Here is a 55,825-nt window from a genome sequence, read left to right on the forward strand (position 1 = left end):
AAAATAAAATGAATATGTAACTTTTATTTATATAAAATAAAATTCACACATTGTAAAAGGTTCAAACATAAGTGTAAACCCTTTACAATATGTGAACGCTTTAAATAAGAATCTTTTGTTTAAGCTAATACTATCACAGACGACAGAGGAAAGCAATCGCTCAATACACGAAAGGACGGCCCAAATAGGAAATTCTGAGCCGTCCATTACAGACATGGAACAAAAGTTACTTAGGAAAAGAACTTCACTCTCTCATCCAACGGCTGGAATTGTTTTTCGCCTGGTTGAGCGGTTGGTTTGCCAAAAGGCATTTGTGCTCTCAGCTTCCATTCGTTAGGGATCTTCCACGTTTGTTGGACTGCTTCATCGATGAGTGGATTGTAATGCTGCAAGGAAGCACCGAAGCCCTCGGTTTCCAACGCAGTCCACACAACATACTGAAGCATTCCGGAAGATTGCTCGGACCAAATCGGGAAATTATCTTTGTACGCTTCGAATTGCTGCATGAGGTTTTGGACGACGCTTTGGTCTTCAAAGAAAAGAACAGTGCCGTAGCCGCTACCGAAGGAGTTCATTTTTTCTTCCGTGGCTCCAAAATTTTCAGCGGGAACGATTTTACGCAGCGTTTCCTTGGTAATGTTCCACAGCTTATCGTGCTCCGCACCCAAGAGGACAACAACGCGAGCGCTTTGGGAGTTGAATGCCGATGGGGTGTACTTTACTGCTTCCTGCACGATTTCTTTAATACGTTCATCAGATACAACGTTTTCCTTGCTGATCCCATAGTACGTTCTTCTGTCTTTTACGGCTGCAATAAAATCCTTACCCACTTTGCATTCCTCCTGCAACTTGTTTTTACACTAACATGATGCATTGAAAGGGAGAAGCTTATTCAATGCTTTGTTTCTTACATTTCGTAATTAAATATAAAATTGCGTGCAACTGTTGTCAACATTTGGGTTTGTTGATAGCGATAAGTAAACTTTTTTTCGGTTAAAATGGGATGATAAATGCTTGAATTAGTAAGGAGGATATTATGATTACAAAAATGGCAACGGTAGCTGTTTACGTAGAAGATCAGCAACGTGCTAAAGTTTTCTGGACAGAGAAGGTTGGATTTGAGGTCAAGCAAGAGCACCCGATGGGACCAAACAGCAGTTGGCTGGAGGTAGGACCAGCAGGTGCCCAGACTGCTTTGGTGCTCTATCCGAAAAGTATGATGAGCAACTGGCAGGAACAAAAAGCCTCGATCGTTTTTGAATGTACAGAAGTTGAAAAGACGTACGAAACGATGCGGGCGAACGGCGTTGTTTTTCAAGGAGAACTGAACAAGATGCAATGGGGGACCTATGCGACTTTTCAGGATGAAGACGGCAACAGCTTTTTGCTAAAAGGATAAGGGTAGTGACGACCTCTGGCCAAATACGGCTGGAGGTTTTTTAATAAGACGAATTAAACAATCGCCCGAACAAGGTAATACATATGCGTAGTGGGCAGACCATCAGAAGTCGCATAATGGTCAAAAATCGGCAGAACACTGTCCATGTGTTGCTCGATGGCGGACGTGAGAATAGTGGGACTTTGCCCGAAGCAACGCATACGAATGACATCAAGTGGGGTCTGAAAATACTCGGTGGCAATCACCGTCTGAATATCCACTCGCTGGAAAGTAGCTTGTCTGAGTCTCTCCTGCAGATTTTGCAGGATCGGAGTGTCTGCTGGACGTGAACCAAATAAATGAGGAAACCATTCGAATAATTCGGCGGACAACTGATCGCCCGGATGTAATCCGATGAACGAGCCTCCTCTTTTGACGACACGTGCTATATCTGGATAGGCGGAGGTAGGTCCCTTGCGATTGTAGGCGCAATCGAACGTATTGTCATGGAAGGGGAGGGTATATTTTGTATTGGTAACAACGAAGGAGACGTTTTCGGGTGTTTGCATACGGGCGTTTTGCACAAAGTTTTCTGTCACATCCAAGCCGACGATTTCTTTGGCAGAACGGCTCCAGTGCAGTGTGAATGCACCGTGCCCGCAGCCGATGTCGAGAACGGATTGATTTGGAACCAGTCTACTAATTTCTTCCATAAAAAGTGACTCGCCATTCGGTTCCGTAATGGTAGAGCGCCATGGGTATACGTATTCACCAGTCATTTTGCTCAACTGCGTGTACCAGGCCAAAGAGTGGGGGGAGAGCCAGTCAGGATGGGTGTTCGGATTCGGTGGATAAAGCATGATCGGTCACCTCTCATCTAGCGAAAATGCACAACAGGATTCATTGTAAGTATTTTCCTGTCTTTTGACAAACTCTTTAAACGGCTTTACACGAACGAAAAGTAGCGATAACGTGGAAGGTGGAAAGCGATTGAAGGGAGACAGGGCAAATGATTTTGTCACAACAATATAGAAGCATTCTGGTCGTGACCTCCGTTGACGCAGAACGGGATGCAGTGATGCGCGGTATTCAAGGAGATGAGCGATTCACTGTCATCGCTGGGGGAGTAGGGCCCGCAGCAGCCGCAGCGAGTACAGCCAGAGAGCTTGCTTGCGCGGATTACGATCTGGTCATTTGTGCAGGAATATGCGGTGGATTCGTAGGGCAAGCAGAGATTGGGTCACTGGTTGTCGCGACAGAGATTATTTGTGCAGATTTAGGGGCAGAAACCCCTGAGGGCTTTTGCAGTGTGGACGAGCTGGGATTTGGATCAGCGAAAGTAAGTGTTGACCAGGAGTTGGTGGAACAGCTGACCAATTCGATGAAAGCGGCAGGCTTGGTTGCCAAAAAAGGCATCGTCCTTACACTATCCACCGTGACGGGAACAGCGGAAACAGCGGCGGCTTTGGCGCAGCGGATGCCCGACGCGCTAGCTGAAGCGATGGAGGGGTATGGCGTTGCGACTGCTGCCCAGGCTGCCCGACGACCTGTTCTGGAAATTCGCACGGTATCGAATGCAATTGGACCGCGGGATAAATCTGCTTGGCGGATAAAAGATGCGTTGGAATCTCTGGAAAAGGGAAGCTCTGTACTACGGGAGGTACTATCATGAAAATTGCATTTTCACCATGTCCGAATGACACTTTTGTTTTTCATGCCTGGGCACATGATTTGATTCCGGGAGCGCCAAAGCTCGATATTATGTACGCAGATATCGATATTACGAATACACTTGCTGCACAGGGAGAAGGCCCTGAAGTAATGAAAATCTCCTATGCGGCATTGCCATGGGTGATGGACAATTACTCACTGCTCCCTTGCGGCGGTGCACTGGGCAGAGGATGCGGGCCACTCGTTTTGACCCAAGGAAATTCTGGCGAGAGTGCGAACGATCCAGGTCGCCTGTCCAACAAACGTGTAGCGGTTCCAAGTGAGCGCTCCACAGCTTATTTACTGTTCAGGCTCTGGGCTGCACAAAATGTCCCAGGTGGTGTAGGGGAGATCGTCGTCATGCCTTTTCATGAGATTATGCCTGCTGTACGTGACGGCAAGATCGATGCAGGACTCGTGATCCACGAGGCGCGTTTTACGTATCAAAACTACGGGCTGTCGCTTATGACTGACTTGGGCAACTGGTGGGAATCTGATACCAGCTTACCAATTCCGCTGGGTGCCATCATCGCGAAAAAATCAATGGACATCGAGGCTCTGACGAATTGGACGCGCTCCTCTGTGGAATATGCATGGGCGAATCCGACCGCATCACAAGAATATGTCATGTCCCATGCCCAAGAGCTATCGCTGGAGGTAGCGCAAGCGCATATTAACTTGTATGTGAATGAGTTTACGAGAAATTTGGGGAATGATGGTTATGCAGCTGTAGAGGCGTTGCTCGGTCGTGCAGCCGAGGAAGGGCTTGTCCCAGCGTTTGATTTGTCGACATTACGGCGATAGCTAATTCAATAATGCGAGGGGGCAGCTTTCAGAGTTGCCCCCTTTTTCTGTTCGAGTGAAGCCTATCCAGCGTAGATCAATCCACATGCCAGGCGTTTTCCGCTATTTCCTGCCGGCTGTGAATGGAAATCATCCGGACTTTGATGGATGATCACGCTTCTACCGACCACATCGGCTGCACTGATTTTGTTTGTGAAAAAAGTCATTCGTGCATAGCCGTCATTGGAAAACAGCACGGGGAAGTCGCCGACATGGTTGCCATGCGGTTGTTGTGTAGGGTTCCAATGACTGCCTGCTGCCGTAAAGGGCTCTTTCGGATTTCCTACCGTGCAGATGCCATGCTCATGCAAATGAAAACCAAATGGCCCGATTTGCGGCTGATTGCCAGTGGCCGGCTGGAAAGCGGGGAGACCACTGACTTCCACGAACACGTCAGTGCCGTAGGGGACATCGGTAAACACAATGTAGCCGTGCAGATCCGGTGCCAGTGGACCACCCTGAATTTCGGCAAAGGATTGTCCTGTTCTCCGTCCATGTTGTGAGGACACGGCTTGCAAGTCATATTCATAGGGGCATTCATAAGGCTGATATCCGTGCATGCTATACACCACCTTACTTCATGAACCAGTTTGACATATTCTATGTAAGTGGTGGGCGGATGGTTACTGGGCTGGGTAGGAAAACCAAGCGATTTCATAACGATGCGAGAGATGCAGGCCAGCCTTTTCAGCCGTTTTTTGCGAAGCGATATTCGAATCCATACAGTCCCACCACACAGTGGCTGCTTCCTGATGAAGCCGATTTTTCAATTGATAAGCCAGCGTACTAGACAAGCCTTTTTGACGATAAGGCTCTAGTGTTTCAACGCCGATGGCATGAGTCGACTGTCGGGATGATCTACCCAAAGCAACCCGGGATGATTGCCTGCGACCACACCTGCAAACATCACATCGCTTTTATCATGGAGAAGCTGCCCTGCCAACTGTTGGTTTCCTTTCACGAGGTACACGTGAATCCACTTCCTTTTAAAAAGTTCTACATGAGCATAAGTAAGTATTTACCAAACGAAGAGGAAGTTCCTTTTCCCGCGTGAACATTGACGCTGATAATTATTTTCATCTACAATCAGGTGGAATTCCCCAGAATGGGAAAAAGGGTGGGCAAAACGTGAAAAGAGTGTTGCTGATAGAAGATGAGATCAATATGGCCCGATTTATTGAACTGGAGCTTAGCTACGAATCGTTTGCGATTACAGTCGCGCATGATGGACATAAAGGACTCAAGCTCGCTTTACAGGAAGAATGGGATGTCATATTATTGGACGTCATGCTTCCGGGGCTTGATGGTATTGCGGTTTGTCAAAAAATACGCAGCGTGAAAAAAACGCCGATTATTATGCTGACAGCCAGAGACAGTATTACGGACCGCGTCTTTGGCTTGGACAGTGGGGCCGATGATTATATTCCGAAGCCCTTCGCGATCGAGGAGCTGTTGGCACGCATTCGCGTTGTGTTTCGCCGTCAGGAAGAACAGGAGAATGTCCCCCGAACCATGCTCGCGCACAGAGGGCTGGTGGTCCAAATAGAGGGACGTATCGTAACCAAAAATAATCAACCTGTTGAGTTGACCAAAAGAGAGTATGATTTGCTCGTGACGTTCATGAAAAACATCAATCGAGTCCTGCCTCGTGACGTGCTGCTCGATACCGTGTGGGGATTCGAGGCGGCTGTCGAGACCAATGTTGTCGATGTGTACGTTCGATATTTGCGCAATAAAATCGATTTCCCCAATGAGGACAGCTATATCTCGACTGTACGCGGGATTGGCTATGTGATGCGAAAATGAAAGGACCATCGAGATTTTTACAGCTCCCGATCAAATGGAAGCTGACACTCTGGTCGTCGCTTCTGCTTTTTGTTGTATTCATTGGCTATAATAGCTTTCAATATTTTTTTGTAGAGAAGTGGATGTTTAATCAGGAACAGCAGGTTGTGCAACAGACAATGCGAGAATTCCTCAACTACGCGCTGGAAAAAGAGCAATCTTTTGAGGGCGAGGACCTCACAGAGCTGCGCAGCTTCTTGGAGAAAATTAATCAACGAAACCAGATGATTCGCATTTTGGACGAAGAGGGTAACCCGATTGTTGTCGTATCGGAAAATTTCCAAGATATCATACTGCCACCGCTTCCACCTGTTCAGTCGATTCGCACCCAGACCCAAGAAGTGCGTGATGACCTGTTGATCATGAGCAGTCCGCTTACGATCTTTCAATTTAACGGGACAGTGATGATTCTGAAGAATATGAAAGAGTTTGAGCAGTTGAGTGGTGCGCTCTTTCAGGTCATGGCAATCGGGTGCTTGACCGCTGTGATCATAAGCGGTCTGGGTGGAAGATTGCTCGCGAGGCAGTTACTTAGGCCCCTGCAATCGATGAATGAAACGATGAGCAACGTCCGGCAAAAAGGATTCCATGAACGTGTGCAGTTTCACGATAATCAGGATGAGATTGCGACCCTGATGAAAATGTTCAATAAAATGATGGATCAGGTGGAGCGTTCCTTTTTGCAGCAGAGACAATTCGTCGAAGATGCCTCACATGAGCTGCGGACGCCGATCGCGATTATCGAAGGGCATCTGGGAATGCTCCGGCGCTGGGGCAAAAATGATCCGGCTGTTTTGGAGGAATCCTTGCAAACATCTGTTCAAGAGCTCGCCAGACTAAAAGGACTGGTGCAGGAGCTGCTCGCCTTGACGAGAGCGGAGCATGTGGAGGTAGAAGAGGATGTTGCGCTCCATGATCCGGATCGAGCCGTCTGTCACATGGTCAAGAAATTTGCCATGATTCAGCCGACATTTACAATTGAGCAAGAGCTTGGTCCTTTGGGCGGAGAAACCTTAGCCATATCGGAAGAACACCTGGAGCAAGTGCTACTGATCCTATTGGATAATGCGGTCAAGTATTCCGGGGAGAGCAGGAGAATCTGCGTGAGGGCCAAGGTGCAAGAAAAGGTTGCCTGTATGGAAATCATTGATGAAGGAATCGGCATACCCGAGCGGGACTTGCCGTATGTCTTGGACCGATTGTATCGGGTAGACAAAGCAAGAAATAGCGGGGAGAGCGGGTATGGACTCGGGCTTGCCATCGCCAAACGATTGCTGGCACGTTACAACGGAAGTATAACGATTCAGAGTGTGGAGCAGAAAGGCACGACTGTGACTGTTTTTGTGCCGCTTCGTCAGTGAATTTCAACCGATCCACATCTCGCTAAAAATAATTGGGGATGTTTTTTTATTTTCACAGCATTTTCTCATTTTTGTTCGTTACAATAAGCCTTGTCAATTGGCAATGATATTCATTATCAATAATCAGTGCGATAGAGAGGGAGAATCAAAATGAGAAAAAAATCGATGCTGGCTGTCATGCTGAGTACGATGCTGACGCTGCCAATACTTGCTGCATGCGGAAACGGTGCGAATACTGCCCAGCCGCAAACAGAAGCGCCAAAGGCACAGGAGCCGGCTGCTACAGAGCAAGTCGTCAACGTATTTACTGCGCGCCATTACGATATTGATAGCAAACTGTTCGCTGAATTTACCAAGCAAACAGGCATTAAGGTAAACGAAGTGAAGGGTACAGCAGAAGAGCTGGTTGAGCGCTTGAAGCGTGAAGGAGAGAGCTCCGAGGCGGATTTGTTCATCACGGTTGACGGTGGTGTTCTGAACTACGCGAAGCAAAATGGCGTTCTGCAACCGATTCAATCTGCTGAAGTAGAGAAAAACGTACCGAAAGAGCTGCGCGATCCTGACAATCAATGGATCGGTATGGCTACCCGTGCGCGTGTAATCGTCTATGCAAAGGATCGCGTGAAGCCAGAGCAGCTGTCTACGTATGAAGATTTGGCTACAGATAAATGGAAAGGCAAAGTATTGGTACGTTCTTCTTCCAATCTGTACAACCAGTCACTCGTTGCTTCTTTTATAGAGCTGAATGGCGAGCAGGCTGCTTTGGATTGGGCAAAGGGTCTGGTAAACAACTTCGCGCGCAAGCCTGAAGGTGGAGACCGTGATCAGGCAAAAGCTGTCGTTGCCAAAGTCGGTGACGTTGCGATCATGAACACCTATTATGTTGGACAAATGCTGAATTCTAAAGATACAGAGGAAGTAAAAGTCGCGCAAAACATCGGCGTTTTCTTCCCGAACCAAGAAACGACAGGCACACACTTGAACATCAGTGGTATTGGTTTGACCAAGCACGCGAAAAACAAGGACAATGCCGTGAAATTGATTGAGTTCGTCACAGGGAAAGAGGCTCAAACGATGCTGACAAACGGAAGCTACGAGTTCCCTGTCAATGCAGAGGCTGACAAGCCTGCTCTTTTGAAAGAGTGGGGAGAATTCAAAACGCAAAAGCTCGACTTTGCTAAGCTCGGCGAGTATAACAAAAAAGCGGTAGAACTGCTAAATCAAGCAGGTTGGAAATAAGCATGACGGGAGCACTTTTGCGTAGAAGCCTGAGACGAAAACTGAACGGGTGGGTAACGCTGAGCGTGATAGGGGCCTTTTTGGCCCTTCTCCCGTCTCTTTATATTTTTTTCGGACTCTTTCAAAAACAGAATGAAAACTGGCAGCATATTCAAGAGTACATGCTGCTGGACTACGCGCTGCAATCGTTATGGCTCGTGCTCGGTACCGGAGCCTGTACGATCATCGTAGGTGTGACCCTGGCCTGGCTGGTCGCTGCTTACGATTTTCCATTGCGTCGCTTTTTTTCATTTGCGTTTGTACTACCGCTGGCGATTCCTCCGTATATCGCAGCATACACGTACGGCTCCATGCTCAGCTACACGGGGAGCATTCAGACGACTTTGCGTGAAACATTCGGGTTGACGCTCGATCAACGCTACTTTGACATCATGTCGATGAAGGGCGCTATTTTTATATTTACGCTGTTTTTGTTCCCGTACGTCTATTTGATTACGAAAACCTTTCTTGAAAAACAGAGTGCGGTGTTCATTGAAAATGCCAGATTGCTCGGAAAAAACCAAGCGCATATCTTTTTTCGCATCGTCCTGCCTATGTCACAGGCAGCTATTGTGGGTGGCGCGAGTCTGGTGGCATTTGAAGTGCTCAATGATTTTGGAGTGACGAAGCATTTTGGGATTCAGTCTTTTACAGCGGCGATTTTCAAGACGTGGTTTGGCATGTATGACGTAGAATCGGCCATCCGTTTGTCCGCCTGGCTCATGACCTTGATTATCGGGATCTTTATCGTCGAACGACTCGTGCGTAAGCGGAAAAAATACAGCTCGCCTACGAACAGGAGCACGCCGCTCACACGCAGAAAATTGCGCGGAATCCCGATGTTCGCTGCTGTAATCTTCGGATTGGTTATTGTTACATTTTCATTTGTGATCCCTGTTGGGCAGTTGATTGTCTGGGCAACGTGGACGTATGGGGAAGTGTTGAATGAGACCTTCTGGAAGCTCTTGAGCAATACACTGTTCATCTCCTGTATCTCAATCACCATCTTGATGCTGCTCGCCGTAACTGTAGCGAATGTCATCCGATTCTCCCGAGGCTCGATATTCGCTGTGGCACTGACGCGCTTGATTTCCATGGGCTATTCCATTCCAGGCGCAGTCTTGTCCATCGGGGTGATGGCGGTGGTGATGTCCGTAGATAAAGAACTGGGTTCCTTCTATAGCTGGCTGGGCTTAGGCGCCAACAAGCTGGTACTCAGCATGTCCTTGTTCATGCTGACGTTTGCCTACATCATCCGCTTCCTTGCTGTCGGATTTAATGCAGTCGAAGCGGGGTTTGAGAAGACGGGAAACCGTTATTCAGAAGCGGCACGTATGCTCGGGATGAGCATGACACGAACCTTTTTCAAGGTGGATTTGCCATTAATCAAAGGGGCTGTGTTCACTGGTTTTATCTTGGTGTTCATGGAAATCGTGAAGGAATTGCCGCTTACCTTGCTCCTTCGTCCCTATAACTTCGAGACGCTGGCGACCAAAGCTTATCAATATGCGAGCGATGAACAAATTCATCAGGCCGCGATTCCTTCGCTCTGTATCATTGCAGTGGGGATCGTCTCCGTTATTTTCTATCACTGGTTAGGAGAGAGACAGGCAAAATGACTTTTTTTGAAGTGAAAAACCTGACGTTTGGCTATGCAAGCGGGAACGGCAGCGTTATCCGGGATTTTTCCTTGCAGATGGAGCAGGGGGAAGTAGTCGGGCTGCTCGGGAATAGTGGTTGCGGAAAAAGTACATTGCTTCGCTTAATAGCCGGACTGGAGTCCCCGAAGAGCGGACGCATCCAGATCGATGGAAAGGTGTTGGTCGATCAGGGGCAGTTTGTGGAGCCAGAGCAACGCGAGATCGGCATGATTTTTCAGGATTATGCACTGTTTCCGCATTTGACTGTTGAGCAAAACATCTTGTTCGGTCTGCATCGATTGTCCAAAGCAGAGCGTATAGTTCGATTGAAAGAGATGCTGGCACTTGTGCAGCTCGAAGGCTATGGCAAGCGTTATCCACATGAGCTGAGCGGGGGACAGCAGCAGCGTGTCGCATTTGCGCGTGCGCTGGCACCTAGACCGGCTATCTTACTGATGGATGAGCCGTTCAGTAATCTGGATGCCGAGCTGAAAACGAAAATACGCGATGACTTGAAGCAAATGCTGCGAGCTGCCAAGATGACTTCGATCCTTGTCACGCATGACAAAGCAGATGCGGAAACGATTTGTGATCGCATCATTCGCATGACTCGCTAAGGGAAATGTGCAGCTTTCAACCTCCAAAGTGCATAGTCGTACCCAACGTTGTTGTATAATGTGCATACGACGAATTTTGCAGTGTGCGGTCTGCTGTCTTTTGGTCAACACCGTTCATATAGAGGAGGATGGAACATGAAAATTGAAATTTGGTCTGATTTTGCCTGCCCGTTTTGCTATATCGGAAAGCGCCGTCTGGAAGGAGCGCTGTCTCAATTTCCGCATAAGGATCAAGTAGAGGTCGTATATCGCAGCTTCCAGCTCGACCCGCAGATGGAACGCGATACCGATATGGACATGCATGAAGTACTGGCAGCCAAGTATAGCATTCCGCTCGAACAGGCGAAGGGGATGAATGATCAAGTTACCCAAATGGCAAAAGGTGTTGGTCTCGACTATCATTTTGACACGATGATTCCGACCAATACATTCGATGCGCACCGCTTGACGCACTTTGCCCATGCTCATGGAAAAATGAAGGAAATGAAGGAGCGAATGCTGAAGGCGTACTTTACCGAGTCGCTCCACCTCGGAGACCACGAGGTGCTGGCACAGCTTGCTTCTGAGGTAGGCTTGGACAAGGAAGCGACGCTCGCCATGCTGGCAGGAGACGAATACAGAGAGCAAGTACAAGAAGACAAACAAAGAGGCAACGATTTGGGTGTCACGGGTGTACCGTTCTTTGTCATTAATAACAAATATGCAGTCTCTGGCGCGCAGCCAGGTGAAGTCTTTTTGGGCGCATTGAACCAGGTGTGGGAAGAAGAAAGCGCAACTCCTGCTCTGAAATTCGTACAGAACGACGAGAAAAAAGACGAGCAATCCGGCGACAATTGCGCAGATGGCTCCTGCAAAATATAAGGTTTAACCAGACTGCAACCGATTCCAAATAAGGAGTCGGTTTTTTTATGGGAAAAATTTCATTTATCCTGAAACAAAAATCGACCTCATTCGAATAATGGTCAGAGAGTAAACATCGGAGATACCAGCTACCTAAAAATAGAAGCGAGTGAGGGATAAAACATGAATAAATGGACGAAAAGCGTATTTGCAATCATGACAGCGAGTCTGGCTGTAACCGCACCGATCAGTTCTATGGCGGCAAAAGAATCGAACGTAACGGTTTTGGGGGAGAGCAAAGGTGATGGCGCAATCGATGAGAAGCTGATCAGGAAAATCGAAAAGTCTGTTGAGAGACTCGTTCAAATTGTGCCTTATCTAAAGAACTATCCAATCACCGAATTGGAGATGAACGCAGAGACATCCCGGATTGAAGTGAAAAAGTATCAAACGAAGGAAAAGAAAGCTCCCTTTGTGAGCATGCATGTCGATCAAAATTCAGGTGAAGTTAAATTTTTTAGTCACATCACGGGCAAAGGAGGTTTTTCTTCTACTTACCCTCTAGAAGATGCGAAGAAAAGGGCAACGGAGTTCATGAAGCAATGGTATGGCGAGGGTATGGCGGACTATCAGTTGGACGAGGAAGCCTTCAATCGGAATTCTTCCATTTTGTTTCGCAAGAGGGTAAATGGGATTCCGTTCCGCAATGACACACTGAATTTCGCCATCAATAGCGAAGGACAAATTCAGCATCTGGCAAGAGGCGACGGGTATGCAGAGCCAGTGGAAATGGAACAGGACATCAGCAAAATTCAATTCGCTGATCCCAATAAGGTTCATCCAAAAGAAAAGGTTGAAGCGATGTTTGCATCTGCTATGAAGCCTTACTACGGACAAAGTGCAGATGGGCAAAGCTACAGGTTCTTGTACGCTCCTTCTCACGAGGGAATCAATGCGAGCCGCGGAGCTGAGCTGTCCGCCAAACAAAACGAAAGAATCATCCAGTTCCAACCAAAAGCGAAGCAAACGATCATCAAGTCAAAAGAGGAGGCAGCAGCTTTCTTGGCAGCTCAGACAGGATACAATCCCACAAAAGGGCGTGCAACTTTTCAGGAAGAAAGCAATCCGAAAACTGGAATCACCAACTATTTGTGGATGACGGAGGATGAGGTCATCGCCAATATCTTCTTCGAAACCAAGACAGGAAGGGTAACGAATTATCAAGTATTGGATACAAAGCGGAAAAGTGCGGCAGACAAAAAGCTGAACGAAGAGCAGGCGCTAAAAGCAGCCGTGGAAGCCATGTCTGAGTTCCTTCCTCTCACCGATAAAGAAATGGTCATCACTGCTAATCGATATGAGCCCGATCAAAATTTGTTCAAATTTGATTTCACCATGCTTCATCAGGGGTATCCGGTAGATGGTATGCTTCGACAGGCGCACGTAGATGCAGCCACCGGAAAAGCGACACTACTAGATTGGAGAGTCTCTCAAACGATCAAGCTGCCAGATATCAATAACGCCATGACAAAAGAAGAAGCAGCTAAGAAGTTTCTTAAAAAATATCCAATGAAGCTGTATTACTCCTTGGATGAGGAAAATAAAAACACCGCCGAGCTCGTTTATATTTCTCCACTCGTTTCTAACGAAGAAATTGATGCGCTAACCGGGGAGTTCTACACCTATGGAGAAGAGGGAGAATCCGAGTAAGAAAGGGGGAAGCCTGTTGTCTGGGGAGTTAACGGAACGAATCGGGGTTATTTACGAGACTCACTATGATGACATCTACTACTTCTTGCTCTACTTTACTGGCAGACAAGAAGATGCAGAAGACATGGTGCAGGAAGTATTTTCACGACTATTAAAAATACTGCCGAGGTATGATGGTCGAGTCGCAATGAAGACATGGCTTTTTTCGATCGCCAAGCATGTCGCGATTGATCATTACCGTAAGCAAAAGTGGCAGCGTTTGTTCTCAGACAACTGGTTGGCCCTCATGAAGTCTACGGAGGGTCTTCCAGAAGAGGAGCTTGCCACAAAAGAAGAGATGCATAGTATTCAACGGGCTTTGCAAAAGCTAAAGCCCGATCAGCGTATTATTGTGATTTTACGATACATAAAGGAGTACAGCGTCAAGGAAACAGCCGAGATTTTGGGGATTCCGGAGACAAAAGTGAGAGTGGACTGTCACAGGGGACTAAAGGCGTTGCAGAAAATACTTGGCGACGCTTGCGAGGAGAGGATTGCCAATGAGTTTGCCAGATGAAAACCACGTGATCGAATTACTGAAGCAAGTCAGGCAGGAGAGCATCCCACCTCGTCAAGTGTGGAAGCAGATGGGCAAGGAAAGGCTCATTCGTGAGGCGCATCGCAGGCAGCAGTCAGCGAAGATCAAGCGAGTTGTGGCTGGAGCAGGTTCTCTTGCAGCAGCCGTATTCATGGGTGTTTGGCTGAGCTATGATTCACCGCTGAAGTCATCTGTTGATAGGCAAACAACGATCTCACCTCCAGCCGCCATATCAGCTACGCCTTCTCTGCCAGTTGAAAGCAAGGCCAAGCCACAGCAGGAGCAGGAAGCTACCCCAAAGGTAGACAACAAAATCGTTCAGAACCAAACGGTTACACGTGATGCTCCACAGCCGCAGTCCGTAGCCAAGGAGTCTGCAGCGAACTCAACAGATAGGAGCCAACCCAGAACAACACGTGAGAAATCACCATTGGAACATCAGGCAGAGGCTTATTTGCAAAAGAAGCTGGGAGCACAGAGCAAACAGTTTGAAGTAGATTATATTCACTCGAATTTGGCAACAGGAGAAGTAGCTTTTCGCAAAATCATCAACGGCATTCCTCTTCAGGAGAATAGCGCGACGGTCCGTATCTCCCCAAAAACGGGGGAAATGACCTTGCTTCTTTACCCTGATCTCGAAGATAGTGGGGGAGCATCCCAGTCTGCCAATCGGGACGGGATGATCGACAAAAAGAAGGCCGCCCAACAGCTGGGGAGTACGCTTCGCCTCGTTTATGCAGGAAAGAAACAACCAGGGCTTCAATATGTAGTAGCATCAGATGTTTATGTGAACGCGAAAACAGGCACGCTGATCAGCCAAGCGAGAGCAGAGAAAAAGTCCGTTGCTGTTTCGGGACAAGGAAAACCACTCATACTGAAAACTTCTAATGAGGTGGCAGAGCTGCTTGAACGCAAGTTGGGCATAAAGGTGGAACAAAAAGCATTCATCGGTGTAAATCCGCGTGGTATTTCATACTCTTGGAACGATGGGCAGGGCAACGGCGTTTCCGTTGAGACGACAGATGACGGAGCATTCCTCGGGTTTTCACGGATGGCTGCAAATGAACGTAAGAACCAACGTGAAATGACCTACGAACAGGCAAAAACACTGGCGATAACCCACCTGGAGAAGTTCCTCCCCACCGATGTTCGTGAGCTGTCATTGGAAGCGTCGCAAGAGTCACCTAGCACCATTCAGTTTACCTTTGTTCCGAAGGTCAACGGGATTCCCGTCATGGAGCATCCTTATAAAGTGTCGGTCGAGCTGGCTAGCGGGCTTGTTACCGAGCTTACGGGCAACTTTTCGGATTTATCATGGATACAGATTGATCAGACAGCAAAAACGCTCTCCAAGGAAGAGGCACTTGATCAATTTGTGCAACATGCTCCACTGGAACTCGTGTACTTGCCAGCAGAAAAAGGGGCGGAGCCAGTGCTTGCTTACCAAATCCGCCGGGATTCAGAACAGCCATGGGCAATAGAAGCCACGACAGGTAAGGTCATCAACTAAAAATCCCGCAACGAACCTCCATGAAAAGATGCTTCATGGAGGTTTGTTCTTTACTGATGTACAAGCTGTTTCTGTAGTGCAAGCGCGAGCTCCAAAGACTCGACAGCATGATCAACATCGATGATCGATTGTGTATGGTCCGTAAAGCATTGAATGGCATGCCGCAAGCTCTCTTCATACGGATTGACGGGTTGGAGAACGAGCTCATTCTTGCCTGAGGATGTGTATTCCCATAAGAAAGATTCCGTTTGACCATGGCTGTCGGCTTCCTGAAAGACGAGCTTTGCCTTCTCGAAGTACGCCTCGTAACCAACAGTGAATGGGTACGAGGTCGGCATCTGCGAGGAGGCGACTATTTCAGCATACGCATCAGGGTAACAAAAACACGAGCGGACGATGGACTGTTTTTTATCCAATGATTCTGCCCCCCATGCGCTCATACTGGCATTGCGACCGAACAGCCATGTTACGAAGTCCAGCTCGTGGATCATCAGATTGGTCGTAATGGAGGACAAGCCCAGATCCCCCCATAAGGGAGCTGTTTCTCTTTTGAGCGAGAGGGAGAGGAGCTGTCCGTACTTGTTTTCTGTCTGAGCACTGCGAAGGTAGGCGTACGCCGGGTCAAATTTGATAAATTGATTCACCAACAGCTTTTTCCCCGATCGGTCCCTTGCGTGTTTCATGGCTTGTGCATCGTCTAGCGTATAACAAACCGGTGTTTCGCAGAATACATGCTTTCCGTTTTCGAGTGCTTCTACTGCGAATTGCCGATGCAGCTGCGAAGGTAAGCAAATGTCCACGACATCGATAGTAGGATCGCGCATGATCTCGTCAATATGGTCTGTAATTTCCACATGTAGCTCTTCCTGTAGCTTTTGCAGCTTCGATTCATTTCGACCGAAAACTACCACTCTATCCACACCATCCATTTTTTTTAGCAGATGTGCATGGTACGCACCAAAGCCAGTTCCTAATACTGCAATATTCATCCTGCATCCCTCCCATCATGATAGCTCTATGATATCTTTGTATTGTTGACAGCATCGTGTCATCAATTTGGCCGCGTTGAAAAATAGAGTGGTCGTTTTGTCGTGGAGGCTGGAGATGAGACTGCATCGATTGATTGCGATTTTGCTGCTGATTGAATCAAGGGGAAAAATGAAAGCAAAAGAACTCGCTATAGCGCTGGAGACGTCTGTTCGCTCGATTTATCGGGATATTGACGCACTGTCCCAAGCAGGGATTCCGATCGCGGCAACCTCGGGGCCTGGCGGTGGAATTTATTTGATGGAAGGATATACGGTCAATCTGAAACAGCTGTACGTCGATGATGTCGTGCACTTGTATTTGACCGGGATGGGGATTCATGTAGGGCAGGATACCGAGACTGGACACAAATTAACGTCTGCTTTGCTCAAATTGGAAAAGACGTTGCCGCAGATTTATCGGCCGGATATAGAAAAAGCGAAGAAGCGTTTCTATTTCGATGAGACGCCATGGTGGGAAGAGAGAGTAGTCATACCGAATCTGGAGGTTTTGCGGGCAGCGGTTTGGCGATCAAGTAAAGTCGTCATTGCCTATCGCAAAATGGATGGGAGCAGCTCGTCACGCACGGTATGTCCCTACGGTCTCGTCGTGAAAAAAACGGAGTGGTATCTCGTTGCTTACTGTGAAAACGCGCAGGAGGTTCGAACATTTAAGTGCGAGCGGATTCCTTCTGTTCATGTACGGGAGGAGGCATTCGAGATTCCAGAGAGCTTTTCGTTGGCAGGTTATTGGACGAATCAGGAGGCGGCGTTCAAGCAGGCTTGTCGTGAAGTCGAATATTTTCCTGTCGTGATCAGGTTGCATGCTGAAAAGCCGGCTGTGCGAGAGAGGCTGGAGGTGATTTCCGCTGTGCAGCAGGGAGAGTATAAGCAATTGACGGTTAATTTGTACAGCTATGAAAGAGCATGTCGCGATATTTTGGATATGATCGGACATATGGAGGTTATGGAGCCAGCGGAATTAAGAGCTTTTGCAAAAGAGAGACTGCGAGAATGGATAGCACTGTATACGTAGCGTACGCCAAAAGGCTTCGCACCAAGTCGATGCGAAGCCTTTAGCGGGAAAGAATGGGATAACTCGCGTGCACATGCTGTTTGAAGCTCTCATAGTCTGAGGCATGTATATGAGAGTCGTGGTCGCTTATGCACACATGCTTCATGCCAAGGCGTTGAGCGAACCGATTACCTGCTTCTGTGATAGTATCCATGATGATCGATTGAATGCGGTAGCCACTCTGTTCGACATGAGCCAGTACATCGAGATAATGATGCAGCATCATGGGCAAGGCAGGGCTTTTTCGATAAGCTTGATCGACAACGACACAGGACAAAAAATAATAGACTTGTTCGGGAGAAGTAGTTAAATCTTCGATATCCGCGGTCGTCATCAGGCTGTCGTTAAACGTCCCTTGCGCAATTTGCAGGTAAATATGCGGTTTGACGGGAAGCAGGTTCATAAAAGCGATGATGCGCCCATTCTCTTCGATCGCAACGACCGAATCGGGACGAAACAAATACCAATTGTAGCTCTCTTGGTACGGTGTAATAAATTCAGCATCATAGTATTGAAGCTCGAGTTGTTCCATTTGTCTAAAATGCTCAAGGTGCAAATGCTCCATGATCTTCATAAGCAAATCTCCTTCTTTACGCAAAGCGGCTTTGCGTTAGAGCTTCGGCTCGCAAATATAGCGAATAAATCTTTGGGTTTCCTTTGCCCGCTTAATTCTGTTCGAAAATAAAGATGGATCATTTGGTTGGTAGCGTATTCGCAACGATTCTTGCAGTAAGAGATGCCATTCGCTGGGAAGCTCTTGCAGAGCGAGCTCTACGGCTTTTCTCTTCGGAATAATGTCTTCATGGTTGAGCGCGTAATCGATTCGGCATAAGGTGAAAACGGCGAATTCCACCCACTCATCGAGCATGAATTTCATCATGCTTTTTCCTTTCGGTGACCAATAATCATGTTTGTTGTATTTCATCGTTTCCCCGACATCAAACCACTGGGTAGGGATGTGTAGTGCTTCAACACTTTTCCCCATAACCGTAATGCCCCGTTGCTTGAGGATCCACCACGTCACATGATTGATATCATAGTGGCCGGATGATTGAAATGTCCCACTGTCAACGTAAGGATACGGCTCCAAGGATGGATTGGTTTTTCCGATGTCATCCAGCTGGATATACATGCCGTCCATTCTTTTAGCGAATGGGTTGGTGTTATGAAGAGCCTTATGAATATTCTTGAGCTTTTCTATTTCTGCATTCGTTAACCCTCTATTCAAAAGTGTCACAAAATCAATATCACTGTTATCTTCCTCGAAGCCAGACAGAGCAATAGAACCATACAAATACACACCATAGATGACATTCGGCAGTTCTGTCATAAGCCGTTGCGTATAGTCGTGTAGTAAAGGTCTAACGCTTTCCGGGATTCTCGAGTCCATAAGCAAGCTCCTTTTTGGTAATCAAGATTCGCGTGATGTTCATCCTGCAACCATCACGTTTGCATGGTCGATCATGGCTTGAACACGTTGGGGTCTTCCATAATTTTCATACCCCGAGTAAATGAGATAAAGTTTACTTGATTTTTGATTTTCTCGCAAGTTAAATCCTGTACTTGATGGGAAAATGGTTTGATAGCTGATAAGGGACACGGTATGATTATTTGGATGGCAACAACTGTTAAAGGAGGCGTTTATTGTGATTGAGCAAATGCTGACAAAGGGCAAAATTTTGAGGGGGAACTCGCGTAAGTAGCCCGCAAACCCGTGATCTTCCCTGATTATGAAAGGGGTATAATGGTGAGTCAATTATCAACGGATATGATTATTCGGAATTTTCAAAAGGAAGACTTCCCGTTACTTGGCGAGCTATATCAAGCTGTTACTGCAAAAGAAAACGCGACGTTTTGGTGGGTCAGTGAAGAAGCAAATTGGTGTAATGTCTATTGTGCATTTGAAAATGGAAAAATGATTGCGAAGGGGCAAGTCAGTATCATAAATACGATCCCTCCCGGACGTTCAGAAGAAAACAAGCATTCGATCTTCGTGAATCTAAAAACACTCCCGGAGCGAGACAATGACGCCGATTTGCTAGAAAAGATGTATCAGCATCTTCTTCAAAGAGCTCTGCAATTAAAAGAAACGTTGCCAGGAACGTACCAAACAATGCTATGTGTCGGCAACGATTCTTCCGAAACCGCGAACAACCAATTTTTCACTCAAATGGGCTACAAGCATTTGAATAGCTTGTATCAGATGAAGCGAGATTTACTGGAGCCTATTCCCGTGTTAACGCTGGACGAAGACTTTGACTTTTCGTATTGGAAAATGGAGAGCCCAGAGGAAGAAAAAGATTACTTGAATGTGGAAGCCACGATTTGGCCGGATGCTCCATTAGGACTTGAACGATTGTCCGAATACAAGAGGAAAGCGCTCTGGACATCGATGGTGATTCGTCATAACGATACGATAGTTGCTGGCTCGATGGCATGGCGAGAAGAAGATGAGGGAGTAATCGAGGATGTTTTCGTACAAGAACCTTGGAGGAAGCGTGGGTTTGCGAAGTTTTTACTAGCAAAAGCATTGGAATATCTAAAATCGCATGAGCTGAAATCCGCGTATCTCATGGTTGAAACGACGAATCTATCAGCCTTGTCTCTATACAAATCGGTTGGATTCGAGGTAGAGAAAGAAGAAATCAGATATTATACAGAATTGAAATAAGAAAGACGAAAAGAGGGAGCGCTAGAGAGGCTTCCCTCTTTTTTATGCAAATTGATTCGGAATTCTCTTGCAAGAAATACATAGATAAGGTAAAACATGGATGTATCTCATGCCGATACAATAGAGAGGACCAAGCGTCTGAACGATAAGAAGGTGAGGAACAGCGATGAACTTTTTCAAAAAGCTATTCGGCGGTACGAACAACGGAGAAAAGTCAAAGGACGGCACTACCATTTACACATATGACCAGCAGGCAACGTATGAACCCCCAGCTCCAATGGAATATGTAGAAGAAATCGGAAACCACTTTCAAACAGTATTTGCGGGAAGAGAAAGCAGTGTTTTTCACGAAATTATTTCCGATACGATCCATATTGATGTGAATGTGATGAGCCCTACAGAAGAAGAGCCATTTTGGGTTCTGTATACGAATGGGATGAGTGATTTACCGATGACGATCCCGGATGAAATACAGGAGCAGATGGAAGAGAATATAGAGCGAGCAGAACTGATGATATTCTTGCCAGCTTCCTGGGAGCTGACACAAGAGTCACTACAGGATGAAAATAACTACTGGCCAATCAGACTGATGAAGATGCTGGCGCGGTTTCCCCATCACTACAATACATGGTTGGGATACGGACATACGATACCGAATTATCAGGAATATGAACCATATGCGGATGGCACGGGTTTAAATGGAGTCGTTCTGTTTCAGCTATCAGAAGAAATCAGTGTCATTCCTACCAAAGACGGAAACAAGATTCATGCCTATTTCTTACTTCCTTTGTATAAAGAAGAGATGGAATATAAATTGGAGCATGGCATGGATGCGCTATTGGATAAATTGTTTGAGCTGGAAGATGACGCGCTGATTTTGAATCCGAATAGAAGAAATACGTGCAAGTAAGCATATATGAATTCCCCACCCCTTTTAGCTAAAGGGGTTTTCTTGTTGGCGAGCGATGCATGAGGGGCTGAAAATGAGCTGTCGATCGACTAACAAAAGTACGATGGGGAAGGAAAACGGGTTCCATATACGTAATATAGAACCCGTTGCTACTCGGCTATGACCGAGCCAAGACAATGACGTTGTCTTTGCCTATTCGATTTCAATTCGATTAATATCACCAACATCCAAATTTCCAAGCTGTATGGAGAAACTTGGTTTCCCCGGACTTCTCAAAATATAACCGCCCCAGTCCCGGCCGCCGTAAGCCGTATACCCAGAGATATCTATGCCAAAAATGTCTTGAATAAGTGGCTTGGTTACGGGAATGACTTCATTTAGTGCTTTGATTTTATAGTTATCTGTTTCATAGCTCACTTTATACACTTGACCTGTATTTGCTCCGATCATTACATCGTATTTCTTTTGTTTATTAATGAGCAACCATTTCTCTTCCCTTTCGTCTGAACGTTTTTTGGCTTGGGTAAAGGAAAGATTCTTTTCATTGGATAAACGCATCAAGGCTGTTTGCGCGATGGAGATGATCTTTTGATCGACGTCTTCTAGGTTGTAATATAATGTGAAATCAGACACTTTATTTGTGGGGAGATCGACTATGACGTACTGTTTGTCTTCTGTCCAAAAGGAGAAATATGCCTGATTCTTGCTTTTGAAAAAACTGGTTTTTTGGAAGGTAACCTGCTGTTTCGTATCCTTAAATGCTTCTCGTGCAGTCTCTACATATGTATGATAGGGCTTCGGTAATTCGTTGATCGCAAATCTCGCAAAGACGGTAAGAACCTCTGTGGTACCAGGCTTAAAAGTTACGATGGCTTCTCTGGTTTCATGATCCTTTGCCTGTACACTATAGGAGTCTGCGTCTTTCTCAATCTCTCTAAATGGGAAGGTCTTCTGAATGCCACTCGCATCTTGTACGGCTTTTTGAGCAGCCGCAAAATACATTTGTTCTTCAGGAGTCAAGGCTGCCGCACTACTCGTCGATTCTGCTGGTGCAGAAAATGGTTTCATCCAGAAAAAGCCGAGCAACAGCCCGCAGGTAATTAGCCCTTTTGCCATCCATCCATAGTACATTCTTCGTTTGTTCACTTTTTGAAGTCTACCTCCTTCTTCTCGCACACCTTCTAATATTGCTTGGCTTCGTTCTCGGGAAAGGGTTTGCTCGGGGAATTGATTCAATTCTTCCAGAATGATCTGCTCATCACATGATGGCATCGTTCATCACCTCCGCAATCGAAACATGCCTTTTGTTTTGAATCGCTTTTATTGCTCTATGCAAAGTAAGATTGACCTTGGCTTCTGTCCATCCCAAAACCTCCGCAGTCTCCTTGCTCGATAATCCCTTGATCCCTCTGAGTATCAACACGTCCCGATAAGAAGACTTTAACTGATTGATCATTTCATAGAGCAGACGCTTGTTTTCGCTTAACATCAGGGACTCTTCCGGCGTTTTGTCCTGCGACACGAGATGCTGTAAGAAGATATCCGGCAACCAGCTGATTAGCTTTGCCTTGCGTCTTTCATCAATGGCTACGTTACGTGCTATGGCAAACAGCCACGTTTTGGGATTCTCAACCTCTGTTCCCTGCATAGCTTTGAGGGCACGAATAAAGGTCTCTTGAACCAGATCGTCGATATCTGTTCGTCCCGTGTAATAGACGAGAAACCGATATACATCCTGGCTGTATGTAAGAAACCATTGCTCAATTCGTGCACCAGAATGATCATCCACTGGTGTTCCACCTCCTTGTCACTGTATAGACGGAGTAGCTGCTGACAATCTTTCACTTTCATGAAAAAAAACGAGACACCCCGGAAGATCAGTCAGGTGTCTTTGTTCTATCGTAAAGGTTTAGTAGGTGGGCAAGACCAGTTTAGCTGTTGTCCCTTTATCCGGCTCCGATGCAAAGCGGAGCTCTGCTCCATGACTATCAGCAATTTGCTTGCAAAGCGTCAAGCCCAATCACGCACCGCCGCCGTTTCGAGTGCGGGAGGGATCTACCCGAAAAAACGCCTTACCTATACGTTGAAAAATTCTTTCGCAGTCTTAGTAGTCCCGCTGGCTACTTCCTCAGGGCTTAATCCCATACACCCCGCGACCGCGTGCAAAATATGTCTCAAATACATGGGCTCATTCCGACCATCCACAGGCTTTTCTTGCAAATCACGAGGAGTTAAAAATGGCGCGTCCGTTTCAATCATCAAACGATTCAACGGAATCTTTTTGACAAGCTCCCGAAGATGTTTCCCACGTCTTTCATCACAAATCCATCCCGTAATCCCGATATGGAAGTCCATTTCTAAATAGGCTTCCAATTCCTTGGAGGTTCCGGTAAAGCAGTGTACAACCGCACGATTGATAGTTTGACGATGCTCTTTGAGAATCGAGACAAAATCAATATGAGCATCGCGTTCATGCAAAAACAACGGCAGTTGAAGTTCTGTGGCCAGCGAGATTTGTTCGATGAACCACTTTCTTTGAACATCACGGGGGGAGAAGTCACGGTTATAATCCAGCCCGCACTCTCCAATCGCTACCACATGGGGAAGCGATGCGAGTTCTCTTAATTTCTTGATCGTCGATTCATCACAGCTTTTTGCATCGTGAGGATGAATACCTGCCGTAGTGTACAGCTTTCCTTTGGAGCGACTCGCATATCGGGAGGCATCCATACTGTTTCTCAAGCTTGTCCCTGTCAAAATTAATGGGGATATTCCTTGTTTCTCTGCTCTGGCAACGACTTCATCGCGGTCTTGTTGAAAGGAGCGGTGCATCAGGTTTACGCCTATATCGATGATCTGTGTATCCAAGAGAATCAATCCTTCCTAGTAACAGGTATGAGTGTGTGCTGATTTTTGCTAAAGTTCCCATTTTTGGTTGTTTTTCATTATAGCTGATGGAGTTGTTAAGTTCTATAGACGAAAAATCCTCCCTGCTGTGACAGAGAGGACTCGTTTCTTTCTAATCTCATGAAGGAATGGCATCCAATGCTCTCCTTACTTTTCTTGCGAAAGCCAGAGGTTTATCGACTGCTTCCATATTTACATAAATCAAGCGGGGACGATCGAATAACCATTCATTACGGATGGACGAGACTCTTATGCCTTGCTTCCGGATGGCTGAAATGAATGGATTGACTTCTTTCTGCAAGAACGCAGCTCTCCCTAAACAGAGTGCTTTGCCCGTTTTTTGATTCAAGGATTCGAACGAAAAAGAAGACGTCACACGAAATCTTTTCCCCAAAATGGTCGCTTTGATTTGATTACGATTGATGGTCGCGACGCATTTTCCGCCGGCAAAGCCGGATTGCCCCCTGATAATTCTGGAGAACTGCTTACAAAGCGAGGCTTTTTTGGGCATTCCTCGTTTCCTCCCTGTTTTTGTTTATCGTATGAAGACAGGTACAGGACGGAAACGGATGATGGCCTATTCTGCTGAGGTGGAAACGAATAAGGACAGAGCGTCAGAAGACAGCTCCGTCCTTTTGCAATCACCCAAAAATCTGCTTATAAATCAAATCAGCATTCTCTTTCTTTACAAACTTTCGAACCTTGCCTTCTTTATCGATAAATGCCCAACGATAGCCCCATTGTGCATCTTCCTCTGGCGTTGGTTTGTACGCAAACACTCCTTTGTTGGAGCCTTTCCAATCAGAGTCGGGTCCATATTGATTGTATTGCATCAATGCATGTTCTTTATAAACGTACTTTCTAAGAGTCTGTTCCTTATCCAAAAAGGCCCATCGGTAACCCCATTGCGCTTCTTCCTCTGGTGTTGGTGTGTAAGCAAATACTCCAGCTGGATAAAGATTTAAATGACTTGTAGATTCACTTATCTTTGCTTCTGCTGCTGTAGGTACTGTATAGCTTACGACTCCTGTTGCTACCATCGTAGCTAGGAACATAGCGCTCAGGGATTTTTTGTTAATCATAGGAATCCTCCTCTGTTAGTGAATGTAAAATATTAGTCATATATATAGTGTAATGGAAACCAAGGGGGATTTAAACAGATAAATCTATGTTTTCTAGTAAATCAGACATTTATTGAATCTACTGGAGCAAAGACAAGCAGTTGGCCGATAATTTTAGTTGACCCCTTTTAATGATTCAATCATATTGATGTTGGTTACTTTTCTTTGAAGTAGCAAGTTGGACAGAATCGTTAGCAAGTAGGCAAGAAAGACAGAAACCAACAGGATAGGAATCGTTAATTGATCCGGGATTTGTTGATGGGTACTAGATAGTGCTTTGACAATCACGGAATAAACGTAACTGCTTATCGGTAAAGCTACAAGGATCGCAAATGTAGTGAGTATCAGGTTTTCAAAAAAGATAAGTCGGTTTATTTTATATTTTTGATAGCCTAATACCTTAAGGGTTGCAAGCTCGCGATTCCTTTCATAAATGTTGATGGAAGAGATCGAGTATATCGCGCCAAAAGAGAGGATGACGGCGCAAACAATAAACATAATAAATACGAAATTGTTTTGTTTCAAAATATATTCCGCGGTTTTCTTTAGATCATCTCTATCTGCAAGGGTTTCTACATGAGGGTCTTGTTCAAAGAAGTTACGAACACTTATAAGATCTGCAGAGCTATTTGCTTCAACGAAAAGCGAGGTTGGGCTGTAGTCTATGCCAAAGCTCTTTAAATAGTCTGGTGTGATATAAAACGAAGGATTCGAATACTGCGTAGATATATGTAAAACCTTCATATCTACAGATTTGTTTTGAAGCTCTGGAGCTTTGAACGTGATAGGGATCGTATCTCCTGCTGAAATATGATATTTGTCGGCATAGGATTTCGGTACCAGCACCCCATTATTTTCTAGCGTGATCCGATTATTATTTTCGTCAAAGAAATGAATGAGAGTGTTTTCTTTTTCAGTAACAACGAGAGTGGCATTATCTTTTTCATCACCTTTTATAAATTCAACAGGAAAGGTGGATAAAGAATAACCATTTTTTATCCCGGAGGGGAGCTTTACCGTATCAATCGATGTTCCTAGCATATAATCTACTCGTAAATCATACGTATAAACCTCTTCCATTTGACTCGCTACTTTTTGCAGGGCAGATTGAGTACCAAAAGCAGTGATCAATAAGACGGTGCTTACAACAACACCAATGGAGCTCGCTATCGCTTTTTGTTTATTGAGGAAAATGTTTCGTAAGATGAGTTTGTAGCTATAGGAAATATGACTCCAAATACCTGGAATTCTTTCTATCAATAGCGTTTTCATCTTCTTTGGCGGTTTGGGACGCATAGCCTGAGCTGCACATTCTTTTAATATGCTTCTACCACTTAAGTAACACGCCAGGATTCCAAAAGCACTGGAGAAAATAATGGGAGGAATGAAAGTGTAAAAAGAAAGGGAGTATGTAATGCCAGGCAGAGAGTAGGCTCTTGCACTCGATGCCGTTACGAATGGAACAAATACGAGTGCGGCAATCGCACAACCAATGATTGAGCCGATGATGCTAGCCAGCACAGGGTATCCCATGTAATGAAGCAAGATGCTTCTGTTTTTGACACCTAAAGCCTTCATAATCCCTACTTGGTTTCTTTGAGAATCAATCATTCTCGACATGGTAAGAAACAGGATAATGGCGACAATCAAAAAGAGAACGAACGGGATAACCATACTCATCAATTTATTGTTATGGATCGTTTCATTCATTTTCGAATAGCTGAAAGTCCGTTCTTTCCTGACTTGATTTACATAAGGAAGGTGCTTGGATTGTGCTTTAATGGATTGACCTAATTTATCTATATCGTAACCTTCTGTAGCATCGATCATAATCTCATTATAAGAAAGGGCACCTAAGATTTCAGAGAGGGTCTCTTCGGCTATATAAGCGACTCCGTAGGTTTTATGGTCTTGTATTTCGTTCTTTTTGGCATGTTCGACATTCTCACCCAGACCGCTAATGGTAAATGTAAGATTTCTTTCATTCGCACGAATGCTGATTTCATCACCGACTTGAAAAAGATGTTCTTTTGCATAACGCGAATCTACTACTATCTCATTCTTTTTGGACGGGATTTTGCCCTCAATCAGAGTAATGGTGTTAATCTCGTTTTTGACAGGGATGGAATGAATCTTCAATGTAGCTTTTTCGCCTTTAAAGGCTTGCGTGGCATCAAAGGTATAACGTGCTTCTATTTTTTTAATGCCTTCTATTTCACTTAAAACAGCGACATCATTTTGAGAGATTTGATTGTAAAATACATACAGGTCGCTTATGTTATGTTCTTGAAAATAACCTTCTGTATAAGTACTAAGATTATTGCTATAAGTTACGAGCCCTCCATAGAAAAAGGCTCCTACTGCGATAACCAAAACAAAGGCGATAAATTGCCCGATCGATTGTTTGATATCCCTTCCTATTTTTAAAAATAATTTCATGCTCACCACTCAATCCCTTCCACACTTTGCTTTTCCTGATTAATGGTAAGGCTTTCAATCATCCCGCTTTTCACCTTAATAACCTTGTCAGCCATTGGAGCAATGGCGGAATTATGTGTGACCAATACGACGCATTTTTTCGTTTCTTTGTTCAAATCCTGGAGAAGCTTTAAGACGGACTTACCTGTTACATAATCCAATGCTCCGGTTGGTTCATCACAAAGTAAAAGCAAAGGATTTTTGGCAACAGCTCTCGCGATTGCAACTCTTTGTTGTTCGCCACCAGAGAGCTGAGAAGGGAAGTTCTTCATGCGATTTTGTAATCCAACTTTATGTAAAATCTCTTTCGCATCCAGATGGTTTTTGCATACCTCTGTGGCAAATTCAACATTTTCGAGAGCGTTTAAATTCGGAATTAAGTTATAAAATTGAAAGACAAAGCCAACTTTCTCACCGCGGAATTGCGTTAATTTTTTTTCGTTGAATGTGGTGATTTCTTGGTCGCCAACAAATACTTGACCTGAGGTAGCCGTATCCATTCCGCCTAGCAAATTCAAAATCGTACTTTTACCAGCGCCACTTGCACCCAAAATAACGACGAATTCTCCCTCCGCTATGGAAAAATCAACACCATTAAGCGCCTTGATTGGAACTTCTCCGATTTTGTATTCTTTCGTTACTTTTTTGAATTCGATTAACGTCTTCACGGATTACATCTCCTCGTATCTTAATTTCGAAGCTTACCTACCATAATATACCAAGGGGGAGTGGTTACATCCCGCAGTCGATGTATTTTGACCTCGGTCTCCAGAAGGAGTTTGTTCGCGCTGTTAACACCTCACATGTTTCCGTTTGAAGCCAAGCTGATCTTTACTTACTGCCTTTTGAATATGATCGTAAGCGTTTAGGAACTTGCTTTTTGCTTTGTCTTTTTGGACTTCTACTGGACCTACTTCCTTCGCGATTTCGACCGCCTTATCGTGGAGTGGCAAATAGGAGGTTCCCACGGTGTAAATAAATTGATTCATAGCGTATTTCGTGCGTTCGGGAGCATCGTGAATCGTTTTTTTCACAGTTTCAAGCATATTGGCAAGTTTGGTTACGGAAAATTCATGATCGGGGCGATTACCCAAAAGCCAGCAGTAACAGCTCCAGCCCGCAGACATTCTGAGCTCTTCGCCACTTGTGATCCATTGATCGGCAACTTCTTGGGCAATATCTGCTTCCGATAAGGTTACGGCAACCACATAATCGGACAGCATATAAAAATAAGCGGAATCCATCCACCGATCAAAATCCGCCTTGGTCATTGCTTTTGGGTCTGCGATCACACCAGCAAAGTACATGGCGTCGTAGTTCCCTGTAGCGTAGAGCTGCTCAGCCAAGGGTTGATTGATCTTGATTTTTCTCGCGATGGGCTTCATAGCGCCTGTAGCCACGCCAAAAAGTGGTTCGTGAGCGCCATTGGATAGATAAATTTTCTTGGTTCGTTCCTTGCCGAGAGCTTCAAGCTCTTGCATGACCATCCCTACATCCATCGTATAACCCTTCTTTCGTTGGTTTCTCTCAAAGTATCATGAAAATGATTGACGAGATTATTAGTGATTATTATAATAACTACCATAAAACGTAGAGGTTATTATCATAACCACGAAAGACTAAAGGTAAGCATGAAAGGTGGTGGCTTTCTTTGGATGAAATCTATAAAGAGCTTCAGAAATTGGGATTCTCACAATATGAGTGCAAAGCATATATCGGGCTTTTAAAGCAGTCTCCCATAACTGGATATGAAATTAGTAAAAGATCGGGTGTACCGCGTTCCATGATTTATGAGGTATTGGGGAAATTGTTAGATAAAGGAGCAGTTTATACGGTACCGTCTGAACCTCTTACCTACTCTCCTTTGCCAGCAAAAGAATTAATCACGCGATTACGTAATTCCTTCGAGCAATCATTTGATTATCTTGAAAAAAATCTATCTGCATTAGAAAGTGAACAGCAAGTAGACGTAGTTCGACGCATTAGTACCGATGAATTGGTTATCACAGAAATGGTCGATATGATAAACAAAGCCCGAGAAGAGCTATGGTTATCGATTTGGCAACCACAGATTTCTTTTATTAAACAGGACGTAGATAAGCGGGTAAAAGAAGGTGTTCCTGTATTTTCTATGTTGTTTGGAGCACCCGATACGGAGTTGGGGGCAACCACTCATCATGATTACATGTCTCCGAAAGTAGCAGAGGAACGTATGAGTGGTCGTTTAACTATTGTCTCCCGGGACAATGAAGAAGTATTAATAGCAAATTTTGCTCCAAATACCGCTGCGTGGGCTATAAAAACACAAGACCCAGCACTTGTATTAGTAGCAGTGGAGTACATCAGGCACGACATTATGTTTGCGCAATTAGTTAAGGAAGTTGGCCCCGAGAAAGCCGAAGCTGTCTGGATTAACCATCCTGACCTGTTCCACGTGGTTACCGGAAAACGGTTCAAGTAATTTGAACCGTATTTTCTTTCACTTTTTTCTAGTAGTTATCACAATAACGCCCTGAATGTAAATAAGACGAAGGAGGGATAAAATGGGACTGGCAAATGACCAAATCGAAACGGTGGCAGATTCAAGAGATAAGGATACTTTTCTCCAAGGTGTAAAGGATTGTGTCCCTACGTTACTCGGTTATTTAAGTATTGGATTTGCTGCTGGTGTTATCGAAAGGACAGCGGGTTTGAGTATAGCGGAAATAGCCCTGATGAGTTTAATTCTTTATGCTGGCTCCGCCCAATTTATCGCTGCCGGAATGATGGTAGCAAGCAGTTCGATTACTACCATTATTATTACCATTTTCTTTGTTAATCTTCGGCATCTTTTACTTAGTGCAGCCCTGGCACCATATTTTCGACATCTTTCTCCGCTTAGAAACATGCTGGTAGGGTCTCTACTTACCGATGAGTCGTTTGGTGTTGCGATCAACGAAGCTGCAAAAAAGAATTACATTAGTGAAAAATGGATGCACGGTCTAAATATAACGGCTTATCTAAACTGGTGCGCAGCCAATATAGCCGGAGCATTCTTGGGACAATGGATTTCAAATCCTGAAAGATTAGGTTTGGATTTTGCTTTGACAGCGATGTTTATTGGACTTCTGGTACTTTCGATGTTAAGTCGCAAAAAAATTGCACGTGATGTGGTTGTTGCGATAATCGCAGTTGTTATTGCTGTGGGAGCCAGTTCAGTGTTGTCTAGCAGTATGGGAGTTATTGTTGCTACAATTTTTGCTTCAACGATAGGGATGGTGATGGAAAAATGGAAGTAAGATGGGATGTTTTTTTGATCATTGTAGGAACAGCTATTGTTACTTTCATTCCTAGAGTCCTTCCTCTTATGGTACTGAGTCGTTTTCAATTGCCAGAGTGGGCAACAAAATGGTTAAGCTATGTCCCCATATCTGTTATGGCTGCTCTAGTAGCGCAAGAGATATTTAAAAATGGTGAAAATATTTCTTTTTCTACGAATCATGTTGAACTTTTAGCAGCCATACCCACCTTTTTCATTGCGATAAAAACACGTAGTTTATTGGTAACTGTTCTCGCAGGGATTATTGTCGTGATGGTATTACGTTTCTTGTTTCCGGCTTGATCGCTTCAAGATGTTTATGTGATTTCCGTTTTCTTTCCTGACCATAACTGTCAGTGAAGTTGTTTTACAATTCATTTGTACATGAAGTTACAAGGAGGGAATCACTTTGAAGGAAGTGTTGATTTTTATTACGGATGGTTTTGCTGATTGGGAGGCAAGTTACGTCAGTTCAGAGCTGAATAAGCCAGGAACAGGATATCGTGTAAAGACAATCGCCATTGATCAGGAACCTAAAGTTTCGATGGGTGGGTTAACGGTCCTTCCAGATTATAGCGTAAACGAATTCAATCCGAATGTGGATATCGCCATGTTAATTATCCCTGGAGGAACGGGATGGAGAGAAGAAAGGAATCAGCACGCAAAAGTAGTAGTTGATTATTGTGTGAGCAAGGATATTCCTGTCGCTGCCATCTGTGATGCTACGACTTTTTTGGGGAATCACGGATTTTTGGACAATCATAAACATACAGGCAATACGTTACCTTATTTGAAGGAAGGGGCTCCGAACTACAGAGGAGATCAACATTATGTAGAGGGTCAGTCAATCTGGGACGAGAATCTCATCACTGCGAATGGAAGCGGTGCATTGGAGTTTTCAAGACATATCTTGGAGAGGTTGGGCGTATTAGAAGGCGATGAATTGAATCAGTGGTACGAATTATTTAAAAAGGGCTACTTTCCCTCCTAACAGTTTGGTTTGATAGGAAAGCACGAGAGCATTCACGCTTGGGTGCTTTCCTTTTTTATTCAGATACTCATGGTCTTCGGTTCATAATGTACTAAGCCGTAATTCATAAAAATACTGCACAATTGGATGCTTTAACTTCATCTTCTCGGACATATTTAAAATCCTCTTTTTTCCAATCCTTCTGTCCACCAAGGCTAGAATATTCAATAAGATATCATTGCTCTCTATGCTTTCCTCTATCGAAGTAGATAAAAATTGATTAGCCACAACAATAAAATTTGATTTACTTAATGATGACTGTGCTGACAAAAGCTCCTTAGCATATTCAGATATTTTTCTATTTCTTGCAATTACTTTTAGACGATCCTCCGGAACGGTCCCCTTGGTATCTTTTCTGACTGCTTCCATTTCTTCATCGTTGATAGGAATTTGGATTTCTGAATCATTCTTAATTTCTTGCTCCGTCTGATACCATTTAATTGTGCTAGTTATATCTTTCATATTAAGTATGTTCTTTTTATCTACGGCAATATAACAGATTCCGGCTTTATCAGGTAAATAACGGTAAGCGGTTGCACTGTATTCGACCCTTCCATCTAACGCAGGACAGAGAAAGCTCTCCAGTTGTTTCTTCAATTTGCTCCAGGACATGTATCCTCCTATGTTCTCAAGGCCTTCTGCCAGTATTTACGGCAGTTACTCTTTTATTAACAATTATGCGTAACTTCTAGCTCATTATTGGCATAGATTGTTCCGTAAGTAGCACAAAGTAGCATACCACCACAAACCTCGCTGCTCACTTGAAAGTTTATGTTATCTTCGTATGTGTCTATGCTATCAGCTCTAATTGTATCGACAAGCTTTTTGAAATGAAGGACCGGTAAATACTTCGCTATCATATCATAACTTGATAAATTATCTTTATCACTCGTGCCGTAAAACCCCTTGCTTTAGCTATGGGGATATAAGGCACTTTGCTCTGCATCCCCTGTGGGGGGTGCTAAGAGCAAACAAAAATAGTTCTTTTTTGTTGATACTTGTTAGACATGTTTTCTCTATCTAATAGGGTAGTATAATTAACCATAAGTGATGGTTTTGACTAGATCAGTGGAAAGTAACCACAATGTTGTATTTGACTGTAAATATCACGTTGTTTTCTGTCCGAAGTATCGTAAAAAGGTTTTGAAAGAGCCAGTAGACATTCGATTAAAAGAGTTGTTTCTTGAAAAGGCAGTGGAACTACGTGCGGAAGTTGTTGAAATGGAAATCATGCCTGATCATGTTCATTTGCTCATCAAATGCGACCCCCAATTCGAAATCCACCGAGTCGTAAAACATTTGAAGGGCTATACCTCTAGAGTGTTGCGGATGGAATTTAGACATCTCAAAAGTAGACTTCCCTCGCTATGGACAAACTCCTACTTTGTAGCAACGGTTGGCACGGTGCAACTCGATGTGATTAAGAACTACATGGAGTCTCAAAAAGAAAGGAATGATTGAACTTGCATAGGGCCTACAAATTCCGTTTGTATCCAAACAAAGAACAAGCAACACTCATCAACAAGACAATTGGATGTACTCGCTTTGTATTCAATTACTTTCTTGCGAAACGAAAAGATGCTTACGAACAAGAAAACAAAACGTTGAACTACAACGACTGTTCTGCTTTGCTCACACAACTTAAAAAAGAAATCGAATGGTTGAAAGAAGTGGACTCCACTGCCCTGCAATCAACCTTAAAAGATTTGGATTCCTCCTACAAAAAGTTTTTCAAGGAGAAAAAAGGCTATCCCAAATTCAAGAGCAAGAAGAACCAAAAGCAATCCTATACATGCAAGATGAACATCAAAATAGAAGGGAATCGCATCAAACTTCCTAAGTTGGGATGGGTATCGTATGCTAAATCCAGAGAAGTTGAAGGGCGAATCCTATCAGCTACGATAAGATGCAATCCTTCAGGTAAATACTTTGTATCCGTATTGTGTGAAACGGAGTGTAAATTACTCCCACAAGTAGAACGAACAGTTGGGGTTGACCTTGGAATCAAGGATTTCGCCATTCTCTCTACTGGTGAGAAGGTGGCAAATCCAAAATACTATCGCAAGTATGAAAAACAACTGGCGAAGTGGCAACGGATTCAATCTCGTAGAAAAAAAGGCAGCAACAACCGGAACAAGGCGCGTACCAAAGTAGCTATACTCCACGAAAAAATTGCAAATACCCGTAACGATTTCCTACATAAGCTGTCAACCAAGCTGATCAACGAAAGCCAAGTAATCTGTTTGGAGGACTTGCAAGTGGAAAATATGGTCAAAAATCACAAGTTAGCCAAATCCATTGCAGATGCTTCGTGGTCGATGTTTCGTACGATGCTGGAGTATAAGGCAGAATGGTATGGAAGAAAGGTCTCCATTGTGGGAAAACAATTTCCTTCAAGCCAGCTATGCTCCACTCCAAACTGTGGATACCGCAACAAAGAAGTGAAAAGTCTCAACTTGCGCAGTTGGATATGCCCGCACTGTGGCGTACAACATGATCGTGACCAAAACGCTGCGATCAATATCGAGCAAGAAGGACTTCGATTGTTGGCGTAGTCAACTAAACTGTGGGACACACAGGGATAGCTTGGTAAAATTCACTCCGCTAGGAGTGACTACCCAAGAATCCCCCGCCTTTAGGCATGGGGAGTGTCAAGCTCAAGAGGCTTTGAAATTGGAGCATGAGAAGAGAAAAAAAGAGAAAAAAGTATACACTCGTCAGCAAAGAGACGAAATGAAGGAACGAAAAAGAGAATTAAGACTTCAAAAAGCTAAAGCTAAGCATCGTGGTAAATAATTTGGATAGTTTTTTATTCAAGTACGTGGGCTATCATCATCTTTTTTTTAGTGGTGATAGCCCCACTTCTTTTTGTTATATAAAAAGTTCTGTTCATAAAGCTTGATAGAAAGGAGAATTTTGAAATGTAGGGGGAAACAACTCCTGTAATTGTCCTTGCCTTGTACTTCTGTAGACTGTCTAAAAGGAGGGGTTCACCTCCTATGACTTAACTTCTGATGTAATGAAAAGATAATTTTAAGGAGGAAGAAAGTGGTGAATAATCAATGTAATTTAAAATGGGCTGATTTAAGCGATCCAGTTAAAACGATAATAGAACACATTGATATTAATTGTTGTGATGAAGATTTTCAAGTTGGAACTAAGATAAATATACCGTATTTTAAGGGGAGATTCACTCAAGAAATGGCAGATGCAATTCTCGAATATCAATATTCGACTGAAAATTTAAACGAAAATTGTTATTCTGCCGAACAGCAAGATGGTGTATTGATGATAAAGTTCGTTAAGAGTTCAGAGAGATAGCTCGTTATGTCCAATTTCATAACCAGGAGCGCCCTTATCAATCGCTAAATGAAGCAAAACCCGATCAATTTTACGCCCATACTATCGAAAAAATCGCATCCTAAACACAAGGAATACGAAAAGGAGGACATAACTTATTCCTCAAAAAATCGTGTCTTGACAACGGGGAGCATTATACCTCCATACTCTTATTTATAAAGTCAACGGCATTATCATAAAGTCTTAGCTCTAGTATAGTTGTTTTATCCGGCATAGTTTTCTTTTTCAGTTCCCAAAACACTTTATTAAATTTCTATTGTTTATTTGAAGTGTTTAATTGCTACGTAATAATATTTCAGCCTTTCTATCTTTTTTTATTTCGCGATTGTGATCATTGTATTCTGACCAAGAATCTAAGATTAATCTTGGCTCGCCTTCAATTATGTCTTTTACCTTACTTAAGTTTCCCTGCTTGAATAAAGCTATTATTTCAATTAAGTCTTGACGATCTAGCAATTTAACGTGATTTATTCCTGCCAAAGTCTCACAAGACGTAGTGAAGCTTGAAGTACCTATTACGATAGACTTCTTAGCCTTGTAAAATCTCATGGAGGAATAAACTTCTTGAATGGCACTAATCCCAATTGGATTATTTTCACTATAACGTTTAGCTTGGATGACGTTCCTTGTTCCAGAACGATCATTAAAAACTAGATCGGCACCGAAATCTCTACTCCCAACTGTTTTGTATACACCTGAATAGCCTAGTGCTAAAAATAGGCGATAGAGATACATTTCAAACTCTGACCCGTCTTCCATTTTGTCAATTTGATTAATGTCAATACTTAGAGGATCGAAATCTTGTGTTTCCAATTGAACGTTTTTTGAAAATATTGCTTTTTTCTTAACTAATACAATAATGAAGGTCAAGACTATTAATGCTATAGATATGAAAATATAAAGCATTTGTATCCTCCTAGAAATTCTCTTTGTACCTAATAAGCTTGGATTCCAAATCTTAGTAATTTCTTAGGAAATACATCATCTAAGTTTTGGATATCTGTATCCGTAAGTTCAATAAGGTTAAATCCATATTTCCGATATATTTCTAGTTTTGATTTTTTTCTCTCAATATACTTTGAATCATTTTCAAGTCCCCAGTATTCAATGTAGACTTTTCCTACAGGGAGATAAAAATCACAATAAACATCTTCTTCAATGGGTAACTTTCTCTCATAGGCATGGACTATTTCCGACATATAAAGCCAATTATCAATAAGCATTTCGGCTTTTGATCTTACAACGTGCCCATCGGCAGCTCTATGCTTTGCTGGAAATTTATCTCGAAAACTTGTATCGACTTCATTGGGCGTTTCGTCTCTTTCATCGAAGAATTCTCCATTTATTTGTTTAAACGTCTCGATAAGGCTTTTATTATTCAGAATGCTTTCAGGCCAGGTTACATAAGGAATGCCGGTTTTTTCATACTCTAATTGCTTTCCGCCAATACTTTCACCTAAATTAGTCAATATCCACCCTTTTCTAGCTCTCTCTAACCAGCCTAGTTCGGAAAGGATTGGATTTATACGCAACTTTGACACTTTAAGAATCTGACTCAATACAGTTGCATTTAAATATTTAGTATCTGTAGTTTTTGAGCTTCTCATCGATTCAAGTTCTCGAATTATAGTGTCAGGCCATACAACCCAAGTTCCCCGTAATGAATCTGATTTATATTGTCCACCTTTATTCGTACCGATATTTGTTAGTGTCCAAGCATTTTCAACTCTTTCCATCCATCCAATTTCTTGTAAGTATGAAAAAAGATCACTCGTAGAAACACGTAACAATTTTGAGAGTGCAGTTGTAGAGATGTATTTCTGATTACCCATTTTTACCTCCCGAAAAACGAAACTATTTTGTAGCTAAGTAGTTCAAAATACCTTATTTCGCCAAATTATTTCCAAAACCTCCGAAAAGCGACAAAAAAGAAATCTACTATTTCAAATGAGAAAGGCTAAACTCCCATTAATCAAGGGAATTTAGCCTTTTCTTTAACACCTATTTCAACGTCAAGAGCGTCACTGACTCCACATGCGCCGTATGCGGGAACATATCCACCGGCTGCACACTCACAAGCTCATACCGCTGCATCAGCTTCCCAACATCCTTCGCCAGCGTAGAAGGATTACAAGACACATACACAATCTTCTTCGGCAGCACATCCAACAAAGAACGAATCAGCGCATCATCCAGCCCAGTCCGCGGCGGGTCGACTACGACGACATCTGGTCGAGTCCCTTGCTTGGCCCATTTCGGCATCAAGACCTCGGCACGCCCCACGTGAAAGCTGGCATTCGCCGCTTGGTTACGCTCTGCATTGCGATTGGCATCCTCGACAGCCTCAGGAATCAGCTCGATCCCGCGAACCTCGCGGGCATAAGGAGCGAGCCATAAGCCAATTGTCCCTGTCCCGCAATACAAATCGAGCACGAGTTCTTTTCCAGTCAGTCCAGCCGCGGTTTTCACCTGCTTGTACAGCTTTTGTGTCTGCTCGGGATTCAATTGGAAGAAGGCACGAGCAGACAAGTCGAAGGACAGCTCACCCAGCTTTTCAGCGATGGAAGCCTTGCCCCACAACGATACTGTCTTGTCGCCGAAAACGAGTGACGTTTTTTGATTGTTTACGTTTTGCGCGATTCCTACCAGTTCTGGCAGTCTCGTGCGGAGCTCCAAAAGCAGCTCTTTCACCCGTGGAATTTCTGGTGTAGCCGTTACAAGTGTTAATTGCGTTTCACCCGTAGCAAAAGCAACACGAGCTACGATGGTGCGGATGACGCCCGTCCGTTTTTTCTCGTCGTAGATCGGAATCCCGAGCTCCTCGATGATTTGCTTCGCTGTTTGGACGATTTTCGTTGTCGCTTCATGCTGCACCTGACAGCCTTCCAAGTTGACGAGCTTGTGGCTGCCTGTTTGATACAGTCCAGCGATTAGCTTGCCTTTTTCCTTGCCTACCTGAAACTGTGCTTTATTTCGATACGACCACGGGTTATCCATACCAATCGTAGGGGCGACTGGTGGCTGATTCAGTCGAGCGTACTTGCGCAGTGACTCGATGACGATTTCCTGCTTGCTTGCGAGCTGTGCGGCATAATCCATGTGCTGCAAGCTGCATCCGCCACACTCCGCATAGACCGGACAGGGGGGCTGCGTGCGAGATGTTGATTTTTCAACGACTCGTAAAAGACGCGCGGTCGCGTATTTTTCTCTTGCCTCGGTCACCTCTGCATGGACGACCTCGCCAGGGAGGGCACCCTCTACGAAAACGATTTTTCTTTTAAAATAGCCGATCCCTTCGCCATTAATGCCCAAGCTCTTGATCGTGAGCGTCATTTGCTGGCCGACACGGATGCTGGCGTCTGGTTCTTTTTTATGCGTTGTCATCTGTTCCGTTCTCCTCAAGCAATTCAGTATTTCCCTATTATAGAGCATTACGAGAGACGTTGCATGTATGCGAGAAGGTACCTCAGAAAAACCTCACAGATAATGGAAACTTCCTGTCCAGCTATGTTTTTGTTATAATAGTGCGGAGAATAATGAGGGAGTTGTGACGCTAGATGCAAGATCTATTTGAAAAAATGAAAGAATATCTCAACATGGATACTGAGATTTCTTTTGACGAGTTTGATGGCTACTACAAAAAGGTAACTGCGTTTCTAAACGATAGCTGGGAAACGCTAAACGAGGAAGATACGATGCACATGCTGTTCATCCTCGACAACCTCAAGTCAAACGGTGAAGATCGCTCCAAACGCAAAGTGAAGGAAGCGAAAAAATACGCAAAAATGGCACAGCGCACTGAGATTTGGGCGAATGCACTGATTGGTCGTCTGCGTGAAGCTGGTTTGACTGATGAAGAAATCGGCAAGCGTTACGAAGCGATCTACGAAGCAGTATAGGATGTAGCGAAGAGAAAAACGGGTACCGTTTTGAGTGAAGTAGCTCGAAAGGGAACCCGTTTTTTTGTCCTTGCTTTCCTGCCAAATGACAAGAAGATTGACAACTAGTGGGTTTCGGCGTAGAATGTTTAACTAATTCGAATAGTTCGTATCTATGAGCGTTGAAAAGGAAGAGTAGAAACAGAAAGCAGCGTGCAGAGAGCCGTTCCCCGTGCTGAAAGAATGGCCGCCAGCCTGTTTTGAAAATCACCTTGGAGCATTGTCCTGGAAAATCAGCTTGTGTAGCCAGTGAGTATAGGACAACGAATTCGTCCTCGTTATCGGACGGGAGTTTCATAGTGAACTGCCAAAGTCTGTTTTTCGTGAGGAAGACAGAGAAGCTGAGTGGTACCGCGATGCCCTCGCCTCAGCCAGCCGTGCGTAATTTGTGCCTAGCTGGTTGGGGCGGGGGCTTTTTGATTTGGTCTGGTCCTTATTACAAAAGAGAAGGAATTTGGGAGGAACATATATATGCATACGGTCAGAGTGGAAGACATCGTAGTAGCCAATCATGCATTAAAAGACGTAGTGGAGAAGACACCCTTGCAAAAAAACAAAGTGCTGTCTGAGCGCTACGGCTGCAACGTGTATTTGAAAAGAGAAGACTTGCAGATCGTTCGTTCCTTCAAAATCCGCGGTGCTTATCATTTTATGCGGAATCTTTCCACAATAGAGCGGGAGCGTGGTGTCGTCTGTGCGAGTGCAGGCAATCATGCGCAGGGTGTAGCTTACTCGTGTAACCATTTGCAAATCAAGGGCACGATCTTTATGCCAGCGACCACCCCGCGCCAAAAAATATCGCAGGTCAAGCTGTTTGGCGGCTCCTATGTAGAGGTTGTGTTGATCGGGGACACCTTCGATGATTCATTTGCAGAGGCGATGAAGTATTGCATTCAGGAAGATCGGACCTTTGTTCATCCGTTTGACGATCCATTGGTGGTAGCTGGACAAGGAACAGTCGGTCTGGAGATTATGAATGACATGGAGGAACCGGCTGATTTCGTCTTTATGAGTATCGGCGGTGGTGGATTGGCAGCGGGTGTGGGAACGTACGTAAAAGGCATCAGCCCGAACACCCAGATCATTGGCGTGGAGCCGGCAGGAGCAGCCTCAATGCAAGCCGCTCTGGAGCAAAACGATGTTGTCACCTTAGATGAAATTGACAAGTTTGTCGATGGTGCAGCCGTCAAGCAAGTAGGGCAGCTAACGATGAGTATTTGTCAGGAGCTGCTGGATGACATTGTACTGGTCCCAGAAGGCAAGGTATGCACAACCATTTTGGAGTTGTATAACAGCAATGCCATCGTCGTGGAACCTGCGGGTGCCCTGTCGATTGCCGCTCTCGATTACTACCGGGATCAAATCGCCGGGAAAAACGTAGTGTGTGTCATCAGCGGGGGAAACAACGACATTGATCGGATGCAAGAGATCAAGGAGCGCTCCCTGCTACATGAGGGCTTGAAGCACTATTATGTTATCAATTTCCCACAGCGTGCCGGAGCCTTGCGAGAGTTCATGGAAAAAGTATTGGGGCCGCACGATGATATCACCCGGTTTGAGTATACGAAAAAGAACAACAAAGAAAATGGCCCGGCACTGGTTGGCATTGAAATGAAATGCAAGGATGACTATCAGCCATTAGTCAGTCGGATGAAGCAGCATGGTATCCGCTATGTAGAGATTACGAATGATCCGTATTTGTTCAATCTGCTGATTTAGGCCGTTGTGTTACAACAGATGCGGAATTTACAAAAATGTATGAATACAGCGAAAAAAGGAGCAATAAAGAGAGAATGAGCGAGAGAGAAAGATAAATCGGCGTAATGTATTATAACAAAATTTTATAAAACAGATGCTGTTGTAATACAATACAGATAATAACACACGGGGGGGTTTAATTATGACGCCGATCACTTCTTTCTTTCGCAATCTCGAAGCAAAATGCTGTGCTGCTTGCGGTCAGATGATCCACGAACAAGCTGAATCGTATGCAACAGAATGCGCACCTTGCCAAGAGCAAGCATCCTTTGACGCTTACAAATACTATCATCAAAAACGCTAAGCCGAGCATAAATACTGGATGAAGCAGGTATACCACAGGGCATGAGCCACGGCAGGTATACCTGTTTTTTGATTCAAAGAAAAAGCCGCTGTTCCATAACAACGGCTTTTTCGCATGTCAGCGCGGTTTATCGGCGTGCTTTGCAGCTTCCTGCTTGACGTAATCAATCAGCCCCAATTGAAAGCCTTCCTGTGTAAGGAGACGTTTGGCTTCATACGTACTCGCATAGTAGGCTTGGACATGCGGATCGTTGTCGAGAACGTAACGACACGCCTGATCACGAGAAAGCTCCTGGTACCAGTCTGTCTGTTTGATTTGGGCGACGAGATCCTCATACGCAGGTTCTGGCTTTTTCCATGGATTCAAACGATGAATAATTTCACCAAGGATTGCAACAACGATTAGAATTCCGATTAAAAACATGGCTGTCACCTCAAAGGTTGGATCACTCTCATGGTACCATTCTCCTGAAGACGCCGCCATGGGGAAGTCGGTCTGCTTGCAAAACAAGGAGAAAGCAGGCATGCTATATACTGTAAAAGAAAGGGCCGGAACGCCTGGGAAAAGGAGGGCGCGAGATGTTTCATCCGCTTGTTTTTGACAATATCAGGGTTGTGTTGGAAGGTGCGGTATACGACCGGGACTTCGAAGGGGCAATCATGATTACGAACCGTTCGGATGTCATGGATATGGCTACGTTCCATCGACAGTTTCAGATCGAGTTCAAACTGGCTGATCAACATGAGCATACCACAGCTGTCCGTGCTGAGATGCAGCTTCGTACTCATTTAGCTGATATTGCAGCCGAGCAGCTAGAGCAGCCATTGACAGATCATATCGGATGTACGATTTGCATCCATTTTTTCTTGCAGATGGAAAATTACCGAGATGTGCCCGCCGAAGCGAGAGAAATCACATCGATTCTCAATGACATCTGGGGGCAGCGACCGTATATTACGCAGAAAGTATCGGCTAAGCTAGAAGAACATCGAATCGATTGGCCGCCGAAGCAAATAACCAATCAGGTGACGCTGGACTTTCATCGGAAAATCGATGAAGGCAACATCGATGACTTGAACGAATTAATCGATCATACGGTTCAGTCACTTCAAAAGCTACAGTTATACATGGATCAACAAGCAAAAAGGTAAGCGGACAGAACGGGGATTTACAAAAGGGCAGATGCGTATTATTATTTTGTTAACCTTATATTATTTTTAGTTAACAAAACGGAGGCTAGTACGCATGAGAAACGAACGCTTGAGATGGCTATTGCTCTCTGCCATCTTTGCTGCAATGACTGCGGTATTGTCGCAGGTGACGATTCCTTTGCCGTTGATTCCGATTACCGCGCAGACGTTAGCGGTAGGGCTGACGGCGACCATTTTGGGAAAACGATACGGGACACTTGCTTTGGTTATTTATGTTTTGCTCGGTGCAGTCGGATTGCCTGTATTCAGCGAGGCAAAAGGCGGATTGCAAATATTGGTCGGAAAATCCGGCGGGTACATATTTGGGTTTATTGCAACCGCTTATGTGACTGGGCTCTACTTGGAGAAAACAAGATTCACCTTGAAAAACGCCATCATCGCCAATATCATTGGTATGTTTGTCGCACTCGCTTTTGGTGCAGTACAGCTCAAATACGTCATGGACATTCCATGGGATAAAGCTGTCGCTTTTGGTGTAACGCCTTTCCTCATTGTAGGGGTTGTCAAAGCAGTTCTGGCATCTCTGATTGGCATCAAGGTACGCGAGCGACTGATTGCTTCTCGTCTGTTGCGCACAGATCAGCCTGTTCCACGATAAACAAAATGATTTCGTCAGCCACCCGAAGTTCGGGTGGTTTTTTTTCGCATAATCTCCTTAACGTGCCGGATACTATCGGTAGGATTTTGCATGTAAAAAGGAGGAGACGCATGAATATCACGACCACTGGCCCAAAAGGTCTTCCAATCTCAGGGAACTTGATGGCATTTCGCCGATCGCCGCTTCAGTTCATCCGCGAAGCGGCAGAAGAGCATGGAGAAGTCGTCCATTTTCGCTTCGGTCCTTCCCGCCATATTTATCTGTTAACGAATCCGGATCACATCAAAGAGGTTTTGGTCAGCAAACAGGCGCATTTTCGAAAAGGGAAAGGACTACAGGTTGCGCGAGCTGTTGTAGGAGATGGAATTCTTACCAGTGAAGGAAAAAAGCATTTGCGACAACGGCGGCTTATGCAGCCAGCTTTTCATCGAGATCGTATCGCCACCTACGGAGACGTGATGGTCCGGCAAGCAGTTGATCTCATGTCGGATTGGAAAACCGGGGAGCTGCGCGATATTCACTCGGACATGATGAAAGTAACGCTTGCGATCATTACGGAGACGATGTTTGGCAAAACCGTCAAGGAAGGCGCCGATCAGATTGGACATGCCATCGATGTCGGTTTGAAATATGTGGCAAACAAAGGCTCCTCTTTTATCGATATTCCGTTGTCCGTACCTACCAAAAGCAATCGGGAGTTCCTGGAGTCGAGTGAGCTGCTGGACAAAACGATCTACTCCTTGATCGAAGCGCGGCGTAATAGCGAAGGAGAAGAGCACAAGGACTTGTTGGGGATGCTTTTGGCCGCGCGTGATGAAGATGATGGGGAGGGAATGACAGACGAGCAGGTGCGCGACGAGGTCATGACCATTTTTGTAGCTGGCCATGAGACGACTGCGAATACCATGTCGTGGATTTTCTATTTGCTGGCTACTCATCCCGAGGTGGAGAAAAAGCTACATGACGAGCTGTCGACGGTGCTGTGTGATAAGCTGCCGACAGTCGAAGATCTTCCGCAGCTGAAGTATACGAATCTCATTGTACAGGAAACGCTGAGGCTCTATCCTGCGGCTTGGACGATTAACCGGGAAGTGGTAGATGAGGTTGAGATCGGCGGTCACACGTACAAGCCTGGGGAAACACTGATGATGAGCCAATATGTCATGCACCGTGACCCACGCTATTATGAGCAGGCTGAAGAATTCATTCCAGAGCGTTTTGACAGCGACCTCTTAAAAAGAAATCCGGCCTATGCTTATTTCCCGTTTGGCGGCGGGCCGCGTGTTTGTATTGGGAATAACTTTGCTTTGATGGAGGCAGCTTTGCTACTGGCGACGATTGCACAGCGATATCGACTACGACTGGCTGAACCGAACCAGACAGTGGAGCCCGAGCCGTTGGTCACCTTGCGTCCCAAGAACGGACTGCCGATGCGTTTGGAGAAGAGATAGAAAAAAATGGAAGTTAGGGGGCAAAAAAAGAGGCATCTTATCACTACGGTTTCGCCGATTGTGTCAGATACCGAACTGGGGGTTATTTATCACTGAAAGCAACATGCTTACAAAAATGATTTTACAAGTAAAATATAAAGAAATAATTAATTGAGAATAAATCTATATAAAGTAAGGGTAGCTTGAGAAAGCTACCCGTGGAAGAAGGGGATGGTGAAGGAGAAACTGCTTCCCATTCCCAATTCACTGTTTACCATCAGATCTCCGCCGTGAAGCCGGACGATGCTCTTACAAATCGTTAAGCCTAAGCCTGTACCGCCACTGTTGCGATTTCGTGATTTTTCCGCCCGATAAAACTTGGTGAAAATCTTCGTCAAGTCTTCAGCGGCGATTCCTTCTCCTTTGTCGATTACAGTAAAAAGGACATGTCCTTCTCGCTGATCACAAGTAAGGTAAATGGAGCCATCCGGTTTGTTGTAGTGAATGGCGTTGTTCAACAAATTTTCCATGACACGGCGCAGCTTAGTCTCATCCGCTTCGATGTGAAGTTCATTGGAGATTCGTAGCTTCCATTGAAACGTGAGGCCTGCCTCTTTGATTCTTGGCAAATAGTCCTCAATAATTCCTCGCAAGAAGCTTTTGACATGAATGCGGTTAATGCTAAGTCGAACTTCGGAGCTTTGCGTGGTGAAGTCCTGCAGCTCATCCAGCAACTTTTCCAAGTCCGTCGTTTTTAGCTCGATCTTGCCCATCTGTTTCTGTATTTTGGTCATATCCGTCACGCGACCAGAGCCGATGTATGAGGCATAACCTTTGATCGTGGTGAGAGGTGTACGGAAGTCGTGGGCGATCGAAGCAATCATTTCAGCCTGTCTTTCTTCCGCTAAGCGAAGCTCATCAACCATTTCCCCGAAATATCGAAAGAGTTGCCCAAATTCATCATGCGATCGATACGTAAATGTGACCAGCCGCTTCCCTTCCTGGATTTCTTGGGTGACGCGCGATAATTCGTTAACCGGCCGTAGTATCCAGCGAACGAACAAAGCGAGCAGAACCAATCCTACCAGACTAATGCTTCCGTAAATAAACCAAAGCATCATGGAAACCCCTGTCGTAGCCATCATGTCGTAATCATCCGTGTAGAAATAAACAACAATCTCCCCTGTACGCGGTGGCTCCTGCTGAAAATGGTACTCAGCGACCACTTTGAGGTCATTTTGCTTAGCAGAATCGCCACGGCTTGATGAGGAGGGGGAAGGCATTTTTAAATTATAGGCGCTTGATGTTTTGCTGTAGATAGTGTTTCCATTGGCATCCTTCACGAGCATGCGGTACATCACGTCGTCTGGCAACTGCTTCTCAAGCTCCATGCGTTCGATTGGGTCCTTGAAATTACTGACGAGAAGCAGTTGATTGAGCATGACCTTTTCTGCGGCTTCCTTCTCAGCCTGGTACTGATTATGCCGGTCATTTTTGAGTTGAGCGACAATAATGTCTTGAAAAACAAATTTAAACAACAAAATGTTGAGTGTGAGCAAGGCAATGAAGGAGAGAAAAATTTTATTGCGCAAGCTCATTTAAAGCTTCTCCCCGATAAAAACGTAGCCTGTCCCCCATTGTGTTTTAATGAATTGACGTTCCGTTTCCAGCTTCTCACGGAGGTTTTTAATATGGACCGTCACTGTATTGAGCGAGCCATAACCATATCCCCAAACACGGTCATAAATTTGCTCTCTTGTAAAGACGATGCCCGCATTTTCTGCGAGGAAGGTGAGTAGTTGAAATTCTTTGGTAGAGAGCTCGATCTTTTGGTTACATACATATACGGAATACGTTTCTTTATGAATTTCCAAGTCCTTAAATTTCAAAACCGTAATCGGAGAAGAGGCTGTTTCCTTCTCAGGCTGCTCTTCGGTATGCTTGCGAATGCGCTCATAGCGACGAAGGTGGGCACGAATGCGAGCGAGCAACTCTTCCGTATCAAAAGGCTTCGTGATGTAATCGTCTGCGCCGATTTCAAAGCCGACTACCTTATCTACCGCTTTTCCTTTTGCACTGAGAAACAGTATAGGCAAATCCCACTCACGGCGAATTTGAGAGCAGAGCTCATAGCCACTCATGTTGGGCATCATAATATCCAAAAGGATCAGGTTGGGACGCTCACCTTGGCTGAGCAACGAGAGTGCATCTTCTCCGCTTTCAGCAGAGGAAACGCTGAAGCCCTCGTTCTCCAAAATGTCTTCTAGCAGTTCAATAATCTCCAGATTGTCATCGACAATTAAAATGTGATCTTTCACCGGAACAACCCCCAGTTACTTCTATTAATAAGGAATACCATTCAAAGAATGGGTCTTGTCTATCATAACATGCTTTGCCCCTATCAGGGGAAGAAACCCCGTAAGTTATTAAGTTGTTCTAATATGTGAGGGTACCTCTTTAGACCAGGTACTAAATTTCGTCAGAAAAAGCCAGAGACGTAGTGTCCCTGGCTTTTATTATTTTGCCGAATGACTATTTTTTAGCTGGTTTTTCCGGCAACGATGCAGCTTGCACCGCTTTTTCCTTATTCGGAGTTTCTGCTTTCGCTAGAACAGGAGCACTGAGACGCTTGGCGCCTACATAACGCTTGCTCCAGTAGTATGGATCGTTCAACTTGGTGTTGACGACTCCACGACCAGATTCCGAGTGCACGAATGTGCCGTCTCCGATGTAGATACCCACATGAGAAATGCTGCGACCGTTCGTATTGAAGAATACGAGATCGCCTGGTTGCAAATCTTTTCTGTCTACCTCTGTACCTAATTCGTACTGGGAAGCAGAATTGTGAGGCAGGTCTACACCTAACGCATCAAATACGTAGCGTGTGAAACCGGAGCAGTCAAAGCCCTTTTTGGACGAGCCGGAAGATTTGTAAGGGGTACCGTACAAGTCGCTGACAACTTCATGGAGAGTATTCTCCTCAGCAGCCTGTGCAGCGCCTGCCCCCATAGCAAGTAATCCAGCCATAAATAAAGATAAAACCATCTTGCGCAAAAGAAACTGCTCCCTTCGTGAGCCTACGAGGTTAGCTGAAGGGTTCGGTCGAAAGGACGCCCTAGGCTGCTAGGAGTAGCAACCATTCACCCCAAAAACGTGGTTCCCCCGTTTCCGCTAAGCGGAATTCGGCTATTTTTCGATGTTTTTTTACACGCACTCTTACGAAGATTCTACGCCAGTCCTTTTTTTCCTTCTTTTTATCTGTTCATTCACATATTCGTCACAAAGATAGCGTCAAATGCTGTAACGTTTTCGTTCGACAGTGCAAGCCGCCTTTCGACGTGGGCTTATTCCTGCCTTGCGAGAGAGCTCGTCCGATTAAGGCAGGAAAATGTCTCCGTCCAAGGACGGAGGGAAAAACCAACCGCACGCCCGTTATGGGAAGCCTATACCGAGGGCTACAATAAGGGCATAACGTTCCACAAGCACCACAAGCAAAACGAATGGAGGTAAGCGAGTAATGAGCGAACGGTCTGGCAAAGTACTACTCGGGCTGGTTCTGCTGCTAGTCGGTGGGTTGGTTCTTCTCGATCTGGTTGGTATCGATATCGGAGACTTGCTCGGGTTTATCATTCCCGGCGTGATCATGATATACGGTGCCAAAAAGATCATGGGACAAACCGGTTCACGATTTTGGGGAATCCTGGTCTTCCTATTCGGGTTCCTGATGTTGATTGGCAAGCTTGACCTACTGTTTCACGCGCTTCTGGCCATTGGGGTGATTTATCTGGGATATCGCTTACTGCGTCCCAGCCAAGAACCTAAACAAGCGCCACCTGCTTGGGAGCGTGAATGGGCCCAAAAAGTATTAAAGGAAGATACGCTGGACACTTGGGAGAGAGATGTAAGAAGACGCCCACAGTAACGCCAATGTCGCAAGAGTCTTTTGGATGAACAATATGATGTGATATGATGAGGAGGAAAAAATAATGAGTATCTTTAAACGTTTGCGTGACCTGACAGTAGCTTCGGTAAATGATGCATTGGATTCAATGGAAGATCCGGTAGTAATGCTGAATCAATATATGCGTGACATGGAAGTAGAAATCGGACAAGTTGAAGTAGCGGTTGCCCGTCAGGTTGCTCTGGAAAAGAAATTCCGTCAGCAATTGGACGAAGCCAATGCTCTGATCGAAAAACGTGATCGCCAAGTCAAGCTCGCCTTGACTGAAGGAGAAGACGAGTTGGCTCGTCGAGCACTCGCTGACAAGAAGCAGTACGAAGGCCGTGCAGCGGAATATGAAACTCTCTACCTGTCAGCATCCGAGTCAGCTACGCAAATGCGCGAGAAGCTGGCTGAGCTGAAGGAAGAGTTCTATAAAATGCGTGCGAAAAAGTTCACTCTGATGGCACGTGCACAAGTAGCTCGTACCCAAAAGCAAGTCAATCAAGCAGTTGTCGGTATCGGCAATCAGTCCGCAGGCCGTGGCTTCGCTCGCATGGAAGAGAAAGTCATGCGCATGGAAGCAGAAGCGCAAATGAGCGGGCAATGGCGCCAAACGAACCGCGCTTGGGAGAACGCTTTGTCTGAGCTGGAAAAGGATGATCTCGATGCAGAACTTGCCAGCATCAAAGCATCCATTAATGAAGTAAAAACACCGGTAGCCAAACCAGTACAATCCTAATTCAACAGGAACTGGGGGACAAGGTGTAGAATAGAGTGTGTCAATTCGGCAGCCTGTGTACATCAGGCTGCTTTTCCCCTAGGAGGTACGATTCTTGCAGGACTTCTTGGTCTTTTTGCGGCGGTTTATCGCTGAGCCTGGACGCGTCGGTAGTATCATCCCCAGCTCTCGTTTTTTATGTGAGCAAATGTTGAAAAGCGTCGATTGGGCTTCAACCGATGTGATCCTGGAGCTGGGACCTGGTACAGGGGCTTTTACCCAAACGATCTATCAGCGCTTGCATCCCGGCACACAGTACGTGCTCGTGGAACGAGATTCCCAATTTCGCTCTATGCTTCAATCACGTTTTCCCGATCTTCCTATCAGGGAGGAAGCGACTAAACTTAGGTCTTACTTGGAGGAGCAGGACCTTGCAGGTGCAGATGTCATTATCTCAGGTCTGCCATTCGCCAACTTTCAACAAGAGCTGCGGGCAGCAATTCTGGACGAAGTTCAATCTGTACTGAAGCCAGGGGGCCTATTTATTACATTCCAATATTCGCTACAACTCCAAGCTGAGTTGCAGGATCGTTTTCCCTGGGTCAAGATCGACTTTACCCTGTTGAACATTCCGCCTGCATTCATCTATACATGTCGTAATGGACAAAGTGAAAACGATCAGCGTGGGGCGTGAGAGAGGAGACTTTTGTGAAACTGTCCCGTTTACACAAAATGTTGGCTGGTGTCCTGATTATTTTTACGGGAATCGGTCTTTTGTTAGACAGTTTGGGTATCATATCGTTCGGTCTGTTTGATTTGTGGCCGATGGTGCTTATTTATTTTGGCCTTCGTTTGTGGGGGAATAAAAATCGGATTGGCGGAGGGATTCTATTCTCTCTGGGGACCATCATCGCGACGGACATGTGGTTTGGTGTCGGGATTGATGATTTGTTCCAGATTGCAGTACCAATCGTGTTTATTTATTTCGGCTTTCAGTTGATTCGGGGCAAGAACAGCAGACGAGATCGCTATGTGAATCAACCATTGGGAGAGAGTGGGACCCCATCTGCTGCGGAGACGATTTTGACTAGTGATGCGAGTGTCCCGAATGACGTGAACGTTTCAACAGCGGAACGCCCTTGGCAAGACAACTGGAACAAATGGAAGCATGTTGGTGGCAAAATTCCTCATCACGAAAACATGTCTTCATCACCTGACGACATGTTGCCAAAAGATTCCCGCAGTTCTCTGATTGGGGATTATCACCTGACTTCCGGGCGTTTTGAACTGAGTTACTTGCATGTCTGGCATGGAATCGGGGATGTTGTGATTGATCTTTCTCGGGCAGTGTTGATGCGGGATGAGGCGTTTCTTGTCGTAGAGGGCTGGGTAGGCGATGTGACGATTTATGTGCCTATCGATCTTCCTGTATCGGTAACGGCAGGCTTGAGTATTGGTGACCTGGAGGTGCTAAGCCACCGGCAGGGAGGTATCAATCGCAGTGTTAAGATTCGTTCTGATCAGTATGATGAAGCATTGCAAAAAGTAAACTTGCATATCTCGCTGCTTGTCGGCGATATAAAAGTCAAGTACATCTAGGAGGTACTGGCGGATGCGTCGACAGCGATTGGCAAGTATTCAGTGGCAATACGTGCGCTATGGCATGTTACTGGCCGTCAGTGCAATTACTGCCGCGTTTATTTGTTTCTTTTGGCTATACTTTTTATGGAAAGATCACCCCGGGATTCATCGGTGGTACAACGAAATAATTAGCGACCGCAACCTCGTGAAGTGGCTGGCAGAATATATAGGCATCAATCTGCCTACCGATCCAGAGGGCTTGATTCAGCTTGCTGCTTTTGTTGTTTCTTTGCCGGCAGGTGTCTTAGTGGCATTGATCATTTCCTATATCATCGGTAATTTGTTGAAAAAAAGACTCAGTGTACTGTGGGAAGCTGCCATGAAGCTTGGACGCGGGATGCTGTCATATCGGGTTCCCGAATTGGGCGTCGATGAAGTCGGCGAATTAGGATGGCAGATTAATCGCTTGGCTTCGCAATGGGAAGAGCAAGTAGCATCTTTGCAGCGGTTGTCGAACCACAATGCGGCTCTCGCAGAGCAATTGAAGCATGCAGCAGTAACTGAGGAGCGACAGAGATTGGCGAGAGAACTGCATGACGCGGTCAGCCAGCAGTTGTTCGCCATCGCCATGACGACTGCGGCGATGAAGCGGCTTGTAGAAAAAAATCCTCAGCGTGCAGCCCAACAGATTGAATTGGTCGAAGAGATGGCAGCAGCTGCACAAGCAGAGATGAGGGCATTGCTCTTGCACCTTCGCCCGGCTACGTTACAAAACAAGTCATTGAAGGAAGCTATTCTGGAACTTTTAGATGAGCTGACGCGTAAAAATACCATGCAGCTTACTTGGGAGATCGAAGACGTCGAAGGCTTGCCGAGTGGAATTGAGGATCATTTGTTCCGTATTTTGCAGGAGTCCTTGTCCAATACATTGCGGCATGCCAGAGCTACCCAGATTGCAGTGAAGCTATTTACACTGCAAGAGCAGGTTCGCCTGCGAGTAACGGATGACGGTGTTGGTTTTGATCCGGATGGGGAGAAAATGACGTCCTACGGTTTGCGCAGCATGCAAGAGCGCGTAGCAGAGGTTGGAGGCTCCATGGAGATTTACTCGGCGATTGGGAAGGGGACGCAAATTGAGGTGCGTATTCCTATAGTGTTACAGACGGAACGGGAAGGGTGAAGGCTCGGTGATTCGGGTACTACTGGTAGATGATCACGAAATGGTTCGGATGGGTCTGGCTGCTTATTTGTCTACAGAGGAGGATATTGAAGTCGTAGCAGAGGCAGGCAGTGGGGAAGAAGGCGTGCGAATGACGCAAGAACTGCTCCCAGATGTCGTTCTGATGGATTTGGTCATGGAAGGCATCGGCGGTGTGGAAGCTACTCGACGTATTCGTGAAAGCTGCCCTTCCAGTAAGGTAATTGTCTTGACTAGCTTTATTGATGACGAAAAGGTATATCCGGTCATTGAAGCGGGGGCATTCAGCTACTTGTTAAAGACTTCGCGTGCAGCCGAGATTGCAAAAGCAATTCGCTCTGCTGCGGCGGGTGAACCAGTTCTGGAATCGAGGGTAGCAGGAAAAATCATGGCCCGTTTCCGTCACGGTCAAGAGTCTCATCCACATGAACAGCTGACGCCGCGCGAGTTGGAGGTTTTGAAGCTGATCGGTCAGGGCAAGTCCAACCAAGAAATTGCTGATGAGCTGATTATCGGGATCAAAACAGTCAAGACTCATGTCAGCAACATTCTTGCCAAGCTGAACGTGGAGGATCGCACGCAAGCGGCCATTTACGTCCATACACATAGCTTAGGTTAATCACATAGCATCATGCATAAGTAAACGCGCCAAATAGCTCCTCAGTAAACAGGGGCTTTTTCGCGCGTTTACTTGTTTAAACCGTTTTCTTGTATGCAAACCGTGAGTTTTTTTCGTAGATGTGGTAAAGATAGTAAGTAACGAATGAGAGATTACGGAAAGGAGGGACGGGCTATGAGGCACAGACCTCAAACACGCTCCAAGGTGCTTTCGGCTGACAATGGTGTGGATATCGTTGGGGATGTTCACGGCTGTTACGACGAATTTATAGAATTGCTCAAACGCTTGGGATATGAACGAGCCCCAGACGGTACATATCGCCATCCCCACGGCCGAAAGCTCCTTTCCCTCGGTGATATCACGAGTCGTGGACCTTACTCAATCAAAATGCTGCAATTTTTTCACCAGCATGTCACGACAGGCCTGGCTGAAATGGTAGATAGTAACCACGGGTGGAAAGTAGCCCGCTGGCTGGATGGCAGACCAGTGACATTGGCTCACGGAGATGAAAAGGTAGAAGAGGAGATTCGGTTGTATCAGCAAGAATACGGACCGAAGAAGGCCTCCTTGCTGCGTGAGCAGAGCCGTAGATTACTATTTTCTTCTCCTTCGCACATGATCATCAAACAAAATGAAAAAATAGTAGCGGTCGCCGTTCATGCGGGGATTCGCGATGATTACATAGGGATGGATTCGCCTGCGGTCTATACATTTTGCCGATATGGCGATGTAGCAGGGACGGGGCCGGATGGGCGCCCGATCCGCAGAGAATGGGCAAAAGAACGAAAAGTGACTTCGCCCATCATCGTATGGGGACATGATCCGCATCCAGAACCAAAACGAAAAAATGGCACCATCAACATCGACCAAGGATGTGTGTTCGGCGGAAAGTTAACCGCCTACCGCTATCCAGAGGACGAATTGGTGAGTGTGCCAGCAAAAAGAAACTATTCGGGTTTAACGGATACGCCGCTGACCCGTTTTAAGGCAGATGATTAAACGAAGACGTGATGTTACGGTTTGAGCTTTTCGAATAAACGCTTCAGGATGACAGCATGTGCCCAGAGCGGCAGAGGTTGGTCAGGCTGCTGACGCCATTGTTCGTCTGTTAAAAAGCCTTGATCATACAGCCAGTTGACGGCTTCCTGCTTCCAGTCAGCGCCGTTTCCGGGAGAAGTGGTGGGAGCAAGGGTAGGTGCTGTAGTAGGTTTTGGATTTGAAGTAGGAGTCGTAGGGGGCTGGTAGGGAAGTTTAGCGTACGTGCAAAATGCCCGGACTACCCCTTCCGCGAGATCTCGCCAATCCTGCTGTAGTTTATTTGCGTCCAACGCATTGTCGGCAAAGCCATACTCGACGATGACCGTCTCCACGCTACCAGTCTCCCGGTGCATGAAGTAGTAATCGAGCCGCGGATTATCTGGCAGAGTCCGCGTAAAAATGCGCCGATTTGGCATCCCTTCCGCTGTCAGGGCATCCTGGATCAATTGGGGAAAGGTTGGGGAGCCATAAATCGAGTAAATGACCTCGGAGCCCCGGCCGCCACCTGAGTTAATATGGTTGGATATGCAGTAGCGAGCACTGCTGTTTCGAACCAGAGCAGTCCGAGCCTCACTTGTCAGAGTCACATCGGTTGTCCGTGTGATCGCGACAGGAATATTTAGAGCCAAAAAGCGATTATATTGGTAAAGCGATATTTGCAAATTCATATCTTTCTCGGTAAATTGCGTGTTGTTACCTCCGCCTGGATCGCTGCCACCGTGTCCAGCGTCCAGAATCACAATTGGAGTCATGGTGTTTCACCTCTTGCTATTAGAATATGCTTAAGACAAGGATGTTGTTGAGGGCAGTGTTCTCATTTTCCAAGTTTTCTAATCACAATTTACAGAAGATAGCCCAACTATGGTACAATAAAAGAGTTCATAATTACGTATAGAGGATGGTAATGTATTGATGGCTTGGTACAACTGGGTAATTCCAATTGTTACATTGTTAATCGGTCTCGCTGGTGGATTTTATGGAGGGACTTATTTATTGAAAAAACAAATGTCCAACATGCAAATGGACGACAAGCAGCTTCAAGCCATGGCCCGCTCAATGGGGATGAATCTAAATCAAAAGCAGCTCAAACAAATGAGTCGTACGATGAAAAACATGAAAATGCCAAATAAATTCGGGAAGTAGCGTGAAAGGGAGTGTCGTTTGATGGGGGCGACCCGGCTGCGCTACACGATGATCGGTTTTATTGTCGGTGTGTTTATCGTGTACTTGAAAGACCTGCCGCTTGCTGAAGGAACTCGGTTTGCGGCCCCTTTTTACGGAGCGGGGATTGGACTGCTCATTGACGGCATTATTTTACGTATGAAAAAAAGAAAACAAGAGTAGGGGAAGAGCCTGGCGAAGGATGCCAGGCTTTTTTCTGTTGGAAAGGGGCTTATTTTTCAAGAGAATCAGCAAAATACTGGACGATAAAATCACAGAACTGGCGTGCTGCCAGGGAGAGGTATCTTTTTTCATGGCGAATCATTTGAAAATGTCGCTGGCAGATCGGGTGTTTGATCGGAAGCATGACAAGGTGAGGGTCTTCCTCTCGACTGATACAGCCATAGAGGGCGATACCAAGACCTGCCCGGACTAGCTTCTGGATAGAGCCGGGATCATCTACCCGACAAGCGAATTTGGGGGTAATCCCCGCCTTTTGAAAGAACTGATCGTACAGCATTTGGATGGGAAAGTCCTCCCGGTAGCCGATAAAGGACTCTTCAGCAAGCTCGCTTAGTTGAATGCTGGTTTGCTTGGCTAAGTGATGCGTGCGTGGGACAGCTACATGAATATCTTCTTTCAATACAGGCGTTGTCAAAATATCCGGTAGCTTGATCGGCAAATGCGTGAAGCAAATATCCACTTCGCCTGATTCCAAAAGGAGTGCCATTTCTTCCATGGTGGCTTGCGTGATCTGGAAATGCACATCGGGATGGAGTGCGAGAAACTTGCCCAACGGTTCTGATAATAGATCCAAGGTCGACGTTGCCAGATGAATACGACCATGCTCCATTCCGGCTAGATCCGATACGACTTTTTGACCTTCCTCTAACAAGTTCAGTGCTTTATCTACACGCTCCAAATATGCCTTCCCAAATGTATTCAGCCGAATACGTCCCCGCTCGCGATCAAATAACGGAACCCCGACATCCTCTTCCAACCGAGCAATGGTTTTGCTTAGAGCAGGCTGAGCAATCCGCAACTCTTGGGCGGCTTTCGTCATATGCTGCCATTTGGCCACTGTTCGGAAATAGTGCAATTGCAACAATTCCATTCGATTCAACTCCATATACTCAGGTATATC

The 55,825-nt window shown here is 45.3% G+C and carries 65 protein-coding genes, 1 pseudogene, 1 riboswitch and 1 other annotated feature; of the genes and pseudogenes, 38 read left to right on the forward strand and 28 right to left on the reverse strand.

Annotated features, from left to right (window positions below; translation table 11 throughout):
- Positions 1-230: 230 nt before the first annotated feature.
- The gene (locus tag BBR47_RS05085) at positions 231-830 is read right to left on the reverse strand and encodes a nitroreductase family protein (protein ID WP_012684682.1); all 600 of its coding nucleotides are present in this window, start codon (positions 828-830) and stop codon (positions 231-233) included.
- A gap of 206 nt (positions 831-1,036) precedes the next feature.
- On the opposite strand from BBR47_RS05085, the gene BBR47_RS05090 reads away from it, so the two are divergent.
- Positions 1,037-1,399, forward strand: a complete 363-nt coding sequence (locus BBR47_RS05090; RefSeq protein ID WP_012684683.1) for a VOC family protein — start codon at positions 1,037-1,039, stop codon at positions 1,397-1,399.
- A gap of 53 nt (positions 1,400-1,452) precedes the next feature.
- On the opposite strand, the gene BBR47_RS05095 is transcribed toward BBR47_RS05090, so the two are convergent.
- Positions 1,453-2,238, reverse strand: a complete 786-nt coding sequence (locus BBR47_RS05095; RefSeq protein ID WP_012684684.1) for a class I SAM-dependent methyltransferase — start codon at positions 2,236-2,238, stop codon at positions 1,453-1,455.
- Between the two features lie 149 nt (positions 2,239-2,387).
- Between BBR47_RS05095 and BBR47_RS05100 the strand changes: the two genes are divergently transcribed.
- Together BBR47_RS05100 and BBR47_RS05105 are read left to right on the forward strand one after the other, a co-directional pair.
- Complete coding sequence (locus tag BBR47_RS05100; RefSeq protein ID WP_012684685.1) at positions 2,388-3,050, forward strand: futalosine hydrolase; 663 nt, start codon at positions 2,388-2,390, stop codon at positions 3,048-3,050.
- Positions 3,047-3,892 (forward strand): 1,4-dihydroxy-6-naphthoate synthase, encoded by an 846-nt coding sequence (locus tag BBR47_RS05105; RefSeq protein WP_012684686.1) that lies wholly within the window; start codon positions 3,047-3,049, stop codon positions 3,890-3,892. Before BBR47_RS05100 ends, BBR47_RS05105 begins: the two co-directional genes overlap by 4 nt.
- Positions 3,893-3,954: 62 nt before the next feature.
- Here the strand turns inward: BBR47_RS05105 and BBR47_RS05110 are convergent, their stop codons facing one another.
- From BBR47_RS05110 to BBR47_RS31070, 3 genes are all read right to left on the reverse strand, one after another.
- Entirely contained in the window at positions 3,955-4,491 is a 537-nt protein-coding gene (locus BBR47_RS05110; protein WP_012684687.1) for a superoxide dismutase family protein, read from the reverse strand.
- A gap of 63 nt (positions 4,492-4,554) precedes the next feature.
- Entirely contained in the window at positions 4,555-4,797 is a 243-nt protein-coding gene (locus BBR47_RS30110; protein ID WP_012684688.1) for a GNAT family N-acetyltransferase, read from the reverse strand.
- Entirely contained in the window at positions 4,746-4,901 is a 156-nt protein-coding gene (locus BBR47_RS31070) for a hypothetical protein (protein WP_012684689.1), read from the reverse strand. Before BBR47_RS31070 ends, BBR47_RS30110 begins: the two co-directional genes overlap by 52 nt.
- Positions 4,902-5,059: 158 nt before the next feature.
- Between BBR47_RS31070 and BBR47_RS05115 the strand changes: the two genes are divergently transcribed.
- From BBR47_RS05115 to BBR47_RS05155, 9 genes are all read left to right on the forward strand, one after another.
- Positions 5,060-5,737 (forward strand): response regulator transcription factor, encoded by a 678-nt coding sequence (locus BBR47_RS05115; RefSeq protein WP_041749780.1) that lies wholly within the window; start codon positions 5,060-5,062, stop codon positions 5,735-5,737.
- Positions 5,734-7,137 carry a sensor histidine kinase gene (locus BBR47_RS05120; protein ID WP_012684691.1) on the forward strand — a complete coding sequence of 468 codons (1,404 nt, stop codon included), beginning with the start codon at positions 5,734-5,736 and terminating at the stop codon, positions 7,135-7,137. The genes BBR47_RS05115 and BBR47_RS05120 overlap by 4 nt, the downstream gene beginning before the upstream one ends.
- 150 nt (positions 7,138-7,287) lie before the next feature.
- Positions 7,288-8,376, forward strand: coding sequence for a Fe(3+) ABC transporter substrate-binding protein (locus BBR47_RS05125; RefSeq protein ID WP_012684692.1), 1,089 nt, complete (start codon positions 7,288-7,290; stop codon positions 8,374-8,376).
- Positions 8,377-8,378: 2 nt separating this feature from the next.
- Positions 8,379-10,034: an ABC transporter permease gene (locus BBR47_RS05130; RefSeq protein WP_041749264.1), complete on the forward strand. Its 1,656-nt coding sequence runs from the start codon at positions 8,379-8,381 to the stop codon at positions 10,032-10,034.
- On the forward strand, positions 10,031-10,672 hold the full coding sequence (locus BBR47_RS05135; protein WP_012684694.1) for an ABC transporter ATP-binding protein: 642 nt from the start codon (positions 10,031-10,033) through the stop codon (positions 10,670-10,672). The genes BBR47_RS05130 and BBR47_RS05135 overlap by 4 nt, the downstream gene beginning before the upstream one ends.
- A gap of 135 nt (positions 10,673-10,807) precedes the next feature.
- A complete protein-coding gene (locus BBR47_RS05140) occupies positions 10,808-11,533 on the forward strand; it encodes a DsbA family oxidoreductase (RefSeq protein ID WP_012684695.1) in 726 nt (241 codons plus the stop codon).
- Between the two features lie 162 nt (positions 11,534-11,695).
- On the forward strand, positions 11,696-13,222 hold the full coding sequence (locus BBR47_RS05145; RefSeq protein ID WP_012684696.1) for a YcdB/YcdC domain-containing protein: 1,527 nt from the start codon (positions 11,696-11,698) through the stop codon (positions 13,220-13,222).
- Complete coding sequence (locus BBR47_RS05150) at positions 13,197-13,778, forward strand: RNA polymerase sigma factor (RefSeq protein WP_012684697.1); 582 nt, start codon at positions 13,197-13,199, stop codon at positions 13,776-13,778. Before BBR47_RS05145 ends, BBR47_RS05150 begins: the two co-directional genes overlap by 26 nt.
- Positions 13,762-15,309: a YcdB/YcdC domain-containing protein gene (locus BBR47_RS05155; protein WP_012684698.1), complete on the forward strand. Its 1,548-nt coding sequence runs from the start codon at positions 13,762-13,764 to the stop codon at positions 15,307-15,309. The genes BBR47_RS05150 and BBR47_RS05155 overlap by 17 nt, the downstream gene beginning before the upstream one ends.
- Positions 15,310-15,359: 50 nt before the next feature.
- Here BBR47_RS05155 and BBR47_RS05160 read toward each other — a convergent pair whose 3' ends face one another.
- On the reverse strand, positions 15,360-16,298 hold the full coding sequence (locus tag BBR47_RS05160) for a Gfo/Idh/MocA family protein (RefSeq protein WP_012684699.1): 939 nt from the start codon (positions 16,296-16,298) through the stop codon (positions 15,360-15,362).
- A gap of 115 nt (positions 16,299-16,413) precedes the next feature.
- Here BBR47_RS05160 and BBR47_RS05165 point away from each other — a divergent pair, with 115 nt between their 5' ends.
- Positions 16,414-17,370, forward strand: coding sequence for a helix-turn-helix transcriptional regulator (locus BBR47_RS05165; RefSeq protein ID WP_041749265.1), 957 nt, complete (start codon positions 16,414-16,416; stop codon positions 17,368-17,370).
- Positions 17,371-17,410: 40 nt separating this feature from the next.
- On the opposite strand, the gene BBR47_RS05170 is transcribed toward BBR47_RS05165, so the two are convergent.
- Positions 17,411-17,983 carry a hypothetical protein gene (locus BBR47_RS05170; RefSeq protein WP_012684701.1) on the reverse strand — a complete coding sequence of 191 codons (573 nt, stop codon included), beginning with the start codon at positions 17,981-17,983 and terminating at the stop codon, positions 17,411-17,413.
- Between the two features lie 36 nt (positions 17,984-18,019).
- Complete coding sequence (locus tag BBR47_RS05175) at positions 18,020-18,799, reverse strand: aminoglycoside adenylyltransferase domain-containing protein (protein ID WP_012684702.1); 780 nt, start codon at positions 18,797-18,799, stop codon at positions 18,020-18,022.
- 354 nt (positions 18,800-19,153) lie between these two features.
- On the opposite strand from BBR47_RS05175, the gene BBR47_RS05180 reads away from it, so the two are divergent.
- Together BBR47_RS05180 and BBR47_RS05185 are read left to right on the forward strand one after the other, a co-directional pair.
- On the forward strand, positions 19,154-20,080 hold the full coding sequence (locus BBR47_RS05180) for a GNAT family N-acetyltransferase (RefSeq protein WP_012684703.1): 927 nt from the start codon (positions 19,154-19,156) through the stop codon (positions 20,078-20,080).
- 166 nt (positions 20,081-20,246) lie between these two features.
- The gene (locus BBR47_RS05185) at positions 20,247-20,990 is read left to right on the forward strand and encodes a suppressor of fused domain protein (protein WP_041749266.1); all 744 of its coding nucleotides are present in this window, start codon (positions 20,247-20,249) and stop codon (positions 20,988-20,990) included.
- Between the two features lie 192 nt (positions 20,991-21,182).
- Here the strand turns inward: BBR47_RS05185 and BBR47_RS05190 are convergent, their stop codons facing one another.
- The 9 genes from BBR47_RS05190 to BBR47_RS05225 all read right to left on the reverse strand — a co-directional run bounded on the left by BBR47_RS05190 (position 21,183) and on the right by BBR47_RS05225 (position 28,995).
- Entirely contained in the window at positions 21,183-22,262 is a 1,080-nt protein-coding gene (locus BBR47_RS05190; protein WP_041749267.1) for a hypothetical protein, read from the reverse strand.
- Positions 22,249-22,779: an RNA polymerase sigma factor gene (locus BBR47_RS05195; RefSeq protein ID WP_012684706.1), complete on the reverse strand. Its 531-nt coding sequence runs from the start codon at positions 22,777-22,779 to the stop codon at positions 22,249-22,251. Before BBR47_RS05195 ends, BBR47_RS05190 begins: the two co-directional genes overlap by 14 nt.
- A gap of 120 nt (positions 22,780-22,899) precedes the next feature.
- Positions 22,900-23,010 (reverse strand): ATP-binding protein, encoded by a 111-nt coding sequence (locus tag BBR47_RS31885; RefSeq protein WP_012684707.1) that lies wholly within the window; start codon positions 23,008-23,010, stop codon positions 22,900-22,902.
- Positions 23,011-23,066: 56 nt separating this feature from the next.
- Positions 23,067-23,867: a TatD family hydrolase gene (locus tag BBR47_RS05200; RefSeq protein WP_012684708.1), complete on the reverse strand. Its 801-nt coding sequence runs from the start codon at positions 23,865-23,867 to the stop codon at positions 23,067-23,069.
- Between the two features lie 148 nt (positions 23,868-24,015).
- Positions 24,016-24,408, reverse strand: a complete 393-nt coding sequence (locus tag BBR47_RS05205; RefSeq protein WP_012684709.1) for a DUF1259 domain-containing protein — start codon at positions 24,406-24,408, stop codon at positions 24,016-24,018.
- Positions 24,409-24,538: 130 nt separating this feature from the next.
- Positions 24,539-24,979, reverse strand: coding sequence for a hypothetical protein (locus tag BBR47_RS05210; protein WP_012684710.1), 441 nt, complete (start codon positions 24,977-24,979; stop codon positions 24,539-24,541).
- Between the two features lie 153 nt (positions 24,980-25,132).
- Positions 25,133-27,457 (reverse strand): ABC transporter permease, encoded by a 2,325-nt coding sequence (locus BBR47_RS05215; RefSeq protein ID WP_012684711.1) that lies wholly within the window; start codon positions 27,455-27,457, stop codon positions 25,133-25,135.
- Between the two features lie 2 nt (positions 27,458-27,459).
- Positions 27,460-28,164: an ABC transporter ATP-binding protein gene (locus BBR47_RS05220; RefSeq protein WP_012684712.1), complete on the reverse strand. Its 705-nt coding sequence runs from the start codon at positions 28,162-28,164 to the stop codon at positions 27,460-27,462.
- A gap of 123 nt (positions 28,165-28,287) precedes the next feature.
- On the reverse strand, positions 28,288-28,995 hold the full coding sequence (locus BBR47_RS05225; protein WP_012684713.1) for a DNA alkylation repair protein: 708 nt from the start codon (positions 28,993-28,995) through the stop codon (positions 28,288-28,290).
- Between the two features lie 152 nt (positions 28,996-29,147).
- Here BBR47_RS05225 and BBR47_RS05230 point away from each other — a divergent pair, with 152 nt between their 5' ends.
- The 4 genes from BBR47_RS05230 (at position 29,148) to BBR47_RS05245 (ending at position 31,785) form a co-directional block, all read left to right on the forward strand.
- The gene (locus BBR47_RS05230) at positions 29,148-29,957 is read left to right on the forward strand and encodes a TrmB family transcriptional regulator (protein ID WP_012684714.1); all 810 of its coding nucleotides are present in this window, start codon (positions 29,148-29,150) and stop codon (positions 29,955-29,957) included.
- Between the two features lie 82 nt (positions 29,958-30,039).
- Positions 30,040-30,774, forward strand: a complete 735-nt coding sequence (locus BBR47_RS05235) for an AzlC family ABC transporter permease (RefSeq protein ID WP_012684715.1) — start codon at positions 30,040-30,042, stop codon at positions 30,772-30,774.
- Complete coding sequence (locus BBR47_RS05240; protein WP_012684716.1) at positions 30,765-31,097, forward strand: AzlD domain-containing protein; 333 nt, start codon at positions 30,765-30,767, stop codon at positions 31,095-31,097. Before BBR47_RS05235 ends, BBR47_RS05240 begins: the two co-directional genes overlap by 10 nt.
- A 106-nt stretch (positions 31,098-31,203) precedes the next feature.
- The gene (locus BBR47_RS05245) at positions 31,204-31,785 is read left to right on the forward strand and encodes a type 1 glutamine amidotransferase family protein (RefSeq protein WP_012684717.1); all 582 of its coding nucleotides are present in this window, start codon (positions 31,204-31,206) and stop codon (positions 31,783-31,785) included.
- Positions 31,786-31,866: 81 nt separating this feature from the next.
- Here the strand turns inward: BBR47_RS05245 and BBR47_RS05250 are convergent, their stop codons facing one another.
- Positions 31,867-32,436, reverse strand: coding sequence for an SF0329 family protein (locus tag BBR47_RS05250; RefSeq protein ID WP_012684718.1), 570 nt, complete (start codon positions 32,434-32,436; stop codon positions 31,867-31,869).
- Positions 32,437-32,492: 56 nt separating this feature from the next.
- Positions 32,493-32,714: pseudogene (locus BBR47_RS30125) on the reverse strand (hypothetical protein); the annotation flags it as partial.
- 166 nt (positions 32,715-32,880) lie between these two features.
- On the opposite strand from BBR47_RS30125, the gene tnpA reads away from it, so the two are divergent.
- The 4 genes from tnpA to BBR47_RS05270 all read left to right on the forward strand — a co-directional run bounded on the left by tnpA (position 32,881) and on the right by BBR47_RS05270 (position 35,145).
- Positions 32,881-33,285, forward strand: coding sequence for an IS200/IS605 family transposase (tnpA, locus tag BBR47_RS05255; protein ID WP_419761081.1), 405 nt, complete (start codon positions 32,881-32,883; stop codon positions 33,283-33,285).
- A 2-nt stretch (positions 33,286-33,287) separates the two neighbouring features.
- Positions 33,288-34,379 carry an IS200/IS605 family element RNA-guided endonuclease TnpB gene (gene tnpB / locus BBR47_RS05260; RefSeq protein WP_012684720.1) on the forward strand — a complete coding sequence of 364 codons (1,092 nt, stop codon included), beginning with the start codon at positions 33,288-33,290 and terminating at the stop codon, positions 34,377-34,379.
- Positions 34,318-34,620, forward strand: coding sequence for a DUF2992 family protein (locus BBR47_RS31770; protein WP_269446215.1), 303 nt, complete (start codon positions 34,318-34,320; stop codon positions 34,618-34,620). The genes tnpB and BBR47_RS31770 overlap by 62 nt, the downstream gene beginning before the upstream one ends.
- A 255-nt stretch (positions 34,621-34,875) precedes the next feature.
- The gene (locus BBR47_RS05270; RefSeq protein ID WP_041749783.1) at positions 34,876-35,145 is read left to right on the forward strand and encodes a hypothetical protein; all 270 of its coding nucleotides are present in this window, start codon (positions 34,876-34,878) and stop codon (positions 35,143-35,145) included.
- A 312-nt stretch (positions 35,146-35,457) separates the two neighbouring features.
- Here BBR47_RS05270 and BBR47_RS05275 read toward each other — a convergent pair whose 3' ends face one another.
- From BBR47_RS05275 to rlmD, 3 genes are all read right to left on the reverse strand, one after another.
- Positions 35,458-36,090 carry a restriction endonuclease gene (locus BBR47_RS05275; protein ID WP_012684722.1) on the reverse strand — a complete coding sequence of 211 codons (633 nt, stop codon included), beginning with the start codon at positions 36,088-36,090 and terminating at the stop codon, positions 35,458-35,460.
- 29 nt (positions 36,091-36,119) lie between these two features.
- Positions 36,120-37,016: a hypothetical protein gene (locus BBR47_RS05280; RefSeq protein WP_012684723.1), complete on the reverse strand. Its 897-nt coding sequence runs from the start codon at positions 37,014-37,016 to the stop codon at positions 36,120-36,122.
- 169 nt (positions 37,017-37,185) lie between these two features.
- Entirely contained in the window at positions 37,186-38,568 is a 1,383-nt protein-coding gene (gene rlmD / locus BBR47_RS05285) for a 23S rRNA (uracil(1939)-C(5))-methyltransferase RlmD (RefSeq protein WP_012684724.1), read from the reverse strand.
- A gap of 173 nt (positions 38,569-38,741) precedes the next feature.
- Here rlmD and BBR47_RS05290 point away from each other — a divergent pair, with 173 nt between their 5' ends.
- The 3 genes from BBR47_RS05290 to yhfH all read left to right on the forward strand — a co-directional run bounded on the left by BBR47_RS05290 (position 38,742) and on the right by yhfH (position 41,184).
- Positions 38,742-39,083, forward strand: a complete 342-nt coding sequence (locus BBR47_RS05290; protein ID WP_007721585.1) for a hypothetical protein — start codon at positions 38,742-38,744, stop codon at positions 39,081-39,083.
- 152 nt (positions 39,084-39,235) lie between these two features.
- Positions 39,236-39,495, forward strand: a binding site (T-box leader).
- A gap of 98 nt (positions 39,496-39,593) precedes the next feature.
- Positions 39,594-40,841, forward strand: a complete 1,248-nt coding sequence (gene ilvA, locus BBR47_RS05295) for a threonine ammonia-lyase IlvA (protein ID WP_012684725.1) — start codon at positions 39,594-39,596, stop codon at positions 40,839-40,841.
- 181 nt (positions 40,842-41,022) lie between these two features.
- A complete protein-coding gene (yhfH, locus tag BBR47_RS30130; RefSeq protein WP_012684726.1) occupies positions 41,023-41,184 on the forward strand; it encodes a protein YhfH in 162 nt (53 codons plus the stop codon).
- Between the two features lie 117 nt (positions 41,185-41,301).
- On the opposite strand, the gene BBR47_RS05300 is transcribed toward yhfH, so the two are convergent.
- A complete protein-coding gene (locus BBR47_RS05300; RefSeq protein WP_231850559.1) occupies positions 41,302-41,667 on the reverse strand; it encodes a hypothetical protein in 366 nt (121 codons plus the stop codon).
- A gap of 95 nt (positions 41,668-41,762) precedes the next feature.
- Between BBR47_RS05300 and BBR47_RS05305 the strand changes: the two genes are divergently transcribed.
- From BBR47_RS05305 to BBR47_RS05315, 3 genes are all read left to right on the forward strand, one after another.
- Entirely contained in the window at positions 41,763-42,335 is a 573-nt protein-coding gene (locus BBR47_RS05305; protein WP_012684728.1) for a hypothetical protein, read from the forward strand.
- Positions 42,336-42,429: 94 nt separating this feature from the next.
- Positions 42,430-42,993, forward strand: coding sequence for a biotin transporter BioY (locus BBR47_RS05310; protein WP_012684729.1), 564 nt, complete (start codon positions 42,430-42,432; stop codon positions 42,991-42,993).
- A 110-nt stretch (positions 42,994-43,103) separates the two neighbouring features.
- Positions 43,104-44,444: a cytochrome P450 gene (locus tag BBR47_RS05315; RefSeq protein ID WP_012684730.1), complete on the forward strand. Its 1,341-nt coding sequence runs from the start codon at positions 43,104-43,106 to the stop codon at positions 44,442-44,444.
- A 191-nt stretch (positions 44,445-44,635) separates the two neighbouring features.
- Here the strand turns inward: BBR47_RS05315 and BBR47_RS05320 are convergent, their stop codons facing one another.
- From BBR47_RS05320 to BBR47_RS05330, 3 genes are all read right to left on the reverse strand, one after another.
- Positions 44,636-46,021: a sensor histidine kinase gene (locus tag BBR47_RS05320; RefSeq protein ID WP_012684731.1), complete on the reverse strand. Its 1,386-nt coding sequence runs from the start codon at positions 46,019-46,021 to the stop codon at positions 44,636-44,638.
- Positions 46,022-46,741, reverse strand: a complete 720-nt coding sequence (locus BBR47_RS05325; protein WP_012684732.1) for a response regulator transcription factor — start codon at positions 46,739-46,741, stop codon at positions 46,022-46,024.
- Positions 46,742-46,955: 214 nt separating this feature from the next.
- Entirely contained in the window at positions 46,956-47,477 is a 522-nt protein-coding gene (locus BBR47_RS05330; RefSeq protein ID WP_012684733.1) for a C40 family peptidase, read from the reverse strand.
- A 4-nt stretch (positions 47,478-47,481) separates the two neighbouring features.
- Positions 47,482-47,621, reverse strand: a riboswitch (cyclic di-AMP (ydaO/yuaA leader).
- A 319-nt stretch (positions 47,622-47,940) separates the two neighbouring features.
- On the opposite strand from BBR47_RS05330, the gene BBR47_RS05335 reads away from it, so the two are divergent.
- The 7 genes from BBR47_RS05335 to BBR47_RS05365 all read left to right on the forward strand — a co-directional run bounded on the left by BBR47_RS05335 (position 47,941) and on the right by BBR47_RS05365 (position 53,481).
- Positions 47,941-48,345 carry a LiaF transmembrane domain-containing protein gene (locus tag BBR47_RS05335; protein WP_012684734.1) on the forward strand — a complete coding sequence of 135 codons (405 nt, stop codon included), beginning with the start codon at positions 47,941-47,943 and terminating at the stop codon, positions 48,343-48,345.
- A 64-nt stretch (positions 48,346-48,409) separates the two neighbouring features.
- Entirely contained in the window at positions 48,410-49,105 is a 696-nt protein-coding gene (locus BBR47_RS05340; RefSeq protein WP_012684735.1) for a PspA/IM30 family protein, read from the forward strand.
- 94 nt (positions 49,106-49,199) lie between these two features.
- On the forward strand, positions 49,200-49,778 hold the full coding sequence (locus tag BBR47_RS05345) for a class I SAM-dependent methyltransferase (RefSeq protein ID WP_012684736.1): 579 nt from the start codon (positions 49,200-49,202) through the stop codon (positions 49,776-49,778).
- Positions 49,779-49,792: 14 nt separating this feature from the next.
- Entirely contained in the window at positions 49,793-50,683 is an 891-nt protein-coding gene (liaF, locus tag BBR47_RS05350) for a cell wall-active antibiotics response protein LiaF (protein WP_041749269.1), read from the forward strand.
- A gap of 13 nt (positions 50,684-50,696) precedes the next feature.
- Positions 50,697-51,845 (forward strand): HAMP domain-containing sensor histidine kinase, encoded by a 1,149-nt coding sequence (locus tag BBR47_RS05355; protein WP_012684738.1) that lies wholly within the window; start codon positions 50,697-50,699, stop codon positions 51,843-51,845.
- A gap of 7 nt (positions 51,846-51,852) precedes the next feature.
- Positions 51,853-52,482, forward strand: a complete 630-nt coding sequence (locus BBR47_RS05360) for a response regulator (protein WP_012684739.1) — start codon at positions 51,853-51,855, stop codon at positions 52,480-52,482.
- 174 nt (positions 52,483-52,656) lie between these two features.
- Complete coding sequence (locus BBR47_RS05365) at positions 52,657-53,481, forward strand: metallophosphoesterase (RefSeq protein ID WP_012684740.1); 825 nt, start codon at positions 52,657-52,659, stop codon at positions 53,479-53,481.
- Between the two features lie 14 nt (positions 53,482-53,495).
- On the opposite strand, the gene BBR47_RS05370 is transcribed toward BBR47_RS05365, so the two are convergent.
- On the reverse strand, positions 53,496-54,272 hold the full coding sequence (locus BBR47_RS05370; RefSeq protein ID WP_012684741.1) for an N-acetylmuramoyl-L-alanine amidase family protein: 777 nt from the start codon (positions 54,270-54,272) through the stop codon (positions 53,496-53,498).
- Positions 54,273-54,432: 160 nt separating this feature from the next.
- On the opposite strand from BBR47_RS05370, the gene BBR47_RS05375 reads away from it, so the two are divergent.
- Together BBR47_RS05375 and BBR47_RS05380 are read left to right on the forward strand one after the other, a co-directional pair.
- A complete protein-coding gene (locus BBR47_RS05375) occupies positions 54,433-54,663 on the forward strand; it encodes a YneF family protein (RefSeq protein ID WP_012684742.1) in 231 nt (76 codons plus the stop codon).
- A 21-nt stretch (positions 54,664-54,684) separates the two neighbouring features.
- Positions 54,685-54,864, forward strand: a complete 180-nt coding sequence (locus BBR47_RS05380) for a hypothetical protein (RefSeq protein WP_012684743.1) — start codon at positions 54,685-54,687, stop codon at positions 54,862-54,864.
- 49 nt (positions 54,865-54,913) lie between these two features.
- On the opposite strand, the gene BBR47_RS05385 is transcribed toward BBR47_RS05380, so the two are convergent.
- The gene (locus BBR47_RS05385) at positions 54,914-55,795 is read right to left on the reverse strand and encodes a LysR family transcriptional regulator (RefSeq protein WP_012684744.1); all 882 of its coding nucleotides are present in this window, start codon (positions 55,793-55,795) and stop codon (positions 54,914-54,916) included.
- Between the last annotated feature and the right edge of the window lie 30 nt (positions 55,796-55,825).

This window comes from Brevibacillus brevis NBRC 100599 (genome assembly GCF_000010165.1).
Classification (GTDB): Bacteria; Bacillota; Bacilli; order Brevibacillales; family Brevibacillaceae; genus Brevibacillus; species Brevibacillus brevis_D.

Bases quoted from the DNA above. Each gene is read 5' to 3' on its own strand.
- BBR47_RS05205 (WP_012684709.1), bottom strand. From the start codon at position 24,408: ATGCCCAAAAAAGCCTCGCTTTGTAAGCAGTTCTCCAGAATTATCAGG.
- BBR47_RS05110 (WP_012684687.1), bottom strand. From the start codon at position 4,491: ATGCACGGATATCAGCCTTATGAATGCCCCTATGAATATGACTTGCAA.
- rlmD (WP_012684724.1), bottom strand. From the start codon at position 38,568: ATGACAACGCATAAAAAAGAACCAGACGCCAGCATCCGTGTCGGCCAG.
- BBR47_RS05175 (WP_012684702.1), bottom strand. From the start codon at position 18,799: ATGGACTCGAGAATCCCGGAAAGCGTTAGACCTTTACTACACGACTAT.
- BBR47_RS05140 (WP_012684695.1), top strand. From the start codon at position 10,808: ATGAAAATTGAAATTTGGTCTGATTTTGCCTGCCCGTTTTGCTATATC.
- BBR47_RS05305 (WP_012684728.1), top strand. From the start codon at position 41,763: ATGTTTCATCCGCTTGTTTTTGACAATATCAGGGTTGTGTTGGAAGGT.
- BBR47_RS05300 (WP_231850559.1), bottom strand. From the start codon at position 41,667: ATGGCGGCGTCTTCAGGAGAATGGTACCATGAGAGTGATCCAACCTTT.
- BBR47_RS05100 (WP_012684685.1), top strand. From the start codon at position 2,388: ATGATTTTGTCACAACAATATAGAAGCATTCTGGTCGTGACCTCCGTT.
- BBR47_RS05385 (WP_012684744.1), bottom strand. From the start codon at position 55,795: ATGGAATTGTTGCAATTGCACTATTTCCGAACAGTGGCCAAATGGCAG.
- BBR47_RS05190 (WP_041749267.1), bottom strand. From the start codon at position 22,262: ATGCCATCATGTGATGAGCAGATCATTCTGGAAGAATTGAATCAATTC.
- BBR47_RS05370 (WP_012684741.1), bottom strand. From the start codon at position 54,272: ATGACTCCAATTGTGATTCTGGACGCTGGACACGGTGGCAGCGATCCA.
- BBR47_RS05250 (WP_012684718.1), bottom strand. From the start codon at position 32,436: ATGTCCTGGAGCAAATTGAAGAAACAACTGGAGAGCTTTCTCTGTCCT.
- BBR47_RS05095 (WP_012684684.1), bottom strand. From the start codon at position 2,238: ATGCTTTATCCACCGAATCCGAACACCCATCCTGACTGGCTCTCCCCC.
- BBR47_RS05375 (WP_012684742.1), top strand. From the start codon at position 54,433: ATGGCTTGGTACAACTGGGTAATTCCAATTGTTACATTGTTAATCGGT.
- BBR47_RS05185 (WP_041749266.1), top strand. From the start codon at position 20,247: ATGAACTTTTTCAAAAAGCTATTCGGCGGTACGAACAACGGAGAAAAG.
- BBR47_RS05275 (WP_012684722.1), bottom strand. From the start codon at position 36,090: ATGCTTTATATTTTCATATCTATAGCATTAATAGTCTTGACCTTCATT.
- BBR47_RS31770 (WP_269446215.1), top strand. From the start codon at position 34,318: ATGATCGTGACCAAAACGCTGCGATCAATATCGAGCAAGAAGGACTTC.
- BBR47_RS05365 (WP_012684740.1), top strand. From the start codon at position 52,657: ATGAGGCACAGACCTCAAACACGCTCCAAGGTGCTTTCGGCTGACAAT.
- BBR47_RS05235 (WP_012684715.1), top strand. From the start codon at position 30,040: ATGGGACTGGCAAATGACCAAATCGAAACGGTGGCAGATTCAAGAGAT.
- yhfH (WP_012684726.1), top strand. From the start codon at position 41,023: ATGACGCCGATCACTTCTTTCTTTCGCAATCTCGAAGCAAAATGCTGT.
- BBR47_RS05380 (WP_012684743.1), top strand. From the start codon at position 54,685: ATGGGGGCGACCCGGCTGCGCTACACGATGATCGGTTTTATTGTCGGT.
- BBR47_RS05320 (WP_012684731.1), bottom strand. From the start codon at position 46,021: ATGAGCTTGCGCAATAAAATTTTTCTCTCCTTCATTGCCTTGCTCACA.
- BBR47_RS05225 (WP_012684713.1), bottom strand. From the start codon at position 28,995: ATGGATGTAGGGATGGTCATGCAAGAGCTTGAAGCTCTCGGCAAGGAA.
- BBR47_RS05240 (WP_012684716.1), top strand. From the start codon at position 30,765: ATGGAAGTAAGATGGGATGTTTTTTTGATCATTGTAGGAACAGCTATT.
- BBR47_RS05315 (WP_012684730.1), top strand. From the start codon at position 43,104: ATGAATATCACGACCACTGGCCCAAAAGGTCTTCCAATCTCAGGGAAC.
- BBR47_RS05210 (WP_012684710.1), bottom strand. From the start codon at position 24,979: ATGATTAACAAAAAATCCCTGAGCGCTATGTTCCTAGCTACGATGGTA.
- BBR47_RS05130 (WP_041749264.1), top strand. From the start codon at position 8,379: ATGACGGGAGCACTTTTGCGTAGAAGCCTGAGACGAAAACTGAACGGG.
- BBR47_RS05150 (WP_012684697.1), top strand. From the start codon at position 13,197: ATGGAGAAGAGGGAGAATCCGAGTAAGAAAGGGGGAAGCCTGTTGTCT.
- BBR47_RS05155 (WP_012684698.1), top strand. From the start codon at position 13,762: ATGAGTTTGCCAGATGAAAACCACGTGATCGAATTACTGAAGCAAGTC.
- BBR47_RS05180 (WP_012684703.1), top strand. From the start codon at position 19,154: ATGGTGAGTCAATTATCAACGGATATGATTATTCGGAATTTTCAAAAG.
- BBR47_RS05135 (WP_012684694.1), top strand. From the start codon at position 10,031: ATGACTTTTTTTGAAGTGAAAAACCTGACGTTTGGCTATGCAAGCGGG.
- BBR47_RS05215 (WP_012684711.1), bottom strand. From the start codon at position 27,457: ATGAAATTATTTTTAAAAATAGGAAGGGATATCAAACAATCGATCGGG.
- BBR47_RS05120 (WP_012684691.1), top strand. From the start codon at position 5,734: ATGAAAGGACCATCGAGATTTTTACAGCTCCCGATCAAATGGAAGCTG.
- BBR47_RS05340 (WP_012684735.1), top strand. From the start codon at position 48,410: ATGAGTATCTTTAAACGTTTGCGTGACCTGACAGTAGCTTCGGTAAAT.
- BBR47_RS05090 (WP_012684683.1), top strand. From the start codon at position 1,037: ATGATTACAAAAATGGCAACGGTAGCTGTTTACGTAGAAGATCAGCAA.
- BBR47_RS05335 (WP_012684734.1), top strand. From the start codon at position 47,941: ATGAGCGAACGGTCTGGCAAAGTACTACTCGGGCTGGTTCTGCTGCTA.
- BBR47_RS05145 (WP_012684696.1), top strand. From the start codon at position 11,696: ATGAATAAATGGACGAAAAGCGTATTTGCAATCATGACAGCGAGTCTG.
- BBR47_RS05160 (WP_012684699.1), bottom strand. From the start codon at position 16,298: ATGAATATTGCAGTATTAGGAACTGGCTTTGGTGCGTACCATGCACAT.
- BBR47_RS05310 (WP_012684729.1), top strand. From the start codon at position 42,430: ATGAGAAACGAACGCTTGAGATGGCTATTGCTCTCTGCCATCTTTGCT.
- ilvA (WP_012684725.1), top strand. From the start codon at position 39,594: ATGCATACGGTCAGAGTGGAAGACATCGTAGTAGCCAATCATGCATTA.
- BBR47_RS05280 (WP_012684723.1), bottom strand. From the start codon at position 37,016: ATGGGTAATCAGAAATACATCTCTACAACTGCACTCTCAAAATTGTTA.
- BBR47_RS05170 (WP_012684701.1), bottom strand. From the start codon at position 17,983: ATGAAGATCATGGAGCATTTGCACCTTGAGCATTTTAGACAAATGGAA.
- BBR47_RS05165 (WP_041749265.1), top strand. From the start codon at position 16,414: ATGAGACTGCATCGATTGATTGCGATTTTGCTGCTGATTGAATCAAGG.
- BBR47_RS05355 (WP_012684738.1), top strand. From the start codon at position 50,697: ATGCGTCGACAGCGATTGGCAAGTATTCAGTGGCAATACGTGCGCTAT.
- BBR47_RS05125 (WP_012684692.1), top strand. From the start codon at position 7,288: ATGAGAAAAAAATCGATGCTGGCTGTCATGCTGAGTACGATGCTGACG.
- BBR47_RS05290 (WP_007721585.1), top strand. From the start codon at position 38,742: ATGCAAGATCTATTTGAAAAAATGAAAGAATATCTCAACATGGATACT.
- BBR47_RS05105 (WP_012684686.1), top strand. From the start codon at position 3,047: ATGAAAATTGCATTTTCACCATGTCCGAATGACACTTTTGTTTTTCAT.